General features: G+C 40.4%; 48 protein-coding genes (1 of these 48 running past the window's edge). 21 read left to right on the forward strand and 27 right to left on the reverse strand.

The genetic code is table 11. From position 1 onward, the window contains the following. The first annotated feature begins 478 nt into the window (after window positions 1-478). Window positions 479-1,705 carry an NAD(P)/FAD-dependent oxidoreductase gene (locus AVFI_RS12415; RefSeq protein WP_188863400.1) on the forward strand — a complete coding sequence of 409 codons (1,227 nt, stop codon included), beginning with the start codon at window positions 479-481 and terminating at the stop codon, window positions 1,703-1,705. Between the two features lie 276 nt (window positions 1,706-1,981). Here the strand turns inward: AVFI_RS12415 and AVFI_RS12420 are convergent, their stop codons facing one another. The 8 genes from AVFI_RS12420 to AVFI_RS12455 all read right to left on the reverse strand — a co-directional run bounded on the left by AVFI_RS12420 (window position 1,982) and on the right by AVFI_RS12455 (window position 13,132). Beyond that, window positions 1,982-3,559: a peptidoglycan-binding protein gene (locus AVFI_RS12420; protein WP_252653950.1), complete on the reverse strand. Its 1,578-nt coding sequence runs from the start codon at window positions 3,557-3,559 to the stop codon at window positions 1,982-1,984. Window positions 3,560-3,563: 4 nt separating this feature from the next. Then, a complete protein-coding gene (locus tag AVFI_RS12425; protein ID WP_054775789.1) occupies window positions 3,564-5,189 on the reverse strand; it encodes a hypothetical protein in 1,626 nt (541 codons plus the stop codon). Window positions 5,190-5,191: 2 nt separating this feature from the next. Beyond that, on the reverse strand, window positions 5,192-6,535 hold the full coding sequence (locus AVFI_RS12430) for an AAA family ATPase (protein WP_188863672.1): 1,344 nt from the start codon (window positions 6,533-6,535) through the stop codon (window positions 5,192-5,194). A 1-nt stretch (window position 6,536) separates the two neighbouring features. Beyond that, complete coding sequence (locus tag AVFI_RS12435; RefSeq protein WP_188863673.1) at window positions 6,537-9,029, reverse strand: Hsp70 family protein; 2,493 nt, start codon at window positions 9,027-9,029, stop codon at window positions 6,537-6,539. Then, window positions 9,026-9,385: a hypothetical protein gene (locus AVFI_RS12440; protein ID WP_054775785.1), complete on the reverse strand. Its 360-nt coding sequence runs from the start codon at window positions 9,383-9,385 to the stop codon at window positions 9,026-9,028. The genes AVFI_RS12435 and AVFI_RS12440 overlap by 4 nt, the downstream gene beginning before the upstream one ends. 727 nt (window positions 9,386-10,112) lie before the next feature. Next, window positions 10,113-10,355, reverse strand: coding sequence for a PDDEXK family nuclease (locus tag AVFI_RS12445; RefSeq protein ID WP_236782092.1), 243 nt, complete (start codon window positions 10,353-10,355; stop codon window positions 10,113-10,115). Window positions 10,356-10,446: 91 nt separating this feature from the next. Further along, a complete protein-coding gene (gene glmS / locus AVFI_RS12450; RefSeq protein ID WP_054775784.1) occupies window positions 10,447-12,279 on the reverse strand; it encodes a glutamine--fructose-6-phosphate transaminase (isomerizing) in 1,833 nt (610 codons plus the stop codon). A gap of 91 nt (window positions 12,280-12,370) precedes the next feature. Next, entirely contained in the window at window positions 12,371-13,132 is a 762-nt protein-coding gene (locus AVFI_RS12455) for a DeoR/GlpR family DNA-binding transcription regulator (RefSeq protein ID WP_012533066.1), read from the reverse strand. A 226-nt stretch (window positions 13,133-13,358) separates the two neighbouring features. Here AVFI_RS12455 and AVFI_RS12460 point away from each other — a divergent pair, with 226 nt between their 5' ends. The 4 genes from AVFI_RS12460 (at window position 13,359) to AVFI_RS12475 (ending at window position 16,902) form a co-directional block, all read left to right on the forward strand. Further along, window positions 13,359-13,988 (forward strand): response regulator transcription factor, encoded by a 630-nt coding sequence (locus AVFI_RS12460; RefSeq protein WP_012533773.1) that lies wholly within the window; start codon window positions 13,359-13,361, stop codon window positions 13,986-13,988. 124 nt (window positions 13,989-14,112) lie between these two features. Then, complete coding sequence (locus AVFI_RS12465) at window positions 14,113-14,736, forward strand: MarC family protein (protein ID WP_188863674.1); 624 nt, start codon at window positions 14,113-14,115, stop codon at window positions 14,734-14,736. A gap of 184 nt (window positions 14,737-14,920) precedes the next feature. Beyond that, window positions 14,921-15,187 carry a DUF4212 domain-containing protein gene (locus tag AVFI_RS12470; RefSeq protein WP_011262767.1) on the forward strand — a complete coding sequence of 89 codons (267 nt, stop codon included), beginning with the start codon at window positions 14,921-14,923 and terminating at the stop codon, window positions 15,185-15,187. Window positions 15,188-15,198: 11 nt separating this feature from the next. Next, on the forward strand, window positions 15,199-16,902 hold the full coding sequence (locus AVFI_RS12475) for a sodium:solute symporter family protein (protein WP_188863675.1): 1,704 nt from the start codon (window positions 15,199-15,201) through the stop codon (window positions 16,900-16,902). Between the two features lie 60 nt (window positions 16,903-16,962). On the opposite strand, the gene AVFI_RS12480 is transcribed toward AVFI_RS12475, so the two are convergent. Then, a complete protein-coding gene (locus AVFI_RS12480; protein ID WP_188863676.1) occupies window positions 16,963-20,418 on the reverse strand; it encodes a hybrid sensor histidine kinase/response regulator in 3,456 nt (1,151 codons plus the stop codon). Between the two features lie 120 nt (window positions 20,419-20,538). Then, complete coding sequence (locus AVFI_RS12485) at window positions 20,539-21,681, reverse strand: 3-phenylpropionate MFS transporter (protein WP_065621383.1); 1,143 nt, start codon at window positions 21,679-21,681, stop codon at window positions 20,539-20,541. 204 nt (window positions 21,682-21,885) lie between these two features. Between AVFI_RS12485 and AVFI_RS12490 the strand changes: the two genes are divergently transcribed. The 9 genes from AVFI_RS12490 to fis all read left to right on the forward strand — a co-directional run bounded on the left by AVFI_RS12490 (window position 21,886) and on the right by fis (window position 31,739). Then, window positions 21,886-23,718 (forward strand): putative nucleotidyltransferase substrate binding domain-containing protein, encoded by a 1,833-nt coding sequence (locus tag AVFI_RS12490; RefSeq protein WP_054775783.1) that lies wholly within the window; start codon window positions 21,886-21,888, stop codon window positions 23,716-23,718. Between the two features lie 3 nt (window positions 23,719-23,721). Beyond that, complete coding sequence (locus AVFI_RS12495; protein WP_065623451.1) at window positions 23,722-24,363, forward strand: 3'-5' exonuclease; 642 nt, start codon at window positions 23,722-23,724, stop codon at window positions 24,361-24,363. Between the two features lie 203 nt (window positions 24,364-24,566). Further along, window positions 24,567-26,516, forward strand: a complete 1,950-nt coding sequence (gene acs, locus AVFI_RS12500) for an acetate--CoA ligase (protein ID WP_188863677.1) — start codon at window positions 24,567-24,569, stop codon at window positions 26,514-26,516. Window positions 26,517-26,971: 455 nt separating this feature from the next. Next, on the forward strand, window positions 26,972-27,421 hold the full coding sequence (aroQ, locus tag AVFI_RS12505; protein WP_188863678.1) for a type II 3-dehydroquinate dehydratase: 450 nt from the start codon (window positions 26,972-26,974) through the stop codon (window positions 27,419-27,421). Between the two features lie 30 nt (window positions 27,422-27,451). Continuing rightward, window positions 27,452-27,910: an acetyl-CoA carboxylase biotin carboxyl carrier protein gene (gene accB, locus AVFI_RS12510; protein WP_005421281.1), complete on the forward strand. Its 459-nt coding sequence runs from the start codon at window positions 27,452-27,454 to the stop codon at window positions 27,908-27,910. Window positions 27,911-27,921: 11 nt separating this feature from the next. Further along, on the forward strand, window positions 27,922-29,265 hold the full coding sequence (accC, locus tag AVFI_RS12515) for an acetyl-CoA carboxylase biotin carboxylase subunit (protein ID WP_005421282.1): 1,344 nt from the start codon (window positions 27,922-27,924) through the stop codon (window positions 29,263-29,265). 116 nt (window positions 29,266-29,381) lie between these two features. Then, window positions 29,382-30,266 (forward strand): 50S ribosomal protein L11 methyltransferase, encoded by an 885-nt coding sequence (gene prmA, locus AVFI_RS12520; protein ID WP_005421283.1) that lies wholly within the window; start codon window positions 29,382-29,384, stop codon window positions 30,264-30,266. A 185-nt stretch (window positions 30,267-30,451) separates the two neighbouring features. Continuing rightward, window positions 30,452-31,420 carry a tRNA dihydrouridine synthase DusB gene (gene dusB / locus AVFI_RS12525; protein WP_005421284.1) on the forward strand — a complete coding sequence of 323 codons (969 nt, stop codon included), beginning with the start codon at window positions 30,452-30,454 and terminating at the stop codon, window positions 31,418-31,420. 22 nt (window positions 31,421-31,442) lie between these two features. Further along, complete coding sequence (gene fis, locus AVFI_RS12530) at window positions 31,443-31,739, forward strand: DNA-binding transcriptional regulator Fis (protein WP_005421285.1); 297 nt, start codon at window positions 31,443-31,445, stop codon at window positions 31,737-31,739. A gap of 178 nt (window positions 31,740-31,917) precedes the next feature. Here fis and AVFI_RS12535 read toward each other — a convergent pair whose 3' ends face one another. Together AVFI_RS12535 and zntR are read right to left on the reverse strand one after the other, a co-directional pair. Then, entirely contained in the window at window positions 31,918-32,226 is a 309-nt protein-coding gene (locus AVFI_RS12535; protein WP_005421286.1) for a hypothetical protein, read from the reverse strand. A gap of 89 nt (window positions 32,227-32,315) precedes the next feature. After that, window positions 32,316-32,735 (reverse strand): Zn(2+)-responsive transcriptional regulator, encoded by a 420-nt coding sequence (gene zntR / locus AVFI_RS12540; RefSeq protein ID WP_005421287.1) that lies wholly within the window; start codon window positions 32,733-32,735, stop codon window positions 32,316-32,318. A 280-nt stretch (window positions 32,736-33,015) separates the two neighbouring features. Between zntR and purH the strand changes: the two genes are divergently transcribed. Then, window positions 33,016-34,608, forward strand: coding sequence for a bifunctional phosphoribosylaminoimidazolecarboxamide formyltransferase/IMP cyclohydrolase (purH, locus tag AVFI_RS12545; RefSeq protein ID WP_188863679.1), 1,593 nt, complete (start codon window positions 33,016-33,018; stop codon window positions 34,606-34,608). A gap of 209 nt (window positions 34,609-34,817) precedes the next feature. Next, window positions 34,818-36,110 (forward strand): phosphoribosylamine--glycine ligase, encoded by a 1,293-nt coding sequence (gene purD, locus AVFI_RS12550; protein ID WP_069593934.1) that lies wholly within the window; start codon window positions 34,818-34,820, stop codon window positions 36,108-36,110. A gap of 63 nt (window positions 36,111-36,173) precedes the next feature. Here the strand turns inward: purD and AVFI_RS12555 are convergent, their stop codons facing one another. Continuing rightward, window positions 36,174-36,878 carry a DUF1481 domain-containing protein gene (locus AVFI_RS12555; protein WP_012534047.1) on the reverse strand — a complete coding sequence of 235 codons (705 nt, stop codon included), beginning with the start codon at window positions 36,876-36,878 and terminating at the stop codon, window positions 36,174-36,176. Window positions 36,879-36,917: 39 nt separating this feature from the next. Continuing rightward, window positions 36,918-37,190, reverse strand: coding sequence for an HU family DNA-binding protein (locus AVFI_RS12560; protein WP_005421291.1), 273 nt, complete (start codon window positions 37,188-37,190; stop codon window positions 36,918-36,920). A 221-nt stretch (window positions 37,191-37,411) separates the two neighbouring features. Here AVFI_RS12560 and AVFI_RS12565 point away from each other — a divergent pair, with 221 nt between their 5' ends. Further along, window positions 37,412-38,482 (forward strand): CNNM domain-containing protein, encoded by a 1,071-nt coding sequence (locus AVFI_RS12565; protein ID WP_005421293.1) that lies wholly within the window; start codon window positions 37,412-37,414, stop codon window positions 38,480-38,482. Between the two features lie 78 nt (window positions 38,483-38,560). On the opposite strand, the gene AVFI_RS12570 is transcribed toward AVFI_RS12565, so the two are convergent. Then, complete coding sequence (locus tag AVFI_RS12570) at window positions 38,561-39,154, reverse strand: YjaG family protein (protein WP_005421295.1); 594 nt, start codon at window positions 39,152-39,154, stop codon at window positions 38,561-38,563. A 71-nt stretch (window positions 39,155-39,225) separates the two neighbouring features. Here AVFI_RS12570 and AVFI_RS12575 point away from each other — a divergent pair, with 71 nt between their 5' ends. Then, on the forward strand, window positions 39,226-40,140 hold the full coding sequence (locus AVFI_RS12575; protein ID WP_017019294.1) for a D-2-hydroxyacid dehydrogenase: 915 nt from the start codon (window positions 39,226-39,228) through the stop codon (window positions 40,138-40,140). 45 nt (window positions 40,141-40,185) lie between these two features. On the opposite strand, the gene AVFI_RS12580 is transcribed toward AVFI_RS12575, so the two are convergent. The 3 genes from AVFI_RS12580 to nudC all read right to left on the reverse strand — a co-directional run bounded on the left by AVFI_RS12580 (window position 40,186) and on the right by nudC (window position 42,822). Further along, complete coding sequence (locus AVFI_RS12580) at window positions 40,186-40,716, reverse strand: tellurite resistance TerB family protein (RefSeq protein ID WP_017019295.1); 531 nt, start codon at window positions 40,714-40,716, stop codon at window positions 40,186-40,188. Window positions 40,717-40,753: 37 nt separating this feature from the next. Continuing rightward, window positions 40,754-41,821, reverse strand: a complete 1,068-nt coding sequence (gene hemE, locus AVFI_RS12585) for a uroporphyrinogen decarboxylase (protein WP_017019296.1) — start codon at window positions 41,819-41,821, stop codon at window positions 40,754-40,756. A 206-nt stretch (window positions 41,822-42,027) separates the two neighbouring features. Continuing rightward, window positions 42,028-42,822: an NAD(+) diphosphatase gene (gene nudC / locus AVFI_RS12590; RefSeq protein ID WP_012534137.1), complete on the reverse strand. Its 795-nt coding sequence runs from the start codon at window positions 42,820-42,822 to the stop codon at window positions 42,028-42,030. A gap of 159 nt (window positions 42,823-42,981) precedes the next feature. On the opposite strand from nudC, the gene AVFI_RS12595 reads away from it, so the two are divergent. Next, window positions 42,982-43,464, forward strand: a complete 483-nt coding sequence (locus AVFI_RS12595; protein ID WP_017019297.1) for an Rsd/AlgQ family anti-sigma factor — start codon at window positions 42,982-42,984, stop codon at window positions 43,462-43,464. A 41-nt stretch (window positions 43,465-43,505) separates the two neighbouring features. Here AVFI_RS12595 and AVFI_RS12600 read toward each other — a convergent pair whose 3' ends face one another. From AVFI_RS12600 to AVFI_RS12615, 4 genes are read right to left on the reverse strand one after another with little or no spacing between them, the layout of a single operon-like run. Continuing rightward, complete coding sequence (locus AVFI_RS12600; protein WP_005421307.1) at window positions 43,506-44,342, reverse strand: CsgG/HfaB family protein; 837 nt, start codon at window positions 44,340-44,342, stop codon at window positions 43,506-43,508. A gap of 21 nt (window positions 44,343-44,363) precedes the next feature. Next, the gene (locus AVFI_RS12605) at window positions 44,364-44,765 is read right to left on the reverse strand and encodes a curli assembly protein CsgF (RefSeq protein WP_011262786.1); all 402 of its coding nucleotides are present in this window, start codon (window positions 44,763-44,765) and stop codon (window positions 44,364-44,366) included. A 9-nt stretch (window positions 44,766-44,774) separates the two neighbouring features. Then, on the reverse strand, window positions 44,775-45,227 hold the full coding sequence (locus AVFI_RS12610) for a curli production assembly/transport protein CsgE (RefSeq protein WP_054775776.1): 453 nt from the start codon (window positions 45,225-45,227) through the stop codon (window positions 44,775-44,777). Continuing rightward, a complete protein-coding gene (locus AVFI_RS12615; RefSeq protein WP_012533964.1) occupies window positions 45,224-45,868 on the reverse strand; it encodes a LuxR C-terminal-related transcriptional regulator in 645 nt (214 codons plus the stop codon). Before AVFI_RS12615 ends, AVFI_RS12610 begins: the two co-directional genes overlap by 4 nt. Before the next feature lie 255 nt (window positions 45,869-46,123). Here AVFI_RS12615 and AVFI_RS12620 point away from each other — a divergent pair, with 255 nt between their 5' ends. Continuing rightward, entirely contained in the window at window positions 46,124-46,693 is a 570-nt protein-coding gene (locus AVFI_RS12620) for a minor curlin subunit CsgB (RefSeq protein ID WP_005421315.1), read from the forward strand. A gap of 24 nt (window positions 46,694-46,717) precedes the next feature. After that, window positions 46,718-47,662, forward strand: a complete 945-nt coding sequence (locus AVFI_RS12625) for a hypothetical protein (protein WP_012533121.1) — start codon at window positions 46,718-46,720, stop codon at window positions 47,660-47,662. 66 nt (window positions 47,663-47,728) lie between these two features. Here AVFI_RS12625 and rpoC read toward each other — a convergent pair whose 3' ends face one another. From rpoC to rplA, 5 genes are all read right to left on the reverse strand, one after another. After that, window positions 47,729-51,934, reverse strand: a complete 4,206-nt coding sequence (rpoC, locus tag AVFI_RS12630) for a DNA-directed RNA polymerase subunit beta' (RefSeq protein WP_188863680.1) — start codon at window positions 51,932-51,934, stop codon at window positions 47,729-47,731. Between the two features lie 71 nt (window positions 51,935-52,005). Beyond that, window positions 52,006-56,034: a DNA-directed RNA polymerase subunit beta gene (gene rpoB, locus AVFI_RS12635; RefSeq protein ID WP_012533765.1), complete on the reverse strand. Its 4,029-nt coding sequence runs from the start codon at window positions 56,032-56,034 to the stop codon at window positions 52,006-52,008. 237 nt (window positions 56,035-56,271) lie between these two features. After that, on the reverse strand, window positions 56,272-56,640 hold the full coding sequence (gene rplL, locus AVFI_RS12640; protein ID WP_005421323.1) for a 50S ribosomal protein L7/L12: 369 nt from the start codon (window positions 56,638-56,640) through the stop codon (window positions 56,272-56,274). A gap of 55 nt (window positions 56,641-56,695) precedes the next feature. After that, on the reverse strand, window positions 56,696-57,190 hold the full coding sequence (gene rplJ, locus AVFI_RS12645) for a 50S ribosomal protein L10 (protein ID WP_005421324.1): 495 nt from the start codon (window positions 57,188-57,190) through the stop codon (window positions 56,696-56,698). Between the two features lie 245 nt (window positions 57,191-57,435). Continuing rightward, window positions 57,436-57,671: the end of a 50S ribosomal protein L1 gene (gene rplA / locus AVFI_RS12650; protein ID WP_005421325.1), read on the reverse strand. 469 nt of this gene lie beyond the right edge of the window; 236 of the gene's 705 nt are visible here — the last part of the coding sequence; its start codon lies off the right edge, out of view; it ends in the stop codon at window positions 57,436-57,438.

Genomic DNA, 57,671 nt, shown 5'->3' on the forward strand with positions numbered 1-57,671 from the left:
TTTGTGATTTATTTTTGTTCTATATTCCCATCCCATTTTCTGTTGCTAGGCCACCAGTAAAACCAAGCCATAAGCGTTTTCTGCAAGATACTGTCCCATATAGAACTTTCCATCGATAGTGCCATAAAAATCAACAGCAGAAGAAATAAAAGAAATACTTATTTCTATTGAGATAAGTATTGGTAATAAACAGATTAAAAACAAATAAATGGATTAGAAACGCGCTATTTCATTAAGAATTGTAAACTAGTTCAAACTTATGCATTACTCGCCAGACCATTCATTTACTCACACTCATTTATTACCCATACGTAAAAGTGATTTTCATTTATTAGCTATTATCACGAATTAAGAAATAAATATAATAGCCGCATTGAAACTCAGCACACACTGTTGCGCTCTGTAATGAAGATTATTCTTTGGTTTATTCTCGAGTGATTTAACTCCTCTCTAAGCCAAAATACTATGAGAAAATGCTATGTCCCGAATCATTGTTGTAGGCGGTGGCGCTGCTGGTCTAGAGCTATCGACCTTATTAACTAAATCAACCCGTAAAGAAGATGAAATCATTCTGGTTGAACCAGAAACACATCATTATTGGAAACCTCGTTTGCACGAAATCGCAGCTGGCACATTTGATAGTGATTTAGATTCGGTTTGTTATTTCACTCACGGGGCTCATCACGGTTACCAACATTATCAAGGTGCGATGACGGGAATCGACCGTGAAAACCAAACCTTACTAGTTCGTCGTCCAGATGGCACAGAATCAGGCTTAAGTTATGATTATCTTGTGGTTGCCATTGGCGCAATAAGTAATGATTTTAATACCTTAGGAGCTCAAGAGCATTGCCTATTTTTAGGTTCAGCAGGTCAAGCACGCCAAGCGTGGAATCAAATTAGTCAAATCTTACGTGAAGGAAAAAGCAGCACAATAAACATTGTAGGAGCGGGTGCTACTGGTGTTGAGTTAGCGGCTGAATTAGCTCGAGTAAGTAAAAAATTAAAACGCTATAACGCTTCATCTTTAAGTATTAATTTGATTGAAGCGGCGCATCGAGTCTTACCTAACAGCCCACAAAAAATGTCTGATAAGGTATTAAAAGAGCTAGAAAAAAGTGGCGTAAATGTATTACTAGAAACTCGCATTAGTGAAGTAACAGTAAATGGCATGCGAACGGATGTTGATAAATTTCTTGGTGCTGATATCCAATTTTGGGCGGCGGGTGTAAAAGCGCCAGATTGGCTAAACGGTATTGGGGACTTAAGCTACAACCGTATGAACCAAATTAACGTGAACCAAAATCTGAGCTCAACCGAAGATCCTCGTATCTTTGCTATTGGTGATTGCGCTGCAATTCCACAACCTGATGGTTCTTTTGTTCCACCAAAAGCTCAAGCCGCTAACCGTGCAGCGGTTCACTTAGCTAAAAGCTTAGGTCGTTATTTACGTGGGAAAGAGCTAACAGATTTTATCTTCCAAGACAGTGGAATGGTGGTTGCTGTTGGTCATCACTTTGCCGTTGGTACTTTTGCTCCGGGGACACGTTTAGAAGGAAAATTAGTGTTACAAGGTCGATTAATTCGCCGTTTATACGACACGATTTTCCGCCTACACCAACGCACAGTGACAGGAATGTTTACCGTCTCTCGCTTAATGATCACTAAGCGCTTAAAGGCCTTCTTTAAACCGGCAGGAATTTAACTTAGCGGCTATAAAGAGATAAATAAAAAACGGCAACCTTATTTTAGGTTGCCGTTTTTGTTCCTGTCTGAGGACATTAAAGTTTGATCGTAAATGTGCAAAGTTGACACGATAATAAGTGGTTAATGAAGAAAAGTTTGATCATTTTTACACTCGAATTCTACTCATGGAGTCTAGAAAGCGACAATAAAGATTGATCGATTCTAGCAGAGCTCTTACCAAACCATTTAGCTCCGAAGAGCTAAATGTACGGTTCTGATTCATTCGTTCATTTCATTAAATAGGTTCGCAGGTACTTCCTGACTTTTTGTAACCTCGGTCACAATTCCAACCACTCCCATAAACATCAATGTGTGCATTTGCTGGAACATTGACCTTTAGACATTGTGAACCTGATTTCCTGTAACCTCGGTCACAGTCCCAACCACTCCCATAAACATCAATGTGTGCATTTGCTGGGACATTAACCTTCAGACACTGTGACCCTGATTTCCTATAACCTCGGTCACAATCCCAACCACTCCCATAAACATCAATATGTGCATTTGCTGGGATATTAACCTTCAGACACTGTGACCCTGATTTCCTATAACCTCGGTCACAATCCCAACCACTCCCATAAACATCAATGTGTGCATTTGCTGGGATATTAACCTTCAGACACTGTGACCCTGATTTCCTATAACCTCGGTCACAATCCCAACCACTCCCATAAACATCAATGTGTGCATTTGCTGGGACATTGACCTTTAGACATTGTGAGCCTGATTTCCTGTAACCTCGGTCACAGTCCCAACCCGTTCCATAGATGTCAACATGAGCATTCTCGGGTAGACCATTATTACTACGCTGATTAGGCTTAGAAGGTGTAAGTTGTGTATTTTTTTTGGCAACAGCTTGCCTCAACATTGACACAAGACTCTGATTGATAAGTCCATCTTGCTTAATGTTCATATAACGCTGAAAAGCCATTATTGCATTAGCAGTTCCCCTACCATAGTCACCATCAATAGGTCCTGGCTGATAACCTAAGCTTGTCAAAAGTTGTTGCACCTCTCTTGTTAAATGAGCGGGCGGTTTACGAGAGTTCTCTTTGGAAGAGTTGGCATTTTTCTTGAAGCGTTGATCTATTAGTTCTGCTTCTCGAGTTGCTTCTGAAACAATTATAGCCCTCGATTTTTCAACTTCCCGTTCAGCTCTTGATAGGTCTCCCTGGCGATAGCGATAATTACTACACCTACTATTATAATCATTAACAATTCGATTAAACTCATCTATACCTCCGTTTGTATTGAAGATATTTCTCATCGCTTCAATACGCATACTTTCGCGTGTGCACCAACTAATTTGTGAAACAGAAAGTATGTTATTTAAACCGACGGGTGGTTTGGTAAACTGAGGTTTAGGAATCTCATTTGGCTTGATATTTTTTTCTACGTTAGACGAACTTCCTAATTGGGAAGTTGAAGGTGTCTGTACGTTGGCAGCCTTGGGGCTAACTGAACTATTACTTGTACTAGCTTTAGGCACAGAACTAGGGCTATCGTAATTCTGGCTTATCGCCATGAAAATACCGGCAATGAGTAGGAACCAAAATATATACCCCCAACTTACACCCGATTGGTTAGATTTCTGTCGTTCATCTTGCACTGTTTCAACTGTGACTTCTGGTTCTGAGCCTGCACTTACAGTGTTTTCATGTTTTGAACTAAACTTAGTTTCAGATGTGGATGCTATTATGGTATCAGTAGGGGTTTCAGACTGAAAATCAGATTCGACTGAGTCAGCTTTATCTTCATTCTTTGAGTGCAGCTGTGATAAACCACTAAACCCTTTGGGATTCTTATTACTCATTAAACTAATTTACCCCAAAGATTTCACTTAATCGAGAAGCTCTCTTATCCATCATAACGCTAACCAGTGTGCTAAACATATGGTAGTTCGTAGCACTGATATCTAAGCTTGCATTAACTTTACTATCTCCAACGAGACTGTATGTACATTGACCATTGTATACGTTGGAAGATAAACGACTCCATGGCACTAAAACTGGCTCACTCGCTCGAAGAAACTTTTTCCGGTGTAAAACGAGCCCATCGTCTCGAACACCAATACCAGAAAAATGCTCCTTCGCTTTGCACACAACATCAATTGCAAAATTTATCATCAGCTTATAGCCAACACCCTTCCAAAACCTATCTAACAGGGCGCTAAAGTGTTCCTGTTTCTTTGTGGTTATTTTGTAAGTACGACTAACACCACCATATTCAAATATATAATCTGTCGTTAGGCTTCGGCTTATTACTTGGTAGCGATAAAAAGTAATATCTTCAAATCTAACAAAAGCCCTTTTCCAAGAAATACCCAACGCGCTAATCTTCAATTCATCTTTGAAAGCAAGACCTATCTCAGCGCTATAAGCCATCTCAAGCTCATATTTTACTTGTTCCCTAGCTTCATTTTCGGCTCTTTGCTGTCTTTCAAACTCAATATCTTTAATGTCGGCAATGTCTTTTTCCACACGCTCTGAAAAGCTAGTTACTTCTCCAAAAAGCTCAAGGCTAATCTCGCTTAGTTTTTTTGTTATGTCATCTTGAAGCATTTCATTGAACATATACAAACTAAGATCGCGAACTTTGTACGCCAATTTTTTGCTCTCTTCATGCTCTAGCCCTTTCCCTTGGAAGCTCACTTGAATAGGTTGAGCTATTGTATCCCAGCCTCTTAGGCTAGTTATTAGTTTCGATATAAGTTGGTCCAAATGGTCATTCGAGTACTGGCTAGTAGTAATTGTCATGATATTTTCAATCAACGACTCAATAGATGCAGTTTCTTCAGCAAGAGCATGCTTTGTAGCCACCTCATAATAATCAACTAGATCTTGAATAAGTGTATAGCACTGCCTAACACCACTCATTGAATTTTCATCAACAATATCAGTCACTAAAGATACCAACGTCTGACTATCTAACCTATCCAATGAGTCTTTAATAGACTGATTGAAGTAGTCCTTTCGCAGGTTAACTCCGTCCTCTAGCTGTGAAGCATCACTTAATAATGGGAAACCTGAGTACTTTCTCTCTTGATTAAGCAGAACCATGACTTCATCTAAACAGAGGTATAAACCTTCAAAAAGGTCCGCTAACCTCAAAATTGAATCTTTGACAAGTTTGTGGCTTTCACCTTTGTAAAGGCTCAATGATGACGAAATTAAGTTCAACTGATCTAATGCGTGTAAATGTCTAAGATCAATAAGATCATTTAGTGATTTAATGGTAAGTTCTCGAAGAACAGTTGGCTCTGTCACTCCAATCAACCAACCTAACTCTGACTGAACTCTCAAGCGAGGGGAAACTACTTCACTTAAAAGATCTCGATCTGAGTCATTAAACAAACTAAACTCTTCTTCTAGTTCTGAAAGTTCAGCTCTAGTATTACGTAATGTTGCGTTTAAGAGAAAGAATGGGTTTTCTTTAATATTCATAATCACAGAAATCCGATTTTATTTTTATTAATTGAAGGTATCATCGGTAACAATTCAATCGCAGACATGAACTCATTGTGACCAAGTGTACTTATTCTGCCTTTTGCAGTTTTTCTAGCAGCCTCTTTCACTACGAAGTCAATATCTGCCAACGTACGGCCAATCAAACTATCAATGACTTCATCTTTAATTGCTTCACTTTCAAGTGGTAACCCCCGCGTCAAAAAATTTAATGAAGCTCTAATCTCGCTTTCATTTGGAATACCGATTTCTATCAGATAATTAAAACGGCCTTTACGCTTTAGCGCTGGATCAATATTTTCGATGAAATTCGTCATTCCTATAATCAATACGCCAGCATTTATAGCTTCTGGTATCCACCTTAGAAACTCATTAACCTCTTCCAGTTTATGGTCTTTGGCTGTACTTCTATTTGATGTATAGGATTCCATTTCATCGATAAGAATAACGCTAGGCGCGCACCTAATTGCTTCATCAAATACTTCAGCAATCTTTTTGCTTGTTTCATGAATGTAGGGACTTGCTACTGATGCAGAGTCCACCTTAAAAACTGGCCAGCCCAAGTGATTCACGATCTTTTCCGCAGCATAAGTTTTCCTGCATCCAGGTGGGCCATATAGGATAAAAGATGACGGTCCCTCAATACCCATTTTCCTATAAGAGTCACGGTTGTTTATTACATCAATTATGTACTCATTGACAAACTCTTCCAGCGACTCTCTGCCAAACAGTTCAAACTCGCACAAATACTTATTCACAGTTGGGTCTGACGGTTCTAACACATAGCTCACTCCAGCTAACTCAAAGCACTCTTCAAGCTCAGCATCATTCAACGGAGTTAATTTGGATACTGCCTTAAAAGAACTGTCCTTAAGGTTCACACCATTTGTTAACCACAACTTATAAGACAGCTCGTTGTCAAGATCATTTCCTAAATCTAAAGGTAGAAGCACTGAGTACTTTTCTACATAGAGACTATTTTTAGTGCTGCCTGGTTTTTCTTTCGAATTTAAATAGGCATGAGTGAATGATAGAGCCTGCGAAAAATCAACTAACCCGAGACCAATATCAAAACTAGACACCGAAAAACAATCTTCTATTTCAAAATAATAAAATTCTTCACTACCCAAATTGATGGAACTAAACAAACTTCTGGGTAAATAATCGTTTTTAACCCAGAAGCTGCATAGCTCCTGAGTTACGACGATAATATTTTTCTTATTATCAAGTTTGTATATTGCAGCTGAGTCTACTAATAGTAACCGCTCAATAATCGCTTCACCAGAAGGTAACCTGTACCGCATTGGCAATAACACGCTGTTCATCTTAGCTTTCTACTATATTCGCAAAGACTGTAGAATCTAGATCAGGAGCACCGCCCACTCGGTTTTGGAACAAATGAAAGTTTACTGTTCTTAATTCATCTATATTGTTATTTTCGATACAATGTATTCCTTGCTGCACACATTCGTTAAACTTAACTTTATCAATAAACGCAGCCTCTTCAGAACACAAAACCTTAAATTGCTCAACGACAAACCAGTCTTGCTTATACAGAATTTCAAAATTCTTTGAGCGTAGTTCATCCATTGCCACCTCAAAGTCATGTGACTTACTTGCAATTGCATTTTGGGCAGTATTCATAAGCTTTATAACCACTGCGTGATCTGATTCTTCAGCATACTGTTCAATGTATTCACTATAAGTATTTTTCATCTTATCGAACTCTAGTGCTCTGATAGTTGATAAGTTTTGACTTCTAACTTTTGACAACTGACGCTTGGCTTCCAGTAGCTTTTCCATTGCTTCCTGAGATTCTTCAGGGGTAACTGCTCTCTGATTCTTTTCTTCTGCCAAAACCACATTTTCGAATACTCGATTAATTTCATCATTATCTAGAATATCTCGTATCTCGCTAACTCGCTCTTTTAAGCTATCGGTTTCCATAGAAATAATTGCTTTTGAATCAGCATGGTTGATTTGGTTTTCTTGTCGAGAGTAGAAATTCTTACCTGAGTTAAATACACCACCAATACATGGTATTGATACCTCTAAATTGATCGCACCGGAATCAAAAATTTCATAAATACACTCAATGTCAGCACCCGCTGGTACGACTCCAACCTCAAAATCATGGCCAGAAATTTTCAGCACACCCACAGGTCTGTTGTCTGTTACAGGATCCTCTATGTCACCTTCCCAAAGCTTTATATTTATACTATTGTCCGTGCCTGCCCTAAGAGTTTCTGCCGCCTTAAACATCTTTGTACCTTTAACCGGTAACGAGTCGCCTGATTTGACCAAGTACGACAAACTAGATTTACCACCTAAACTACTCAGTGCTTCGATCGAGATCGAGTGGGATGCTGGTATAGCCTCTACTGTTGCAGATGTTTTTGTAATAGAGATTTGACTATCATTTATTGCTACCGTATTACCTAAAGGGTCAAATACGAACACTTTGAATAGGTTTTCCCCCATAATTCCCAGTGGGACTGTAATCGTTGACATAGCCTCAAGAGCAACTCTACCCGACGTCCAACCAGTGCTGATACTATCGACTTGATATTCATAACCCTCTGTATAGTCATCAAATTTAATTGCTATCTTCGATGCTTTGTTAGGAGTTCTAGCTTGAAATTTGAATACCAAAGATAGTGCCCCCTTAGACTCAATGACTCCACGAGATGACTTTCTTTCACGATTTTGTGTGGTCCAATCTATTGACTCTGCAAAAATACTTGCGCCTTCAGCTACAGCTGTCATCGGGTTTACTTCGGTTGAACCTTTAATCCCCAATTCAAAACAGACCTTGTCACGAAGCGGCTTGTAATTAGTTGGTCCGCCAACAAATACAACTCTCTCAATATAATCAGGGGTAAGGTGCGCTTTTGATAAAGCCTCTCGTGCGGCCTCAACAGACTCTAGAACTAAGTTATTAATTAGATGGTCAAACTCATCTCTAGAAATCTCAATATCTAAATACATCTCTTCACCGTCGAGATCAAACTCTCTGATCTCTGTTTCTGACAATGAAATTACTGCTGCCTCTTTAGATGATAACTCAATCTTAGCCCTCTCGGCCGCATAGTTTGCCATTCTCACCATGGTTGAATACTTAGGATCAACGAGAAAGTTATCAGGCAAATTGAAGTTATTCCTTAACCATGGTTTAACAATTTTATCCATAAGGAGTCGGTCAAAATCACGACCTCCACACATAGCAATTCCACCATGAGATAGAAGATTTACTTTACCTCTATGACTTTCTGCGATCGCAATATCAAGGGTGCCACCACCTAAATCGTAAACAAGAAAAGTACCATCCAATGCCCCTTCTTTCATAACGCTCATTACAGCGGCAACTGGTTCTTGCATCAAAGCAACGTTATTTATACCAGCCAAGTTGGCTGCATCAACAGTTGCATCTTTTTGCATTTGGTTGAATGCTGCTGGAACAGTAATAACAACACCAGTTTCTGGGTCTAGTCGAAGCTCTTCATTCAAGTATCCATAGAGCGTTTTCAAAACTTCAGCAGAGCACTGCTCTGGTGTTTTTACTTCATTAACGGCTTTAAATTCTATTGGGGTACTCGTTCCCATCAACCTTTTAAAAAGTACAGCTGAATTACTTGGACTACGTGCAGCTTGTTCATAAGCTCGTTGCCCAACTAACTTATTGCCTCGCCTGTCGAGATAAATCGCAGATGGAGTAATGTCATTTTGTTCAGGGCTTTTCCATATTTTTGTTTTTTGACCATCAAATGATGCTATTGCACTGTTCGTAGTACCCAGATCGATCCCAACAAAGTTTTTCATTTTTTACTCCCAAGAATAACTGTACCCATCTGTTCAATACCCTTTTCACTCATAATCAAAGGGGATAGTACTTGGTCAATATATAGCTCTTCACTTTCATCAAAATCATCAATATTTAGTGCTGATACAGCCATGCCAGCATCGTAATCTTGACCTTCTAAATCAATAATTTTCAAACCGCTACTCTCCAACTCACCAGAAATCTTTTTAACAAACCACTTCAGCTGACTTTGAAAACGAGTTTGATCTTTCATAGACAATTTGGCTAAAACACGCTCATTTGCCTTGGCAAAACGCCAAGACTCGGAAGCAAGTTCAACTAAAGATTTAAGATATGAATTACTAGGCTCAGACATAACACTTCCCAAATATGGATGATGAGGGTTCTCACAACAACCCGAATTATGTAGACAATGTATCATATTGTACTTTTGTCGAACATTGCTCTAGGGCATATTGAATACGGATAATTTTCCGTACCAACGATTTTTGTAGTGGTTATTGAATCAAAGTCCTCTCAATAGCCTTATCCAAAGTTCTATCCATGCAGTCTCATACTCACTTTCGATTCTAAGAACCGTTTCACCATCTACTTTTTTGGTTCTAAAAATGGCTTAATTTCACCCACTACTGAACAATGCTCTTAGTTTGCTTTGGCATCGTCAAGCAATGTGTACCCTCCTCTAATTTGGTATTGATCATCCAATTTTGTACAATGTCGAGCAACAAAAGCTTTAGGTTACTTTGCTAACCTAGCAGCAAGAACAATGACATATTGTTTGGAGAATGGATATTCGACTTCGATATCAATAAGTGGCTTTATCCACTTCAAGTTCATTTTGACGTCGTTGGAAACTTCTTGATCGGTAAAAATGGGACAGGGTACTTTCATAATACCTCCCAGTATACTTTCTCTACTTGAAGTTTTTCGGCAATGAGTTTGTCACCAAACTCTAGAGCGAGCTTTACAGGAAGCGTTAGCTGGGAACCATCGGCAAAATCGATGAGTAAGCCTTTTTCTTAAGGGTGACGAATATATAGTTATCGGCAAATAATTAAAGAGTCAGCAAACGGAATTGGAAACTACTCTCGAGTATTGATGACCTCGTTACACCAATCGAATAGCAAAAATGCCGCAAACTCAATTCCTGAATGAAAGTAGTATGCTCGGACAACAGTAGCACTCTTAACACGAACACTTTCTCTTGAGCTACCAAACTCTCCGACTTTTATGAAAGGAACGTGATCTTTTCGCGTCCCTTCGCCTCGCTTTTCATCTAAACGCTTTTGGTCTTTCTTATTGAGTGGCTTATCTGCATCTGACATAAAAAACTCTTGCTAAGCTAAACTTAGCAAGAGGTAAAAAACAATCAAACGTTATTGTCTTCCGACAATTCCATTATAGAACAATTAAAACCTACTCCACCGTCACCGCTTTAGCTAAGTTACGAGGCTGATCGACATCCGTTCCTTTGATTAATGCAACATGGTACGAAAGCAGCTGCATCGGAATAGTGTAGTAAATTGGGGCAGTAATATCACTCACATGAGGCATAGTAATGATCTTCATGCTTTCATCCGCTTCAAAGCCCGCTTGCTCATCAGCAAATACATACAATAAGCCACCACGAGCACGCACTTCTTCTACGTTTGATTTTAGCTTCTCTAGTAAATCATTCGTAGGCGCCACCACCACCACTGGCATTTCTGCATCAATAAGCGCTAATGGACCATGCTTTAACTCACCCGCAGCATACGCTTCAGCGTGAATATAAGAGATTTCTTTTAGCTTCAGAGACGCTTCAACAGCAATTGGATAAAACTCCCCACGACCTAAAAATAATGTGTGATGTTTATCTGCAAAATCTGGGGCTAACGCTTCAATCTCTTTATCAAACGACAATGCTTGTTCAATTTGAGCCGGCAACGCATGCAGCGCTTCAACAATCTCTTTTTCTTTCTCTTTTGAAATACGATTTTGTTGTTTACCTAATGCCGTTACCAACATAAGTAATGCAGCAAGCTGAGTCGTAAATGCTTTGGTTGACGCGACACCAATTTCAGTTCCTGCTCGTGTCATGAAAGCAAAATCAGATTCACGAACCAATGAAGAACCCGCTACGTTACATACCGTCATTGCCCCCATGTAACCACGTTCTTTAGCTAAGCGAAGAGCTGCTAACGTATCCGCCGTTTCACCTGATTGAGATAACGTAATTAATAAACTATTTGGACGAGTTACAAATTTGCGGTAACGGAACTCAGAAGCAATTTCCACATCACAACTAACGCCAGCTAATGACTCAAACCAATAGCGTGCTGTCATCCCTGCATTGTAAGAGGTACCACAAGCAATGATTTGTACGTGTTCAACTTTATTTAAAATCTCAACCGCATTTACACCAATACTTTCTGTTACAACAGAATCATTAGTAATACGCCCTTCCATCGTATTAATTAACGCTTTTGGCTGCTCAAAAACTTCTTTTTGCATGAAGTGACGATATTGTCCTTTATCACCCGCATCATGCTCTGCATTTGATTCCGTAATGGCACGCTCAACCTGCTCACCACAAGCATCGAATACACGGATCTCACGACGAGTAATCTCAGCAACATCCCCTTCTTCAAGATACATAAAGCGACGAGTGACATTCAATAGCGCCAGTTGATCAGACGCTAAAAAGTTTTCACCAACACCACAACCAATAACAATTGGACTGCCAGATCGAGCAACAACCAAACGTTCTGGTTCACGACGATCCATCACTACTGTACCGTAAGCACCTTCTAATTGAGTTACTGTTTTCTGAACTGCTTCAAGCAATGAGTCAGACGAACGCAATTCCCATTCAACCAAATGAGCAATCACTTCGGTATCGGTTTGAGATTCAAAAATATAGCCACGCTCTTGTAATAAAGTACGTAATGACTCGTGATTCTCAATAATACCGTTGTGAACCAGAGTGATGTCCCCTGATACGTGTGGGTGTGCGTTCACTTCTGATGGTTCACCATGTGTAGCCCAACGTGTATGAGCGATACCTGTACCACCAACAACATGCGCAGTTTCAACCGCATCAGCAAGTTCTTTTACCTTACCTAAACGACGAATACGCGTGTAATTATGCTCAGCATCAACAACGGCAACTCCAGCGGAGTCATAACCGCGATACTCTAAACGACGTAAGCCTTCAACTAAGATCTCAGCAACATCTCTTTGTGCTACCGCACCAACAATCCCACACATGGCGACACTCCATTATTCTAAATATATAATTTTTTACTTTTAACCGTAACTCGACAGCAATAAAAACAACGGTTAAAACGAAACGTAATAGTTAAGCTCTAATCACTTTTACGTTATGTGATTCAATTTTTTGCTGCTGCTCTGGGCTTAAATCATTATTGGTGATCAGCACATCAATGCTTTCCCATGGCAGCTCTACATTCGGGATTTTTCGACCAATTTTTTCTGATTCAACCATCAAAATGACCTCACGAGCAACTTCTGACATCACTCGACTTAAACCAACAAGCTCATTGAACGTTGTGGTTCCTCGCTCTAAATCAATCCCATCGGCACCAATAAACAACTGATCAAAATCATAGGATCGTAATACCGATTCAGCCACTTTTCCCTGAAACGAATCAGAGTGACTATCCCATGTTCCCCCAGTCATTAATAAGGTTGGTTCGTTTTCAATCTCTTGTAATGCATTCGCAACAGGCAATGAGTTTGTCATCACAACTAACCCATTTCGTTTCGATAACTGATTAATTAATGCTGCGGTTGTACTACCACTATCAATAATGATCCGATTATGATCTTTAATCAGTTCCACAGCGGCCATTGCTATAGATAACTTTCGATTCGAAACTTCTTCACAATTATCTTCTTGAATGATATTTGATGGCATCAAAACAGCACCACCATACTTACGCATCAGTAACCCATTTTTCTCTAACTCAGTTAAGTCTTTCCTAATGGTAACTTCAGATATATCAAATAGGTCTGATAAATGCTCTACGCTCACTTCACCTTGTTCTGTTAATAAAGAAAGGATCATATGACGACGTTGTTTTGTATTTCTTTTTGACATAAAAAACTCAATAAGTTTCGATTTGAAAGAAGTTTAGTTTCGTTTTATTTGATTGTCTAGCCCTTCAAATTAATTCGTTTTAAATATTAAGATCCTCATAAAAAAGCGATTCAACGCTCTAGAGATCATGAGTTAGAGAGGCAGCGCAGATTTTAGCGACTAAAAATTGCTCAAAACACAAGAGGATGTTAATTTTATTTTATAACTTATAAGGAATCTTGTAGCCATGGACGACAACTACACCATTATCATCGCAGACGATCACCCCTTATTTCGCAATGCACTTTTTCAATCTATCCACATGGCAATCAGTGGTGCAAATCTACTTGAAGCAGACTCATTAGAGGCGTTATTAAAAGTATTAGAGAAAGAACCAGAACCTGATTTACTGCTCTTAGATTTAAAAATGCCTGGCAGTAATGGCATGTCAGGCTTAATCCAATTACGCTCTCAATATCCTGATTTACCCATTGTGGTTGTGTCAGCGAGTGAAGAAGCAAGCATTGTCTCTCAAGTTAAAACCCATGGAGCATTCGGTTTTATTCCGAAATCCAGTGACATGAAGTCGCTTATCGGGGCGCTTAATCAAATTTTAGCGGGGGATTCTTATTTTCCTGTAGGAGCAATTAAAAACTCAGCGGCTTGCGATGATTTAGCGACAAAAATAGCTGCGCTAACGCCTCAGCAATATAAAGTACTCGGAATGTTGTCAGATGGATTGCTCAATAAACAAATTGCATATGATTTAGAAGTATCAGAAGCCACAATAAAAGCACACATGACAGCAATATTTAGAAAGTTAGGAGTGAAGAATCGCACTCAAGCCGTCATTCTTTTACAACAAACGGAAAGTTAACCAAGATATAACACTCTAGATGCTAAAATAAATTAAACTCTCTTCTACGCTATACCAATCAATATGACTTCACATCATTGATTGGTATTCCATCCCTCTGTGTAACCTAACCTCTGGGAGAATCATGATAAGTATCCTCGTAACTCAATTTGTTGTTCTTTGGGCCGTAATTGACCCTATTGGCTCAGTTCCTGTCTACCTTTCACAAACTCAACACCTTTCAGCTAAGCAACGTAAACTGGTTGCCCTAAAAGCCGTTGCTATCGCCACTTTAGTTTTGCTCTTTTTCCTCATTGTTGGTCAATTATTATTAGAAGCAATGCAAATCCCATTACCGGCTTTTCAGGTTGCGGGTGGTTTAGTGCTATTAATTTTTGCTCTCACGATGATCTTTGGCGAAAGTAAACCAGAGCAAGAACAAAAAATGAGTGAGGAAATGAGTCATTCGGATCTTGCTGATCTTGCCGTATACCCTCTAGCTATCCCATCTATCGCTTCACCGGGGGCTATGATGGCTATCGTCATGCTGACCGATAATTCTCGTTATTCCCTGCTTGATCAATCCATCACAGCTGGTGTCATGCTCGTTGTTCTATTGATAACGTTAGGTTTATTACTTGGAGCTACATTTATTCAAAAAGTCATTGGTAATGTTGGATCCGCTATTATTAGTCGAGTCATGGGGTTAATTTTGGCTGCTGTGGCTGTAAATAACTTACTGATGGGAATTAAAGATTTCTATTTTTAATCGTTAGACCTTGGTATTAATTAACACTGTATTAACATTAAAAATTCAATAACCACTTCACATAAAACGCTCATATTTTGGGCGTTTTTCTTTATCCGCTCGACTAAAGTTGCACTGTTTTCCTTTTATTCCGCTGCTAACTTCTTTCTTATTACAAACTTTTAACATAAAAAAGGAGCTGGCTATGGCGTTTGAAACACAAGAACAAGCACAAGCCTACTGGAAAGAAAATTTGGGGATCATGGGCAGCTTGCTTGCGATTTGGTTCTTAGTCTCGTACGGCGCAGGGATATTATTTGTTGATGCACTTAATACCGTTCAATTTGGTGGATTCAAATTGGGGTTCTGGTTTGCTCAACAAGGTTCAATTTATACCTTTGTGGCACTGATCTTTATCTACGTTGCACGCATGAATGCGCTAGATAAAAAATACAACGTACAGGAAGACTAAGAGGAATTATCATGGGTATCCAAACTTGGACGTTTATACTAGTCGGTATTACCTTTGCGCTCTATATAGGGATTGCGATTTGGGCTCGCGCCGGATCAACCAGTGAGTTTTATGTTGCTGGTGGCGGGGTTCATCCTGTTGCTAATGGCATGGCTACGGCAGCCGATTGGATGTCGGCAGCTTCATTTATTTCAATGGCAGGTATCATTTCCTTTGTTGGTTATGATGGTGCTGTATATCTTATGGGTTGGACTGGCGGTTATGTACTGCTCGCTCTCTGTCTTGCTCCTTATCTACGAAAGTTTGGTAAATTTACCGTGCCAGATTTTATCGGTGAACGTTACTACTCCAAAACCGCTCGTATGGTTGCAGTATTCTGTGCCATCTTTGTTTCTTTCACTTACGTGGCAGGGCAAATGCGTGGTGTAGGTGTTGTGTTCTCTCGATTCCTAGAAGTAGATATAAACATCGGTATTATTATCGGTATGGGTATCGTATTTTTCTATGCGGTACTGGGTGGTATGAAAGGCATCACTTATACGCAGGTAGCTCAATTCTGTGTCCTCATTTTCGCCTTCCTTGTTCCAGCAGTATTCACTTCAATCATGATGACAGGTAACGTATTCCCACAAATTGGTATGGGATCAACGGTTACTGGCTCTGAAGTCTACTTATTAGATAAGTTGGATGGATTAACCACTGAACTCGGATTTACCCCATATACTGACGGCTCTAAAAGCATGGTTGATGTCTTCTTTATCTGTGCGGCACTAATGGTGGGTACGGCTGGACTTCCTCATGTAATTATCCGCTTCTTCACGGTACCTCGTGTTAAAGATGCACGTATCTCTGCGGGTTGGGCGTTACTGTTTATCTCATTCTTATACACCACAGCACCTGCGGTAGCCGCGTTTGCTCGTGTAAATATGATTGAAACCATTAATGGTCCAGATAGCCAAGGGGTTGCTGCGGCTGATGCACCAAGCTGGTATAAAAACTGGGAAGACACAGGCCTTGTTGGTTGGGATGATAAAAATGGCGATGGCAAAATGTTTTACTCTGGTGATGAACGTAATGAAATGGACATCAACCGAGATATCATCGTACTGGCGTCACCTGAACTAGCAAGTTTACCAAACTGGGTTGTGGCACTATTAGCTGCGGGTGGCTTAGCCGCTGCATTATCAACGGCTGCCGGCCTACTACTGGTAATCTCGACGTCTATCTCTCATGATTTATTGAAGAAAGGCTTTAAGCCTAACATGACCGATAAACAAGAACTGCTCGCCGCCAGATTGGCTGCCATCGTTGCTATTATTGGGGCTGGTTATTTAGGGATTAACCCGCCAGGCTTTGTTGCACAGGTGGTTGCGTTCTCCTTCGGTTTAGCCGCAGCGTCCTTCTTCCCTGCGATTATCTTAGGGATTTTCTATAAGAAGATGAATAAGGAAGGGGCAATTGCCGGTATGGTTTCTGGTGTTACCTTTACCACGGCTTATATTGTTTACTTTAAGTTCATTAACCCTGCAGCAAGCACACCTGATAACTGGTGGTTTGGTATCAGCCCTGAAGGGATTGGTACGCTAGGTATGTGTGTGAACTTCATTGTTTCAATTGCAGTAAACAAAGTAACCGCAGAAGTACCTAAAGACGTACAAGACTTGGTTGAATCTATTCGTTTCCCGAAAGGTGCAGGCGAAGCGCACGATCACTAATAAAAAGCTAATAGTGACTTAAATGAATAAGGGAGTAAGCAAGTGCTAACTCCCTTTCTATCACGTAAATATAAACTGAGAGCTAACATGACGGTTCAACACAGCTCTTAATTTCAATGGTTTTACTGGCTTTGAAATAAACCCAAAACCATTACTTTTAATGCTATCCAGCAATTCATCGGTCTTATCGGCACTGATCATCACCCCTTCAAACTGATTACCTAAACGCAAACGACATTGCTGCAATACCTCTAATCCTGTTCTGTCATTATCTAATCGATAATCAGAAAAAATCACATCTGGAATCCAATCACCTTCCAAACAATGCAAGCTACCAAACAGATCCGTTGCGGTTTTCACTTCACAACCCCAACGAGAAATCAAAGACTCCATACCAACAAGAATATCAGGTTCATTATCGACACATAGCACTCGTACTCCACTTAATGGTAATTCAAGCTTTGGAGTTACCGTAGGCATTTTACTCTCAACCAGAACACCTCTCTCAAGTGTCACCGAAAATACCGATCCTTTATCAAGCCATGAACGCAGTGAAATCGTATGCCCTAATACATGAGAAATACCACGAGCAATCGCCAATCCCAAACCTAACCCTTGATCTGCTCGGCTTTGATCGACTCGAGTAAACTCATCAAAAATCGCCTGCTGTTTCTCTTCTGGAATACCGATACCATTATCCCAAACATCAATTCGGATTTGGTCTCCTACTCGCCTTGCTCCGAGTACTACTTTACCTTGAGGGTTATATCGAAACGCATTAGTTAAAAAGTTTTGCACCACTCGACGTAACAATTTTGAATCTGACTTCACCACAACATCAGAATGAATCACAGAAAAATCAATATTCTGCTGCTTGGCTAAAGCCCCAAATTCCGCTTCTAAATTAGAAAATAATGCTCCTAATGAAAAACCTTGAATGTGCGTTTCTAATTTACCCGCTTCCAAGCGAGAGATATCAAGTAAGTCTCCAATTAACTCCTCTGCTGCTCCTAATGCACTTTCTATGTGTCCAGATATTTTTTGTGTTTCTTGATCTTTTGCGACTTCATTTAATGACGAAGCAAACAGACGAGCCGCATTCAATGGCTGCATTAAATCGTGACTTACCGCAGCCAGCAGACGTGTTTTTGATTGAGAAGCCAACTCCGCACTTTGGGTTGCACCAACCAATCGCTGATTTAATTTTTCTAATTCTTTGGTTCGCTCATGGACTCGTGATTCAAGAGTCTCATTGGTTTCTTTTAACGCTTTTTCTGCCTGTCTAAAGACGGTGATATCGGTAAAACTCATTACAAATCCACCATTGGGCATAGGGTTTCCCTGAACCTCGATAACTTGCCCATCAGCTCGAACACGAGAAGATACATGGCGAGTTCGCCTCTCCAAATGCTCTACTCGACGCTTTACGTGCATTTCAGGATCACCCGGCCCACATAACCCTTGCTCAGCATTGTGGCGGATCACATCGGCTATTGGTCTACCCACTTGAATTAACCCCGGTGGGAAAGTAAATAACTCTAAGTAACGTTGGTTCCATGCCACTAATTTCATCTGCTTATCAACCACTGCAATACCTTGGCTAATATGCTCAATCGCCCCTTGCAACAACCCTCGACTAAAATCATACAACTCAGAAGCTTCATCAACGATAGTTGCCACCTCCTCCAACTGCATATTGCGACCCTGAAGTGCCGAAGTTAATACTAAACGAGAAGAAGAAGCACCAAATACACCCGCCAAAACACGCTCGGTATGACGAATTAACGCAGAGCTAGCTTGCTGTTGTGGTTGTAATGTTTCACCTTGTTGATTCGAGAATTGACGAAAGGCTTTTTGTGCACGTCTACGCCCAACAAACCGTGAAGCTAACATTTCTAATTCACCCACCGTCACGCGAGTTTGATACACACTCACATCTTCATTTTCAGGCAATGGAGCACCAACAAAAGAAGCAGCTTGTAAGCGCTCACTCAATGATGCTCTGGTCACTAAAGAAACCAAAATAAAGAGAATAGAGTTTAAACCAAGACTAAGCATCATCCCCCAATCCGATGTCATCACACCCTGCGATTGCAACCATTCAGGAGGGGCGATGACCCACAGCAAAAAGTTATTTTCAGCACTGCCTGCAAGCATTTGAGTTTGGCTCATTAGTGTGATTAACCACACTAAAAAACCAATAATTAAACCAGCATATACGCCTTTTCTATTTCCTTGTCGCCAGTACAAACCACCGATTAATGCTGGAGCAAATTGCGCTATAGCAGCAAACGCCAATAACCCAATAACGGATAACGAATCGATAGAATCGAGGGCTTGATAAAACCCCCACGCTCCCAATAGCAGAAGCAAAATGAGTGCTCGACGAATAGAAACAAGCAAATGAGAAAAATGACTAAAAGTACGAGATGTCGTTTTTACTTTACGTAATAGCAAAGGCAACACCAGATCATTTGAGACCATAATAGCCAATGCGATGGTTGACACGATCACCATTCCACTGGCGGCGGAAGTCCCTCCAACAAAGGCGAGTAACGCCATATTCTCTGCACCAACAGAGATTGGAACACTAATAACAAAACTATCACTAACTCCACCAGAGAGCAGTGCTTGTCCTGCCCAAGAAATAGGTAAAACAAACAAACCAATTAAGACTAAATAACTCGGAAATACCCAACGAGCGGTTCTTAAATCCTGCGCTTGTTCATTCTCTACGACTGTCGTGTGAAACTGACGCGGCAAACAAACTATCGCCGCCATAGTTAAAATCGTATGAAATAAAAGCGTGATGACATTTGGAGATTGATACGTTTCTTTGGCAATAGAGAACAAATCAACCTTAGGCTCAGAGTAAGCCAAATACAAAATGAATACGCCAACCATTAAAAAAGCAACGAGCTTAACGATCGATTCAAAGGCTACCGCCATCATCAAACCACGGTGATGCTCTGTAGTATCAATGTGTCGAGTTCCAAATAGGATTGTAAAAATCGCGAGCGCTGCACCAACAAACCAAGAGATATGCCCATCTTGATACCCAAAGTCTTGCGCTAAATTAGGCGCAACCAGATCGAGTCCCATGGTGATCCCTCGCAATTGCAAAGCGATATAAGGAAGAATCCCGATGACGGCAATGATGGTTATAACCCCAGCAAGACCTTGCGATTTCCCATAACGGGCAGCAATAAAATCAGCTATTGAAGTGATGTGCTCACGCTTGGCAATCAAAATAATACGAGCCAAAAAACGCCATGCAAAAACAAACACAAAAATAGGAGCAAGATAAATAGGAAGAAAAGACCACGGGTTATTAGTGGCTTGGCCTACGGTGCCATAAAAGGTCCATGAGGTGCAGTAAACAGCAATTGAAAGGCTATAAATCCATGGGCGGTATTGAGCTAACCATCCTTTTTGACGATCACCATACCAGGCAATTAAAAATAATAATCCTAAATACGCCAGCGAAACTGGCACCACAATCCATCCTTGTGTCATCACTCATCCTTGGTGAGACCATTCTAACGATATAAAAAAACGCCAGAAGGTGCATTTATTCTGTAGCACCATTCTAGCGTTTAATTATTGCTTCGTTTTTATACAAGCTGACAAATGTGATTAAGACTTCACTTTATCGAGTTTAATCATCAGAGCTAGCACTCCCATTGCTGCCATCAACCAGAATATATTCGCTCCCCACGCTTCATACCCCCAACCACTTAAGGTTGTCATTAATGCGATAAATGCACCAAGCGGAATCGCGTTATATAACGCCTGTAATGCCACCATTTTATTCTGAGGGAATTTTTGAATATATTGAATCGCGGCAAGGTGAGCCATTGCGAACGTCACGCCATGTAACGCTTGCACTAATACCAAAGCAAATAATTCTGTCGTTGCGGCAGTTAATCCCCAACGAACCACAACACCAATAGCAGCAACTTTAAATAAGGTTGATGTTTTCCAACCTGCAAATAATTGCTTACTAAAAGCAAATACCATCACTTCAGCAACAACACCTAAGCTCCATAAGTAACCAATGGTACTTTCTTGATAACCAGATTCTTTCCAATAAATTGAACTAAAACTGTAATACGCTGCATGGCTACCTTGAATTAATGCCACCAACACAATGAATTTCACAATTGGAGCTTCAGTTAGTAAAGCCAACAATTTTGGTCGTTCATTATCTTCATCTGATACCGATACTGGCATTGGATTAGGATTTCTCATCACTAACACTAACGCCGCTAAAATACCGGCAATCGCCGTGTAGACGATCATATCTGTACCAAAACCAGACACTAAATAACCAACTACGGTAGAGCCTGCAATAAAACTAACGGATCCCCACAATCGCGTACGACCATAATCTAATAAATTATTTTTCGCGTAATAATTGGTCATCGCATCGGATAACGGAACGGCAGGTCCACAGGATAAATTGAATAAGATAGTAACGATAGCGAGCCACCAAAAACTCGCTCCATTAATCAAAAAGAGAGCAAGGGCTATCAAAGAAGCTAAGGTTAACAAACGCAATGCTGGAACGATGTGTTCAACACGGTGCAACCTTGGTGTAATAACCAGATTAGCAACACAACGAGTCGCAAAGCCTAACCCAATAAGAACCCCAATATCTCCGGCAGAAACACCTTGTTCTTCAAACCATAACGCCCAAAAAGGTAAATAAACCCCATAAGCAAAAAAGAATCCGCCAAAATACTGAGAGATCCAAGCAAAAGGTGAAACCCGTAACATGATGATGTCCAAAAGGAAGTAAAAGAGGCAGTCATTATGGCATCGTCTTGATTTATAAAAAGGGAAAACCGAGCCGAAGAAAAATGCACCTTTTAAAGTGTGACTTTGGTTTCATATTCATGCTAATGCCCTAGACTAAAGTCGTCTTCATTCTTGCTCATTTTTTAATGAAAATAAGGGAAATTGCTGACTAAGGATGGGGCCATGCCAAATGACATTAACTTTTCACTTGCTCCGTTTAACCGACTAACTTCAGAGCAACAAGAAATAATTACGAAAAGTACGGATATTGCTTATTTTCGAGTAGGCGATACGATTATTCATGAAGGTCAAACGTCAGACAATCTCTTCATCATAATGAAAGGCTCCGTTGAAGAGCGCTCAAATACCAGTGGAGAAATTTATGCCCACTATACCCATGATGATATTTTTGATGTGCGTTCTCAATTTGAGCATCAAGTAAAACACAGTTATATCGCTCTAGAAGATACCCTTTGTCACCTGCTTCCTACTCAACTTTTTCTTAATTTATACAATGAAAATCAAGCCTTTTCTGACTACTTCAATAGCAACCTAGCGAAACGAAAAGCCTTACTTACTCAAGCTCATCAACAACAGAACTTGGCCGAATTTATTCTCACAAAAGTCGATGATGAAACCACTCAACAATGCCTTGTCGTCGATAGGAATACTCCTTTACAACAAGTCACTCAACTTCTGAAAGACAATAACATGGATGCGTTATTTGTTGAGTTAAACCAATATGATACTCGTCACCAAGAAACTCAGAACAATTTACCTTTTGGTATTGTCACTCGCACAGACTTACTGCACGCCATTATGATTGATGGATACGCGGCAAACCACCCTGTAGGAGCGATTGCAACTTATCCTATTGTGCATATTCAACAACAAGATTATTTGTTTAATGCCATGATGCTAATGACACGCCACCACATAAAAAGAGTTGCAGTACTAAATAAAAACAAACTGGTTGGCATGCTTGATATGACGCAAGTGCTAAGCCTATTTTCAACTCACTCACATGTTCTTACCTTAAGAATTGCTCGCGCCGAACATATTGATGAGCTTCTCTTAGCAGCAAATACTCAAACTCAACTCGTAGAGACCTTAATTAGTAACGGCATTCGTACTCGCTTCATTATGGAGCTTATTTCAACGGTGAATGAACAGATCATCGAAAAAGCATTTAGCCTAGTGGTGCCCAAAAGCTTACATGATCATTGCTGTCTGATTGTGATGGGGTCAGAAGGTCGAGGTGAGCAAATTTTAAAAACCGATCAAGATAATGCACTGATCATAAAAAATGGTCTTGAATGGCATAACTTGCCCGAATTAATGATCCAATTTACGCATACCTTACAGCAACTCGGTTATCCATTATGCAAAGGGAATGTGATGGTCAGTAACCCTCTCTGGGTAAAGACCGAACACCAATGGGAAAAACATATTCAGAAACAGTGTGCTGAACCAAACGCTGATAACATGATGAATCTTGCTATTTTCTCAGATGCTCAAACGGTTGCTGGAAATCAAACGCTACTCTCTCCACTCAAACAAACATTGATATCCAAACTCAAAGAGAATGAACTCGCCCTCAGTACTTTTACTCGCCCTGCTTTGCAATTTCATGTGCCATTAACCCTATTTGGAAATATCAAAATAAAAAAAGAAGGCATCGATATTAAACAAGGAGGTATATTCCCTATCGTTCATGGAATTAGAGCGCTATCTTTAGAGCAAGGAATTGAAGAAACAAACACGTTTAAACGTATCGATTCACTACGCAAACACAACATATTAGAGCACTCCACAGCAGATAATTTAAGTGAAGCACTAAAACTGTTTTTTAAATGGCGTTTGCGCCATCAATTACAAGAAAAAACAGCGATTCCAAGTAACCATATTCATATTGACCGTCTCGACCGTACTGAGCGAGACCTCTTACGCCACAGCTTACACATAGTAAAAAAATTCAAAGAATGGCTTGGTTATCATTACCAGATAAGGGATTAAACGATGAATTATTTACAACGGTTATGGTGGCAATATAAGTTACGTTCTCATAAAAACGAATCTCTTTTTCATCATTATTCTGGCGATGAGTTGGTGTCTATTGATTGTGAAACAACGAGCCTAAATCCTAGCCATGCCGAATTGGTTTCTATTGCTGCTATCAAGATTAAAAATAACCGAGTGTTAACCAGTCAGACTATTCATTTAAAGCTGACGCCACCACAGAGCCTAAACTCCGATTCAATTAAAATACACCAACTAAGACATCAAGATCTCCACCATGGACTATCGGAACAACAAGCGATGACTCAATTGCTTGAATTTATCGGTAATCGCCCTATTGTTGGATACCATATTCGCTATGACAAAAAAATTTTAGATCGAGCCTGCTTGCGTCATTTTTCTCACCCTTTGCCCAATTCACTGATTGAAGTTAGCCATATCTACCATAATAAATTGGAGCGACTGCTACCCAATGCGTATTACGATTTAAGTATTGAAGCTATCTCCAAACATTTAGGGCTCCCCCAAACGGAGAGGCATGATGCACTTGAAGATGCGATAGCTGCTGCACTTATTTATGTTCGTTTAACCCATGGAGACTTCCCTGACATTCCCTCAAGCAAAAACGCCCATAGTTACTGATCTGTGTCTCAAAAAACGACTGATTCCCCCCTCAATATTCAGTAAACCCTTCTTTCTCTGACTAAAGTCTAATTGTTGAAAACACATTTCTAGCTGAAAGTAATATCAACCCTACAAGTAAAAAACAGTGCCAATGACGGTGCTGTACTGAAATCGAATAATAAATAAATCTGGATATTTGCTGTATTCACAAGGAGAACAACATGAGTGAGATTCACGTGTACCCGGTCAATCAAGATATCGCTAACAATGCACACGCTGATGATGATAAATATCGTGAAATGTACCAGCAATCCGTTATCAACCCTGAAGGGTTTTGGCGTGAGCATGGACAAATTGTTGATTGGATGACTCCTTACACCAAAGTTAAAAATACCTCTTTTGATACGGGTCATGTTGATATTAAGTGGTTTGAAGATGGTGAACTTAATGTATCGGCAAATTGTATTGATCGCCATTTAGCCACCCGAGGTAATGAAATTGCCATTATTTGGGAAGGCGATGACCCACAAGACGATGCCTCTATTACCTTTAATGAACTGCATGAGCAAGTTTGTAAATTCTCTAATGCATTAAAAAGCCAAGGCGTTCGTAAAGGCGATGTGGTGTGTATTTATATGCCAATGGTGGCAGAAGCGGCTGTTGCAATGCTGGCTTGTACTCGCATCGGTGCCGTTCATACCGTGGTATTTGGTGGTTTCTCACCTGAAGCTCTCGCAGGTCGAATCATTGATTCGGATGCAAAAGTAGTGATTACTGCGGATGAAGGCGTTCGTGGCGGACGTACCGTTCCACTGAAAAAAAATGTCGATGATGCATTAAATAATCCAGACGTGACTACCATTGAAAAAGTCATTGTTTTTCAACGTACGGGTAATGACATTGAATGGTCTGAAGGACGTGATGTTTGGTGGCACGAAGCAACCGCTGTTGCCTCCCCACATTGTGAACCAGAAGCAATGAATGCCGAAGATCCTCTATTTATCCTTTATACCTCAGGTTCAACAGGAAAACCTAAAGGTGTACTTCATACCACTGGTGGCTACCTTGTTTATGCAGCCATGACTTTTAAATATATTTTTGATTATCAAGAAGGCGAAGTTTTCTGGTGTACTGCGGATGTTGGCTGGATTACAGGTCATACTTACTTAATTTATGGTCCCCTTGCTAATGGTGCAAAAACGATTTTGTTTGAAGGAGTGCCGAATTACCCAAGTACGAGTCGCATGAGTGAAGTGGTAGACAAACATAACGTTAATATTCTATACACCGCACCAACAGCCATCAGAGCACTAATGGCTCAAGGTACTGAAGCGGTTCAAGGTACGTCGCGCAGTTCACTACGAGTAATGGGCTCAGTAGGCGAACCAATCAACCCTGAGGCGTGGGAGTGGTATTACAATACTATTGGTGATGCCCGTTGCCCTATTGTTGATACATGGTGGCAAACAGAAACGGGAGGCATTTTAATTTCCCCTCTTCCTGGGGCAACTGCATTAAAACCTGGCTCAGCGACTCGTCCATTCTTTGGTGTTCAACCCGCTTTAGTGGATAACATGGGTAATATTATTGAAGGAGCTACTGACGGTAACCTTGTTATTACCGATTCTTGGCCGGGACAAATGCGTACCATTTATGGTGATCATGACCGTTTTGAACAAACCTACTTTTCTACGTTCAAAGGCATGTATTTCACCAGTGATGGCGCTCGACGAGATGAAGACGGTTATTACTGGATCACAGGACGTGTTGATGACGTATTAAACGTATCAGGGCACCGCATGGGAACCGCCGAAGTTGAATCTGCATTAGTGGCTTTTGATAAAATTGCCGAAGCCGCTATTGTTGGTGTGCCTCATGATATTAAAGGCCAAGCAATTTACGCTTACATTACGTTAAACTCAGGTGAAATTCCAAGCGCAGAACTGCATAAAGAAGTAAAAGATTGGGTGAGAAAAGAAATTGGCCCTATCGCTACTCCTGATTTTCTACATTGGACCGATTCATTACCTAAAACTCGTTCAGGCAAAATTATGCGTCGTATCCTTCGTAAAATTGCAACTGGAGATACTTCTAATCTAGGAGATACTTCTACGCTAGCAGATCCAAGTGTGGTTGATAAGCTGATCGAAGAACAAAGAAAGATAGCTTAACTAAATATAAGCGTTCTAAAACATAGTACTAGCGCGTAAATTTTAATTAAAAGTCATCATAGATTTTCTATGGTGGCTTTTTTGATGTGACGTTTAGCTCAAATTTACAGATCTCTTATTTCTTTCCTTATTCCTTGCTAATAAACAAAATCAAAAACAGTATAATTACTCAACAAGTTAGAAAGTATTTGTTAACTAACAGATAATACGGCAGAACTTTATTACTTTCTTTGGTTCTAATTATCACTTTTGAGTCAAAATATGTTTTATTCTTTATACTCAAAATGAAACTTAGAGCTGATAAGACCAGTATTTTGCTGCGATTTGCTGTGAATTGTCTATAATTGCTTTTTATGTGGTGTTGCAGACTGAAAAATTGCAATAAACCAACAAATCGAATATAAAAGATGTGTTTTTTTTACTTTAACCGTAAAAACAAGGAATTTAGCATCACAATGTCTACTCAATCGCGAATTTTAGTTCTCAATGGCCCAAACCTAAATCTATTAGGTCTGCGTGAACCTGCTCATTATGGCAGCCAAAACTTAGAGCAAATTGTTAATGCTTTGACTACTCAAGCCGATGCTTTGGGTGTAGAGATCGAACATTTACAGTCTAATCGTGAATATGAGTTGATTGAAGCTATCCATAATGCTTATCAACGTATTGATTTCATTATCATCAATCCAGCTGCCTTTACGCACACGAGCGTTGCTTTACGTGATGCTCTACTTGGGGTTGATGTTCCTTTTATTGAAGTACATTTATCAAATGTCCACGCTCGTGAACCCTTTCGCCACCACTCTTATCTTTCAGATAAAGCCGTTGGCGTCATTTGCGGTTTAGGGGCTGATGGCTACGAATTTGCTTTGAATGCAGCAGTAAAACGTCTGCGTTCAAATTGATCACTGAATATAAACAGAAGAGATTACAAAATGGATATCCGCAAAATTAAAAAACTGATTGAACTAGTTGAAGAGTCTGGCATTGCAGAACTTGAAATCGCGGAAGGTGAAGAATCAGTACGCATCAGCCGTGCTATCGCACCAATTGCTCAAGTAGCTCCTGTTCAAGCAGTTGCGGCTCCTGCTGCACCAGTAGCAGCGGCAGCTCCAGTTGCGTCAGCACCTGCAGCAGTTGAAGCTCCAGCAGAAATTGCTGGCCATAAAGTTTGTTCTCCAATGGTTGGTACGTTCTACGGCGCACCAAGCCCTGATGCAAAACCATTTGTTAAAGTTGGCCAACAAGTAACTGCTGGCGATACACTATGTATCGTTGAAGCAATGAAAATGATGAACCAAATCGAAGCAGACAAATCAGGCGTTGTAACTGCAATTCTTCTTGAAGATGGTCAACCGGTTGAGTTCGACCAACCTCTTGTTATCATCGAATAATAGAGGCTGTTATGTTAGATAAATTAGTTATCGCAAACCGTGGTGAAATTGCACTACGTATTTTGCGAGCATGTAAAGAGCTTGGCATCAAAACGGTTGCTGTGCACTCTACTGCTGACCGTGATTTAAAACACGTACTGCTTGCTGATGAAACGATTTGTATCGGTCCTGCACGTGGTATCGACAGCTACCTAAACATCCCTCGTATCATCAGTGCTGCTGAAGTTACAGGTGCGGTTGCGGTTCACCCAGGTTACGGTTTCTTATCTGAAAATGCTGACTTTGCAGAGCAAGTTGAGCGTTCTGGCTTTATCTTTGTTGGTCCAAAAGCAGAAACTATCCGCATGATGGGCGACAAAGTATCAGCAATCACTGCAATGAAAAAAGCAGGCGTACCTTGTGTACCTGGTTCTGATGGTCCACTAGATAATGACGAAGCAAAAAACAAAGCACACGCAAAACGCATTGGTTACCCAGTAATCATTAAAGCGTCTGGCGGTGGCGGTGGTCGTGGTATGCGTGTTGTTCGCGCAGAAAAAGACCTTGTTGAAGCGATTGCAATGACTCGTGCTGAAGCAAAAGCATGTTTCAATAACGAAATGGTTTACATGGAAAAATTCCTTGAAAACCCTCGTCACATTGAAGTTCAAGTTCTTGCTGATGGCCAAGGTAATGCTATTCACTTAGGTGAGCGTGACTGTTCTATGCAACGTCGCCACCAAAAAGTAGTTGAAGAAGCGCCAGCTCCAGGTATTACTGAAGAAATGCGTAAATACATCGGTGAACGTTGTACTCGTGCATGTCTTGAGATTGGTTACCGTGGTGCAGGTACATTTGAATTCCTATATGAAAATGGCGAATTCTACTTCATCGAAATGAATACACGTATTCAGGTTGAGCACACTATTACCGAAATGGTAACAGGTATCGACCTAGTGAAAGAGCAATTACGCATTGCTGCGGGTCAACCGCTGTCTTACACACAAGATGATATCAAACTGCGTGGTCACTCAATTGAGTGTCGTATTAATGCTGAAGATCCAGTTCGTTTCCTACCTTCACCTGGTAAGATTGAACGCTTCCATGCTCCTGGTGGTATGGGTGTACGTTGGGAATCACACATCTACACTGGCTACACAGTTCCACCTCATTACGATTCAATGATCGGTAAGCTAATTACTTACGGTGAAAACCGTGACGTTGCTATCGCTCGTATGAAAAACGCATTAGGTGAAATGATTGTTGAAGGTATTCACGTAAATACACCACTTCAATTAGCAATCATGAATGATGAAAACTTCCAACATGGTGGTGCAAATATTCACTATCTTGAGAAGAAACTAGGCCTACAATAAGCCTTTTCTAATCATTCAATAAATAAGAACGAATTAAAGACGGTGAGTATGATTACTCACCGTCTTTTTTTGTGTTAAAATCGCCCACATTTTCGACTAAAACAAAAGTGATCCCCATGCCTTGGATTCAAGTAAAACTAAATGCAACCTCTGAAAACGCTGAACAGATCGGTGATATGTTAATGGAAGAGACTGGTGCTCTATCTATTACTTTTTTAGACGCTAAAGATACGCCTGTATTTGAACCTCTTCCGGGTGAAACTCGCCTGTGGGGTGAAACGGACATTCTTGCTCTTTATGATGCAGAAGCGGACATGGATTTTGTTATTACTCAATTAAAAGCAAGCCGTCTTCTTGAAGAAGGTTTTGCACATAAAATTGAACAACTTGAAGATAAAGATTGGGAACGTGAGTGGATGGATAACTTCCACCCAATGCAATTTGGTAAACGTCTGTGGATTTGCCCAAGCTGGCGTGAAATTCCAGAGCCAGATGCTGTAAATGTAATGCTAGACCCGGGCCTTGCTTTTGGTACTGGTACACACCCAACAACGTCTCTTTGTCTTGAGTGGCTAGAAGGATTAGATCTTGAAGGCAAAACCGTTGTCGATTTTGGTTGTGGCTCTGGCATTTTAGCGATCGCAGCGATCAAATTAGGTGCAGCTAAAGTTATTGGGATCGACATTGATCCTCAAGCAATCTTAGCATCAAAAGATAACGCAACTCGTAACGGCGTTGCAGATCAAATTGAACTATACCTTCCTCAAGACCAACCAGAAGGTCTCATCGCTGACGTAGTTGTTGCAAACATTCTTGCAGGTCCACTACGCGAGCTTTCAGGCATCATTACCTCTCTAGTTAAGCCACAAGGTCAACTAGCTATGTCAGGCGTATTAGACACGCAGGCAGAAGATGTAGCGTCATACTATGCTGAACAATTCGACTTAGATGCGATTGTTGAGCAACAAGAATGGTGCCGAATCTCAGGTAAAAAGAAATAAGCACTGCGCTTTTTTGATAAAACTTCAATGCCTCAATACTAAATTTGAGGCATGAAACCGCCTAATTGACTGAATTATAGACAATTTACAAAAAGAAAATGTAAATGCTCAAAATTTGCTCTTTTCAGGCGGGGAAAAAATGCGTAAAATGCGCGCCCTTGCTGACACAAACGTGTGTGGATGTTTTGCAGATAGGTCAATATACATTAAAAAATAATCTTATCGTTGCACCAATGGCTGGTGTTACTGATAGGCCCTTTCGTGAGTTGTGTATGCGTTATGGCGCAGGCATGGCTGTGAGCGAAATGATGTCTTCTAATCCGAAACTGTGGAAAACATCTAAGTCCCAAAACCGCATGGTACATGAAGGTGAATCTGGTATTCGCTCGGTACAAATTGCAGGGGCTGATCCAAAGTTAATGGCGGAAGCAGCGCAACACTGTGTTGAAACCGGTGCGCAAATCATCGATATCAACATGGGATGCCCTGCAAAAAAAGTGAATAAGAAGCTAGCAGGCTCAGCACTATTACAGCGCCCAGATCTTATTGAAGAGATCTTACTGGCTGTGGTTAATGCTGTTGATGTTCCTGTCACTCTGAAAACTCGCACAGGCTGGGATCCAGACAATAGAAATTGTGTTCAGGTTGCAAAAATGGCTGAACAATGTGGCATCCAAGCTTTAGCGCTTCATGGGCGTACCAGAGCTTGTATGTACAAAGGTGAAGCTGAGTACGACAACATTAAAGCGGTAAAAGAAGCGATTTCTATTCCGGTTATAGCGAACGGTGATATCGACTCGCCGGAGAAGGCTCGTTTTGTGCTTGATTACACAGGCGCAGACGCTTTGATGATCGGCCGTCCTGCACAAGGTAGGCCATGGATTTTTAAAGAAATCCAACATTACTTAGAAACGGGCGAACTCATGCCACCTCTTCCAATTGAAGAAGTGAAGGCCACTTTACTTGGCCATGTTCATGCGCTTCACCAATTTTATGGTGAGTTTTTAGGTCCTCGCATTGCACGTAAGCATGTGGGTTGGTACTTAAAAGAGCATGAGCAAGCAAATGATTTCCGCCGCAGCTTTAACGCGATTGAGGATGCTTCATTGCAACTCTCTCAACTTGAAAGCTATTTCGACCACGTTGCATCATAATAAAAGAAGAGCTAAACAGAATATGTTCGATCAATCTATGACTTCAGAAGCATTAACAGTTACAACAGTTACAGCACAAGACCAAATTACTCAGAAACCACTACGTGACTCTGTTAAGGCTTCGCTGAAAAACTACTTAGGCCAACTAAACGGTCAAGAAGTTAACGACTTATATGAATTAGTATTAGCTGAAGTAGAGCAACCTCTACTAGACATGATCATGCAGCATACTCGCGGCAACCAAACAAAAGCAGCAAACATGATGGGTATCAACCGTGGTACTCTTCGCAAGAAACTTAAAAAATACGGCATGAACTAATCCACGCCTTATTTGAAAAATTTAAAGCAGTGTTAAGCAATTAACGCTGCTTTTTTTATCTGCCAAATAAATAATACCAATCGTAGTAAATAACTGCTTACTTACTGTGATTGGTATAACAAGTACAAAAAAACCGATACGCATTTTACTGCTGTATCGGTTTTTCTTGTTTACTCTACTATGGCGGCCATGCTCGTTTCTTGCCACCACCAGCGCCTGCGCCCGAGCGAATAAGCTCTACTGCTTTTGCTGTTTTTTCTTCAATACCTTTTAAACGCTCATCAAGTTCACTTAAATCAGCTGCGGCTCCCGCTGTACTCGTACCTTGAGTACCACCACCATCAACCATTTTCGCGATCTTGGCGTTCTGAGCTTCAATACGCTTAATGCGAGCATCAAGCTCCATTACCGCTCTACCTTGCTCACTGATTTTTTTATCGATAACTTTCAGAGCGGAAAGCAATTTCATTACGTATTGTTTTTCCATTAATCGGCTCTCACCTAACTTTCGCTCATATTGGTCTATTGTTGTTATCGACTATTTTATCAACTTCTTTAATAAACACGCACAACTATTTAGTCTTTTTTCTCTTCTAATTCAGCTAACGCAGAAAGAATAGAACAGTGAGAAGCATCTTCATCAACATGACCACAACAAGCATCATTTATACTCTTTAATGCAAGGCGAATGTCTGTTAGTTGAGCGATTTTTTCGTCGATGATATTTAACTTAGATTGAGTAATGGCTTTTACTTCTGCACAACTGTGTTTTGTTGCTTCTAATCTAATCGCTAATAATTCTTGAATTTCATCCAACGCGAGACCAAGTTGCTTCGCCTTTAGAATAAAACGAATTTGAGCCAGATTGTCATCATTATACAAACGGTAACCACTGCTACTTCTTCCTGATGGCACAAGAAGACCGTTTTTTTCGTAAAAACGTAATGTGTCGCTCGTAACATTACATTGTTTAGCTAACTCACCAATTAAATACATTTTTTACTTCTTATTCCTCTTTACTTCACTCTATTTTGATTCTTTTTAAAGAAAAAGGGCATCTTTTTTTGCGAATGCAATCGATTGCGCGAGCTTTTTTGTTTAACTTTAGTTAGAATATTCGCCAATAGGTTGATCTGATGTTTCGCACTTTACTCTTTTTAGGGTGTTTTCCAAAACTGGCCAATTGCTGTTTATTGATTCATATGAAATGAAAAATAACAGAACAAGTTCATTTTTGGCAAAAATCCTAACTTAATTCTAAAGGAAGAAAGTAGCAATGAATAACGCACGTCCGATCCGTCGCGCGCTGATTAGCGTATCTGATAAAACTGGTATTGTAGAATTTGCTCAAGCATTAGCTGAACGTGGTGTAGATATTTTATCTACTGGCGGTACAGCACGTCTGCTTGCTGAAAAAGGCATCTCAGTAACTGAAGTATCTGATTACACTGGCTTCCCTGAAATGATGGATGGCCGCGTTAAAACTCTTCATCCTAAAGTTCATGGTGGTGTACTTGGCCGTCGCGGTCAAGATGATGGCATCATGGAGCAACACGGTATCAATCCTATTGATATGGTTGTTGTAAACCTATACCCATTCGCAGAAACCGTAGCAAAAGAAGGCTGTACCCTTGCTGATGCCGTTGAGAACATCGATATCGGTGGCCCTACCATGGTTCGCTCTGCAGCGAAAAACCACAAAGACGTAACTATCGTTGTAAATGCTCACGATTACGACCGTGTTATCACTGAAATGGACGCGAACGAGAAATCTCTAACACTAGAGACTCGTTTTGACCTAGCTATCGCTGCATTCGAGCACACGGCTTCTTACGACGGCATGATAGCTAACTACTTCGGTACTATGATTCCTTCTTATGGAGAGAACAAAGAAGGTGATGAAGAGAGCAAATTCCCTCGTACGTTCAACCAACAGTTCGAGAAAAAACAAGACATGCGCTACGGTGAGAACAGCCACCAAGCTGCGGCATTCTACGTTGAAGCGAATCCTGAAGAAGCATCAGTATCTACTGCTCGTCAAATCCAAGGTAAAGCACTTTCTTACAACAACATCGCTGACACTGACGCTGCACTTGAGTGTGTGAAAGAGTTCGACGAGCCAGCATGTGTCATCGTTAAGCACGCTAACCCATGTGGTGTAGCTCTGGGCAAAAACATCCTAGAAGCTTACGACCGTGCATTCAAAACAGACCCAACATCTGCATTTGGCGGCATCATCGCATTCAACCGCGAATTAGACGCAGCAACAGCGACCGCTATCACTGATCGTCAATTCGTTGAAGTTATCATTGCACCTTCTGTTTCTGCTGAAGCAGTAGAAATCGTAGCGGCTAAGAAAAACCTTCGCCTTCTTGAGTGTGGCGAGTGGACAACTAAGACAACTGGTTTTGACGTAAAACGCGTTAATGGCGGCTTATTAGTTCAAGACCGTGACCAAGGCATGGTGTCTGAAGATGACCTACAAGTTGTTTCTAAGCGTCAACCTACAGCTGAAGAACTAAAAGACGCGCTATTCTGCTGGAAAGTAGCGAAGTACGTAAAATCTAACGCGATCGTTTACTCGAAAGGCGACATGACTATCGGTGTAGGTGCTGGCCAAATGAGCCGCGTTTACTCTGCGAAGATCGCTGGCATCAAAGCGGCTGATGAAGGTCTACAGGTTGAAGGTTGTGTGATGGCATCAGATGCATTCTTCCCATTCCGTGACGGTATCGATGCGGCAGCAGAAGCTGGCATCAAATGTGTTATCCAACCGGGCGGCTCAATGCGTGACAATGAAGTAATCGAAGCTGCTGATGAACACGGCATGGCGATGATCTTTACTGGCATGCGTCACTTCCGTCACTAGGAAAGACAGTAACGAGAGCGCTTCGCTTCTAGAAACTAGAACGCTGCGCTCCTATAAGAGCAAAAAACGATCCTTGATAGTTTTCACTGCTCTTATAGTTTCTAGTTTCTAGTTTCTAGTTTCTAGTTTCTAGTTTCTAGTTTCTAGTTTCTAGCAAGATAGATTTACATAATTTCTCTCCATCACAATATGGTATTAAGGATTAAAACATGAACGTATTGATCATTGGCGCAGGCGGCAGAGAGCATGCTTTAGGTTGGAAAGCAGCACAAAACCCAAATGTTGAAACAGTATTCATCGCCCCTGGTAATGCAGGTACAGCACTTGAACCAAAGCTAGAAAACGTCGCTATTGATGTTGAAGATGTTGCAGCTCTTGTTGCTTTTGCGAAAGAAAAAGCAATCGAACTGACCATCGTTGGTCCTGAAGCACCATTAGTTATTGGCGTTGTTGATGCATTTCGTGAAGCTGGTCTTCCTATCTTTGGACCAACTAAAGCAGCTGCTCAACTTGAAGGTTCTAAAGCGTTCACCAAAGATTTCCTTGCTCGTCATGATATCCCAACGGGTTCTTATGCAAACTTCACTGAAATTGAACCTGCATTAGCTTACGTTCGTGAACAAGGTGCACCTATCGTTGTTAAAGCTGACGGTCTTGCCGCAGGTAAAGGCGTTATCGTTGCAATGACACTTGAAGAAGCCGAAGATGCTATCAAAGATATGCTGGCAGGCAATGCATTTGGTGAAGCAGGTAGCCGTGTTGTTATCGAAGAATTCCTTGAAGGTGAAGAAGCCAGTTTCATTGTAATGGTGGATGGTGCAAGCGTACTTCCTATGGCAACAAGCCAAGATCACAAACGCGTAGGCGACAAAGACACAGGTCCAAATACTGGTGGTATGGGTGCATACTCTCCAGCTCCTGTTGTAACTCCTGAAATTCATAATCGTATTCTTGAAGAAGTTATCTACCCTACAGTGCGTGGCATGGATGCAGAAGGTGCACCTTATACAGGTTTCCTTTACGCAGGCCTTATGATCGATGCAGAAGGTACACCAAAAGTAATCGAATACAACTGTCGCTTTGGTGATCCAGAAACACAACCTATCATGATGCGTATGGAGTCAGACCTTGTTGAGCTTTGTCTAATGGCTATCGACGAGAAATTGGATGAAGCAGAATCTAAATGGGACCCACGAGCTTCTATCGGTGTTGTTCTTGCTGCTGGTGGGTATCCAGGAGATTACGCAAAAGGTGATGTTATTTCGCTGCCTTCTGAAGAAGTTGAAGGTCAAAAAATCTTCCATGCAGGCACCACAAATAACAATGCTGGTGATGTTGTGACAAACGGTGGTCGCGTACTTTGTGCTACCGCATTAGGTAATACCGTATCAGAAGCTCAAGAGCGAGCTTATCAGCTTGCTAAACAAGTAAGTTGGAATGGAATGTTCCATCGTAATGATATTGGTTACCGTGCTATTGCTCGTGAATTAGAAACCAAATAGCTTTACAGAAAATAAATAATAAAGGCGCTGTAATAGCGCCTTTTTTGTTCGACTTGATTAATCTTAATCTTCAATCAATTCCGGACGCTCTACACATGAATAACTATCATCTGTTAATAGTAATAGTTCAGACATCTTTAACTCATTTTTATCTCTACGAGTTTCTTGGCCTAAAAATGAAATAAAACTATCCAAGCCAGATAATCTTGCCACCACGAAATTAGGTAGTATTTGGTTAAACTCTAATTGATCGTATTGTTTACCATCACAAGAGTAAAAAGTCTCACCATCCCATTCACCTTGGAATAATTTAATATCGTCTTTATTTAGAGCTTCAACCTTAGTGACCAAATATTTAGATTGATCTTGAAATTGTGTTAATTGAGCTGGCATTAATGGCAAAATACGCCCATCTTTATCATAACGTTGATAAACAGCCTCACCATTACCGTTATAGCGAATATGCATAGAATAAGGGATTAACTCACTCTCAGAATCAAGCATTTCTCCTTCACGGACAGCTTCAACAAGAGTTTCTTTTTCCCAACGATAAGTAGTTTTATACCAACCATAATCACCCATAGTGACATAATCAGATGCTACAATAGGTTGCTGTAAACGACGGGTATACCAATAATAACTTGTTGCATCACCTTGGATTTGACCACCGGTTAATGTAACAGATTTGATGCGTTGTTCATCAGATGGATTAGACGAACAGCCAAAAAGAAAAGTAGATAGAAGTAAAGTAGATAGAATGCGCTTCATAAAAATGCCGAGTTAAGGATTAACTCGGCAAAGTATAGCTTAGTTTACTGATTCTTTCAGTGCTTTACCTGCAACAAATGCAGGAACTTTAGCCGCTTTGATTTGAATCTCTTCACCAGTCTTAGGGTTGCGACCAGTGCGCGCAGCGCGGTTGTTAACTTTAAAAGTACCAAAGCCAATAAGTTGAACTTGCTCGCCATCTTTAAGAGCGCCAGTTACGCCTTCTAGAGTCGCTTCAAGAGCTGCTTTTGCTTGTGCTTTTGATAGGTCTGCTTTTTCAGCAATAGCATCAATTAACTGGGTTTTATTCATTAGGGTTTCCCTTCTATTTTTTTGAAATCCTAGTAACTCTAATGCATAAAGACCCCATCTGGCAAAGGTTTGTGCCCTTTCTTGCTGTAGAATGCGCGTTCTTTAGACATAAACTGAGTAACGTCTCACAATTTGTTACTATTTTTCATTAATGAGTCATTGTATTTTGGTTATTCCGTACCCATTTTATAGTGGCTTGCTTATTTTTTTTGAGATTAATAATGTTAATTTTATCCATCTATATAGCCATTTCTATTGGTGTTTCTTTCATTTGTTCGGTATTAGAAGCGATTCTTCTTAGTATCAGCCCAAGCTACCTTGCAAAATTACGACAAGAAAACCACCCCGCTGCACCTCGACTAACAGCATTAAAAGATAATGTTGATCGCCCTTTATCATCAATTTTAACGCTAAACACGATAGCTCACACCGCAGGTGCTGCAGCATCGGGTGCTCAAGCATCAATTGTTTTTGGTAGTGAATGGTTAGGTGTTTTTTCAGCTTTCCTAACTTTTGCCATTCTACTGTTCTCTGAAATTGTTCCAAAAACAATCGGAGCAACTTACTGGCGTCAACTTGCTCCGATGGCAGCGACAATGCTTCATTGGATGGTGCTATTGCTAAGCCCAGTAGTTTGGATGTCAGAACAAATTACAAAACGACTTTCTCGTGGTCATCAAGCACCTAAATTGCGTGATGAAATTACAGCTATGGCAACATTAGCAAAAGAAAATGGTGAGTTTGCGGAAGGTGAATCAAAAATATTAAACAACATTCTTAATATTCAAGATGTACCTGTTACCCAAGTAATGACACCAAGAACGGTATTATTTCGTGTTAACGCTGAGATGACGGTTGAACAGTTCTTAGAAAAGCACTCAGATACACCGTTTTCGCGTCCATTAGTTTACAGTGAAGATAGTGATAACATCATCGGCTTCACTCACCGCTTAGAACTTTTCTCAGCAATGCGTAAAGGGCAAGGTGAACGACCTCTTGGTGCGATGATGCGTCCAATTCAGGTTGTTATCAGTACGTCAACACTACCAAAAGCTTTTGAGCAACTAATGAAGCACAGAGCACAACTGGCATTAGTTATTGACGAATACGGTACCGTTCAAGGCTTATTAACACTAGAAGATATCTTTGAATATATGGTCGGCGAAGAAATTATCGATGAAGCAGACAAAACTACCGATATGCAACAACTTGCTCAACAACGTTGGACAAATTGGAAGAATAAACACGGTGTAATCGATAATACCGATGCTGAAGAAGAAGAAAAAGAATAATAAAAGGTGTTAGCAAGCCCCTTTTGCAAACAAAAAAAACCGATGATTACTCATCGGTTTTTTTATTAAATCAGAAAATCAGTACGTTAACTCTAAGCCAATATTACTGATATTTTCATCTCGTAATTCTTGTCGTAAATCTTTAATTAAATCGATATCACGTTCTTCAGCTTCGCGTAATGGGCGGAAAATGGCCCACTGAACATCCCACTCTTCACAGATCACATCGATCTCTTTTTGATTTTCATCTGTCACTTCTTCACCGGTTTGAGCTTCAACAAGTTGAGCTACCGTCATTACAGAAAGTTGACTGATCTTAAACATCGCCTCTTCTAACTCGTCACGATCTAAAATACCATGTAAGAAAGTAGATAGTGCAACACAAGCATCAATTGCTGGGTAAGTAAGATAAATTGAATCGTCATTAACTTCTGGGATCATCTCTTCCAGTTTTTCTAATTGACGTTCAAAGTTAATCTTGGCATTTTTAACGGTCAATAGCTCCCAAATACTATCAAGAATTACTCGATAGGTTTGTGGTTCAGCAAAACCTGTAGCCTCACAGTAATGTGCGTAGTTTGGATACATACGTTCACACAAAGAAGCCATAAAAGTAATTTGTTGCCATGGTTCAAACTTTTCTAAACGAACTTGGATCGGGTTGCGTAACATAGACGATTCTGCACTATTCAAAAAGGACGCTTTAAGTGTACTTGATAACCGCGAATGACAAAAGGAAGGTTATGAATAAATTACTTATCATTTCAAAAGAAAAAGAGAAATACCTCTCACTTTTAGAGCAAGCGGATCTCCCGGATCTTGAAATTTGTCACGATATTAGAAAAGCAGAGATCCTTCTTGCTGATCCACCACTAGTCATCGATCTCTTAGACCAATTCAAAAATCTAAAATGGTTACAGTCTACTTTTGCGGGTATTGACTCTCTAATCCAACCTAATTTAAGAACCGATTACCATTTAACCAATGTTCGTGGCATTTTCGGTCAACAAATATCAGAGTATGTTTTGGGTTACTCCATTCAATACTTTCGTCATTTCAAACAATATGCTGATCAGCAAAAAAAGAAACAATGGCAGCCCCATACATACTCTTCATTAGTCAATAAGTGCATGGTTATTTTAGGAACAGGCTCAATAGGAAGTGAGTTAGCCGCAACCGTTAAGCAACTTGGCTTTATCGTTTATGGTATTAACCGTTCAGGGATCCCTCCTAAAGATTCTCCCTTTGATTGTATATTCCATATTTCAGAAATTGAAAATGCTTTTCAATATGCAGATGTTATTGTAAGTACATTACCAAAGACGGAATTAACGATGGATTTACTAAATAGTCAAACCTTAAAAAACTGCAATGGTGCATTGCTATTTAATGTCGGACGAGGGGAAGTACTGGAAAATTACGGTTTACTAAACGCACTTGAGTCTGGATCTATTTCTCATGCATTTTTAGACGTATTTGCTCATGAACCACTATCTCAAGAATGTCCTTACTGGAATCACCCAAATATTACGATTACACCACATATTGCGGCACTCAGCTTTCCAGAGCAGGTGTTTGAACAATTCTACGACAACTACTTACGTTGGCGAGATGGGTTCTCTTTAATTAACTCCATAGACTTTACTAAGGGTTATTAAAATAGTTAGCCTGTTATTGCTCGTTTAATTAACAGGCTAAGTGTATTAATCCTTAGGTGCTGCCGCTAATTTAGCTCGAATAAACTCTAAGTGATCAAGATAAATTAACTCTGATACTTGACGAATCACAGCCTCTTCCATTGGCTCTATAACGCCATCAGCGTAGGCCACTTGCCACATTGCTTCTATTAAGTGATAACGCTCTTCGGGCATCAGCGCTCTTAACTTCGTTGTAAACTCATACAAAGATGTAGACGCTTTACTTTTTTGCATCGCTTCTAGTAACAATAATTTTGCTGACTCTTCGTTAAGGCCAAGAAGCTTCATTAGTAACTGTAATTTTGCGGTATCTTCTCTCTCATCACTCTGATGATCCGCGTTTGATACTTCACACAAAAGTGAGGCCATCGCTAAGTGCATCGATGCGGTTTCACTCGCCCCGCTTTCTGTCGCCTCATGAATCACTTTCTTCAATAATGTACGTAATTGTTTAAACATAATCGACTCTTGATTGCTCTTATCTTTAATTATGACAATAAAATTATAGCTCTGTTCCAATAAAAAAGGAGACTTCATTGAGTCTCCTTTTTATCTAGAATCTTAATTTAAGATTTTATTTATGATACGGCTTAGATAAGTCATGAACTGCATCAACAAACACACCCGCATTTTCAGGTGGGACGTCTAGGTGAATACCATGACCTAGATTGAATACATGCCCTGTACCAGTATCACCAAATCCTTCAAGGATGGTTCCTACTTCTTGGCGAATACGCTCAGGTTGTGCATACAGAATTGATGGATCCATGTTTCCTTGCAGAGCAACTTTATCACCAATACGAGCTTTTGCATCGGCAATATTAATAGTCCAATCAAGGCCTACTGCATCACAACCAGTTGCTGCAATCGACTCTAACCACATACCACCATTCTTAGTGAATAAAGTAACTGGTACACGGCGACCTTCGTTTTCACGGATCAAACCATCAACAATTTTATGCATGTAACGTAATGAGAACTCGTTATAGTCACGAGGAGTTAATACACCACCCCATGTGTCAAATACCATTACAGATTGTGCACCCGCTTTAATTTGAGCATTTAAATACTCAATAACACTGTCAGCTAACTTATCTAATAACAAATGAAGTGTTGCTGGTTCTGCATACATCATTTTTTTGATTTTAGTGAATGCTTTTGAACTGCCGCCTTCAACCATGTAAGTTGCTAATGTCCACGGACTACCAGAGAAACCAATTAGTGGAACTTCACCTTTTAGATCTTTACGGATCTGACGAACTGCATTCATCACATACTGCAGTTCACCTTCTGGATCAGGAAGACCGATCTTATCAACATCCGCTTTACAAGTAATTGGACGTTCAAACTTAGGACCTTCACCTGTTTCAAAGTACAGACCAAGACCCATAGCGTCTGGGATAGTTAAAATGTCAGAGAATAAAATAGCAGCATCTAGGGGAAAACGGCGTAAAGGTTGAAGAGTTACTTCTGATGCTAACTCTGCATTTTTACACAAAGACATAAAGTCACCGGCTTCTGCACGCGTAGCTTTGTATTCTGGAAGGTAACGACCCGCTTGGCGCATCATCCAAACTGGTGTGTAATCTACTGGTTGTTTTAATAATGCACGTAAATAACGGTCATTTTTTAGTTCTGTCATGATCTTCCCTCATATTTGATCCCGCTATTGTAGCACTCAATTCACTGAACAAAAGCCTACCTTTGCTATCGAGATCATATTTAACCAATCTTGTGATTAATGATAATTGCGCAATAGATAACCACGTGTTAAAAATTGTCTTGCTAGTGAAAATAACAACATCCAATTAACAATTGTTAAAATTGGAAATCATAACAACACCTTACTTACACCCATTCATCTGTTTGGGTGTTTTTTTCTTGCTGAATATCACTTAACGTTGCTTCAATTAATGCTCTTGCTATAGTCCCTTTTGGCGCTAATTCCGGCAGCGAATTTTTATCATACCAACCCGCCTTAATGAGCTCATTTCTATCTACTTTTATTTCACCAGACTCATAGTCCGCCATATATCCCATCATAAGGCTCGATGGAAAGGCCCAAGGTTGGCTTCCTACATAACGAATATTTTTTATTTTAATACCCGTCTCTTCAAATACTTCACGAGAAACCGCCATCTCCAGTGTTTCACCAACTTCAACAAAACCCGCTAAAACAGTAAACAAACCACCTTTATGCCTTTGGTGTTGAGCAAGTAGAATCTTATCATCACGACGAACAGCAACAATAATAGAAGGGAATATTCTAGGGTAATGGAGTTTGCGACAGTCATTACATTGCATCGCAATTTGATTATGGTTGAGTTGAGTTCGGCCACCACATTGTGGACAAAAACGAAATTCTCTTGCCATGAACCCATACTGAATGGCTTTACTAAACAACAAAAAATCAGATTGTGGGTATTCTAATAACTCTCTAAGACCAGTATAAGCTAGCTCTTGGTTAACTAATTCATCGTTCAACCACATTACTGGTTCACTATTATGATTACCGATACATATTGCTTGCTCAAAAGGTAAGTTAAACTCAATTGCACTACCATTTGGAAGCTTTCCATCCTTCAACCAAATGTTTGAATCATTTACTACGCACCAATACGCTTTTGTATGTTGGTTTAACATCTTTATCACAACCCTCTTGCAGCCATCCATATTTACTGGCAATCTTAAAGAATAGTAATGAGTATATACCCAAACAATTTACACTGAAACCACACTCAGATTTACTTGGGTATAGATATAGAACTTTGGAATATTGCTTGCAACTACAAGGATATCGTTATGCTTACTAGACTAAATCAATTCCAAGAACAATGGGGCGGCAATAGCGACGTTATTGACCATTGGCTATCAACTCGCCAAGATTTATTGGTTGAGTATTGCAAATTGGCCGGACTGCCACCTTTTGACTCATCTGCATCTTCTCTTCCTGATTTCTCTTCAATTCAATCATTTACACAGCATCTAATTGATTATATTTCAGAGGGTCATTTTAAAATTTACAACATGGTAATGGCCAAATGGGATGCGACAGGCTTTTCTCCTACTGAAGAGATGAGTCAACTTTATGCCCATATAACAAAAACAACCGATCCTATTCTTAACTTCACTGATAAATATTCTAAAGATGATGAGGAGTTATTATTGAGTGATTTCGACAATGATTTTTCAACGCTAGGTGAAATTATTGAAGCGAGGTTTGAGTTAGAGGATGGGTTAATCGAGCAAATTTCTAGCAGCTTGGCACACCCTCCAGGAGCTTAATGATTAAATAGAGTGTTTGAACCCAAACACTCTATTTAATTTTATAAAATTTGATTGGTTTCAGAGGCGTATTTTTTAAATATCGGATTATTTCTAGTATCTAAATTTGCAGGTCGCCATAGCCCTTGTTGTACACCTTTCACGATAAGGTGTATGACAGCGGAATCAATCGCTGACATCAAAGCAATATTTACAGGCTCATTATTGGTATACCCTAGTTCAACCTCTAATAACTCTTTGTAATCAACAAAACGAAATGCACCAGCAGAGACTTCATAAGATAAGATCGTTTTACTTGTAGTCACACTTGTCAGTATTTTCCCACTTCTTACATCTACCGCTCGTATGTTCACAGTAACTTGATCTGCTCTATATTGACCCGAACCACCAATTCCTAAATAACGAGCTCCTGCACCACCGGTTTTTATATTTGAATCATAAGCAACAATACCCCCTTCTATCATTACGTTAGCAGACAATAATGAAGGTAATGTTGAGCCATGATTGCTAATCGATTCCTGCTTTTTTTGAGCCGCTCTAATAATTTTTCGTTCAGTCAAAAGATTTTGTAATCCTTGTCGTTCTAAAGGATAAAACCATTCAGAATCTAATAAAGCCATCGTTAAAAGAGCCGTTCCACCTTGAGGTACAGCGGTCGAAAAGTTACTGTTAGGCTGTGGCTTATATTGTCCCGTTTGATCTCTAAAATCATAGACAGAAACAAATATTTTTCCTTGTGGTTTAGGTAGCGATATCAAATCAATATAATTTGCTCCTCGCTGCATTAACGTTGGAGACTCAGAAGTTTCAGGAATATCGATTGAATTTGAACAACCCGCTAACAGTAGTATGAATAAATAATAAATTGAATATTTCATTGCTCAGTCCTTAGCGTTAGATCAATCTGGAGTTAAGCCACTCACCTGAATCTCTGATGTTTCCCCTGTTGCTTTATCAACAATTTGAATCAATAGAGCCCCTGAATCATCAACAATATTAAGTATGAAATCGTCTGTAATTAATTGCCCAGTATTACCATTACCAACATCAGCAAGTAATTGACTGATCAAACGAGATTGCAAACTAGATGTTAAACGATCTAGTGCTGACTCTTGTTCAAATAGTGAATCTTCTTGAGGTCCTTTATAATCATTAATTGCATTTGCGCCACCAAATAGGTGCGATGTATTTAAAGGGTTTCCTCCGAAATTAGGATTCACAGGTGTATATACCAATTCACTTGCATGAACAAAAACAGGTATACAGATAGATAGCATTAGCAATACATTCCTTATTGCCATAATCAATCCTTAGATCTCAGGGTAATCGAGATCAAATGTATCTTTAAATAACTTTTCTGTTTGCCATTTAACTATGTATTTATTTACGGCTTCTAAAGCCTGCTCTGCTTTCTCTTCAGCCTGTCGTTGACCTGGAGAAAGAGCACTTCTATAAATAACCTTATCAAAATGATAAACCCCTATAATGCTTCCAGATAATGCCGTCGGTCTTTCTTTTATTGTTAGGTTTACATCTATATCTTCATATCTAGCGTTCATTTTCATAGAAAAAGAAAAATAAAAATCTCGCCCCAAACGAGTCAATGTACGATCAATAATCAACCCATCAAGTTCAATTAAATCATCCACTTCATTTACGCTGTTATTTTCCAAAGGAGCTTTAGACTCTAACGATGCTTTATTATCTGAAGCAAAAGAAATAAAAGATGTAAAAAAAACGATACTAATATATTTAATATTCATCGATTATTTCCTTCAAAGTCATATCCTTTCGCCCACATCATCGCTTGTAATCTATTTTTTACATTTAATTTTTTAAAGACATTATATAAGTGTGTCTTAACTGTATTTTCACTTACAAACAATGAATTAGCGATATCTACATTTGAAGCGCCGGATGCTAATAATCTTAATATTTCACTTTCTCTTGTCGTTAATGAAATAGATGTTGATAATATCGCACTCTGTTTCTCTCTATATGCAAATATTAATTCATTAATTATTTTACGACTAAGCCACATCTCTCCTTCTATTATTTTCTTTACTCCATAAGATATAACATCCATATTATCTTTCTCATAAAACACCCCTACAACATTCGGATATTTCATTATGTTTTTTTTTATATTCTCATCAGTTATATTAAAAAGTATTTCTCTTACCTTTAATTTATTTCGATTAATTGTATCTATGTAATTTTTATACTTTTTATCTGTTTGTTTTTTTATATCTAAGATAACTAGAATGTCATCATCTACTTTCCCTTTATTTACTAATTCATCACAATTAAGAGAAACAATCGCCTGACCTGAAGATTTCTCTAATAAATCAATAAGTAAAGATGAATACAATGTTGGATCTGACGATAAATAATAGATACTCATCTCACTCCTCCATGATGACTGTTATTTAAAACTAGCTTAAAACCTCTACATATCCACCGAATAACTAAATAATTATTAATAACCTTTAGCTTGTATCATTTGTGAGAATTAAATAAGCATTTAAAAATCAAAACGTATAGTACTTTAGTTTATTTTTTACCAATTAAAATATCATTAATAAGTTTATGGTTGTTCTCTGAGCAAATCCCATACTTTTGATGTGGCAAAAAGCTATCACGAAAGAGGGATACTGATATGAAAATATTATCAGTAAGTTATATCTATTTATTAATGGGGATAAGTGGTTACAGTTATGCGAATTTTGATCTAGGTATTAATGAATTTAATGCTCCAAATGAATTAACGGAATTATCCGAATTAAATACGAGCAATGATAATAATGCAATTATTGAATTAACTAATGCAACAAATTCGCAAGTAACTATTATTCAACATAATGTAAATAAAACAGGAAGTAATAAAGCAAAAGTAAAACAAACTGGCTATGACAATACAGCAGCCGTCATGCAACTAGGTAGCAATAATGTAGGGTTAATTGCTCAAAATGGCACAAATAATTCAGCTACATTGAAACAGCTAGGATTAAACCATGAAGGTGCCATTTTACAAGAAGGTAATGACAACATAGCTCATTTAGTACAAACAGGTAACGGTAAACAAAACGTAGTAAACCAAACAGGTGATTCAAATATTGCAGCTGCAGTGAATAAAAATAATGGTGCAGGTTTTTCCATTAATCAAACTGGCAATCAAGGAATTATCTTAGTAAACGGAATGGATAGATTCATATCCATCGTAAATTAAAAATCATTTCAAGGAAGTTTTATTATGAAAAAGCTAGCAATCGCAATCTCAACTATCTTACTTTCTGGTGCTGCATATGCTGGGAATACAGCAGATGTAGAGCTATTTAATGCAGATGATAATGACGTTAATATTTTCCAAATGTCGCCAGCAGTAGGGAATGATGCAGATGTGTTAATCCGAAACTCTGATGATAACGACGTTGATATCTATCAAATGGGGCGTCATAACGAAGCTGTAGTAAGAGTACGTAACGGAAGTGATGATAATGACCTGATGATTGATCAAGATGGTCGTCACAACCGTGCTGTTCTAAAAGCTCGTTTAGGTAGTGATGATAATGACTTCGCAATTGAACAAGATGGACGCCTTAATTTAGGTAAGGTTATTGCTGACGACAGCGATAACAACAATGGTTTAATTGACCAACGTGGACGCAAAAATGAAGCCTACATTAATTTTGATGGTGCATCAGATAACTCGAACAATAAAATTGTTCAAAGAGGTCGTCGTAATGAAGGTGAAATCAGTGTAATGGGCGGATCGAACAATGGTACATTAAAAATCCGTCAAAAAGGACATGATAATGACTCTAAAATTCATGTTTATGGTGGTTCAGGTAATGAAGCATTAACTAAAATCAACGGTGATGATAATACAACTTACACTGCATTTTATGCTGGAGCATCAGATAACGACACGACAATCTTGATGAAAAATGATTCATTAGACAATACCGTTTACGCTGTCGTTGTTGGTGGTAGCTTCAACGAAGCGGATGTAACAATTGATTCAAGTAACGATAACTTTGTTTCTGTGGCCCAATGGGGTGACTCATCAATGGCTGAGGTTACATTGGAAAATGGTTCGAATGATAACTGGATAATGGTTAACCAAACTAATAATGATATGGCTACAGTAACCGCAGATAACAGTAGTTACAATGCTGTTGTAATTACTCAACTATAAATTTATCACTTAAATAAAAAAAGCCCTGCATCTCTGCAGGGCTTTTATTTGCGTTTATTAAATCAATTACTCTTCAGAAGAGAAACCTGCATTTAATAGTGCCGCTAAGTTATCAGTCGCTTGCTCAGCTGATGGACCTTCTTGCTCCACAGCTTTTTGCTTTTGACGTTCTTGGTGGTATGCGAAACCTGTACCCGCTGGAATTAGACGACCAACGATTACGTTTTCTTTCAGACCACGTAGTTCATCACGCTTACCAGAAACAGCTGCTTCAGTAAGTACACGCGTCGTTTCTTGGAACGATGCAGCAGAGATGAACGACTCAGTAGCAAGAGACGCTTTAGTAATACCTAGTAGATCACGCTCGAAACGTGCAGGTTGCTTGCCTTCAGCTTCAAGCTGACGGTTTGCAATCGTTACGTTAGCGAATTCTAGTTGCTCACCTTCAAGGAAAGTAGAATCACCAGAATGTGTAATCGTACACTTACGTAGCATTTGACGAACGATAGTTTCAATGTGCTTATCGTTAATCTTAACGCCTTGTAAGCGGTAAACTTCTTGAACTTCGTTAGTGATGTATTCAGTCACTGCATGGATACCACGTAAACGTAGAATATCATGTGGAGTTTCTGGACCATCAGAGATAACGTCACCACGTTCAACTTTATCACCTTCAAAGATGTTAAGTTGACGGTGTTTATGAATCATTTCTTCATAAACTTCGCCGTTATCGTCACGAGTGATCAATAAGCGAACCTTACCTTTAGTCTCTTTACCAAACGCAACAATACCTGCGTGCTCAGCAAGAATTGCTGGCTCTTTAGGTTTACGAGCTTCAAATAAGTCCGCAACGCGTGGTAGACCACCGGTGATATCTTTAGTACCGCTTGAAGCTTGAGGAATACGCGCTAACGTTTCACCAATACCTACGTTACCACCATCAGCAAGGTTAACAATCGCCTTACCTGGTAGGAAGTATTGAGCTGGCATTTCAGTACCAGGGATCATGATGTCGTTACCGTTCGCATCAACAAGTTTCACTGTTGGACGCATGTCTTTACCAGCAGAAGCACGCTCAGCCGCATCAAGAACAACGATTGAAGATAGACCAGTTAACTCATCAGTTTGAGTTGTGATCGTAACACCATCAATCATGTCAACGAATTGAACTTGACCTTGTACTTCAGTGATGATTGGCATTGTATGCGGGTCCCAAGCTGCGATCTTATCGCCTTGGTTAACTGCATCACCATCTTTCTTATTCAAGATAGTACCGTAAGATAGCTTGTAACTCTCTTTAGTACGGCCATGCTCATCAATAACTGTTAATTCAGAAGCACGAGACGTAATAACTAAGTTACCTTCGCTATTTGTTACGTGCTTAGCATTATGAAGCTTGATCGAACCAGTCGTCTTAACTTGAATGTTGTTGTCTGCTGCCGCTGTAGATGCCGCACCACCGATGTGGAACGTACGCATCGTTAGCTGTGTACCAGGTTCACCGATTGATTGAGCAGCGATAACACCAACTGACTCACCTTGGTTAACCATGTGGCCACGAGCAAGGTCACGACCGTAACAGTTTGCACAACAACCAAAGTCAGCTTCACAACTTACTACTGAACGTACTTTAATTTGGTCAACTGAGTTTTCTTCAACGATTTGACACTGCTTCTCATCAAGAAGAGTGTTACGTGGAAGAAGAATTTCATCTGTACCTGGTTTCAATACATCTTCAGCAACCACACGACCTAGAACACGTTCGTGTAGAGGTTCTTTAACGTCACCACCTTCAATTAGAGGAGTCATGGTCACACCTTCGTATGTACCACAGTCATCTAAATGAACAACTACATCTTGTGCAACGTCTACTAAACGACGAGTCAGGTAACCTGAGTTCGCAGTTTTAAGTGCTGTATCGGCAAGACCTTTACGCGCACCGTGCGTTGAGATGAAGTATTGGTTTACGTTTAGACCTTCACGGAAGTTCGCCGTGATCGGTGTTTCGATGATTGAACCATCTGGTTTAGCCATCAGACCACGCATACCCGCTAGCTGACGAATCTGAGCTGCAGAACCACGAGCACCGGAGTCGGCCATCATGTAAACGCTGTTAAACGATTCTTGTTGCTCTTCTTCACCATCGCGGTTAAGCACTGTTTCTGAAGACAGGTTATCCATCATCTCTTTAGCAACTTGTTCGTTTGTTGCTGCCCAGATATCGATAACTTTGTTGTAACGTTCGCCCGCAGTTACAAGACCAGATTGGTACTGCTCTTGAATTTGCTTAACTTCTTCTTCTGCATCAGCAACTTTCGTGTACTTAGCATCAGGGATAACCATGTCATCGATACCAACAGACGCACCAGACAATGCTGCGTATGCGAAACCGGTGTACATGATTTGGTCAGCAAACACTACAGTGTCTTTAAGACCAAGAGTACGGTACGCTTCGTTTAGTAGGTTAGAGATTTGCTTCTTACCTAACTTCTGGTTAATGATGCTGTAAGGAAGACCTTCTGGCACGATTTGCCATAGCATTGCACGACCAACAGTCGTATCAACCAGTTTAGTTTCACGAGTCTCAATACCGTTCTCATCACGAATAACTTCAGTGATACGAACTTTAACGCGAGCGTGTAGCTCAGCAACACCTGTACGGTATGCTTTTTCAGCTTCAGCAAAACCTTCAAGGTACATGCCTTCGCCTTTAGCGTTAATTTTTTCACGTGTCATGTAGTACAGACCTAATACAACGTCCTGAGAAGGTACGATGATTGGGTCACCTGATGCTGGCGACAGAATGTTGTTTGTCGACATCATTAGGGTACGTGCTTCTAATTGAGCTTCCAGAGTTAGTGGTACGTGTACCGCCATCTGGTCACCATCGAAGTCGGCGTTATATGCCGCACACACTAGTGGGTGAAGCTGAATTGCTTTACCTTCGATTAGTACTGGTTCAAACGCTTGGATACCTAGACGGTGAAGTGTCGGCGCACGGTTAAGCAGTACTGGGTGTTCACGAATTACGTCATCTAGGATATCCCAAACGATCGCTTCTTCACGCTCTACCATCTTCTTAGCAGCTTTGATTGTCGTAGCAAGACCACGGCCTTCTAATTTGCTGTAGATAAATGGTTTAAATAGTTCAAGTGCCATCTTCTTAGGAAGACCACACTGGTGTAGACGAAGGTATGGACCTACTGTAATTACAGAACGACCAGAGTAGTCTACACGTTTACCAAGCAAGTTCTGACGGAAACGACCTTGTTTACCCTTGATCATATCAGCAAGAGATTTAAGAGGACGCTTGTTAGAACCTGTAATCGCACGACCACGACGACCGTTATCAAGCAGCGCATCAACAGACTCTTGAAGCATACGTTTTTCGTTACGTACGATAATATCTGGTGCAGCTAAGTCTAATAGACGCTTCAAACGGTTGTTACGGTTAATCACACGACGGTATAAGTCATTTAGATCAGACGTAGCAAAACGACCGCCATCTAGTGGTACTAGAGGACGAAGATCTGGCGGAAGAACTGGTAGAACAGTTAGAATCATCCACTCTGGGTTGTTACCAGATTGAACGAAAGCTTCTACTAGTTTCAGACGCTTAGTTACTTTTTTACGTTTTGTTTCAGAATTAGTAGTTTCTAACTCTTCACGCATGTCTTCGATTTCTGCTTGCATGTCCATAGACGCTAGCAGATCTTTGATCGCTTCCGCACCCATCTTAGCTGTGAATTCGTCACCGAACTCTTCTAGCTTATCAAGATATTCTTCTTCAGAAAGAAGTTGGCTGCGTTCTAGATCAGTCATACCTGGCTCAGTAACCACATATGATTCAAAGTAAAGTACACGCTCGATATCACGTAGTGGAATGTCCATTAACAAACCAATACGAGACGGCAGTGACTTCAGGAACCAGATGTGCGCAACTGGAGACGCTAATTCGATGTGGCCCATACGGTCACGACGAACTTTAGTTTGCGTTACTTCTACGCCACATTTTTCACAGATAACACCACGGTGCTTAAGGCGTTTGTATTTACCACATAAGCATTCGTAGTCTTTAACTGGGCCAAAGATACGTGCACAGAAAAGACCGTCACGTTCTGGCTTAAAGGTACGATAGTTGATTGTTTCTGGCTTTTTAACTTCACCAAAAGACCATGAACGAATTTGGTCAGGTGAAGCAAGACCGATTTTGATTGCATCAAATTCTTCAGTCTTGTGTTGTGCTTTCAGAAACTTTAATAAGTCTTTCACATTCGGCTCCTGTAAGGAGAAAAAAGGCGCTCGGCGAGCGCCTTATATTCTACCGGACAATCTCAATGAGATTATTCTTCGTCTTCTAACTCGATGTTGATACCAAGTGAGCGGATCTCTTTCAACAATACGTTGAATGATTCTGGCATACCTGGTTCCATACGATGATCGCCATCTACGATGTTCTTATACATCTTAGTACGACCGTTCACGTCATCCGACTTAACGGTTAGCATTTCTTGTAGGGTATATGCAGCACCATATGCTTCAAGTGCCCATACTTCCATCTCACCGAAACGCTGACCACCGAACTGAGCTTTACCACCTAGTGGTTGCTGAGTTACAAGGCTGTAAGAGCCGGTAGAACGTGCGTGCATCTTGTCATCAACTAAGTGGTTCAGTTTTAGCATGTACATGTAACCAACAGTTACAGGACGCTCAAACGCATCACCAGTACGACCATCAAACAGTTTCAACTGACCAGATTCTGGTAGATCAACAAGTTTTAATAGCTCTTTAATTGACGCTTCAGGAGCACCATCAAAGATTGGTGTAGCGATTGGTAAACCACCACGTAAGTTCTTAATTAAAGTACGAACTTCGTCATCAGACAGAGCAGCAATATCTACTTCTTGGCGAGTTTCACCAAGATCGTATACTTTTTGTAAGAAGTTACGGAACTTATGCAGTTCTTGTTGCTCTTTAAGCATTTGGTTGATCTTGTCACCAACGCCTTTCGCAGCAAGACCCATATGAACTTCAAGAATCTGACCGATGTTCATACGAGAAGGTACACCCAGTGGGTTCAATACGATATCTACTGGTTGACCTTTCTCATCATAAGGCATGTCTTCAACAGGGTTGATCTTAGAGATTACACCCTTGTTACCGTGACGACCCGCCATCTTATCACCAGGCTGAATACGACGTTTAACCGCTAGGTAAACTTTAACGATCTTCAGTACGCCCGGTGCAAGATCATCACCTTGAGTGATCTTACGACGCTTAGTTTCAAACTTCTTATCGAACTCAGCTTTAAGTTCGTCGTACTGCTCAGCAAGTTGCTCAAGTTGGTTTTGTTGCGCTTCGTCGTCAAGAGTGATTTCTAACCACTGCTTACGATCCATTGCATCAAGTTTAACTTCAGAAACACCCGCTGCTACAAGAAGTGTACGAACACGAGCTAATAGACCACCTTCAAGAATTTGGAACTCTTCAGTGATGTCTTTCTTAGCTTCTTTAAGCTGCATTTGTTCGATTTCTAGAGCACGTTTATCTTTTTCAACACCATCACGCGTAAATACTTGTACGTCAATGATAGTACCTGAAACAGAGTTTGGTACACGTAGAGATGAATCTTTAACATCAGATGCTTTTTCACCGAAGATAGCACGTAGTAGCTTCTCTTCAGGAGTCAGTTGAGTTTCACCTTTAGGTGTTACTTTACCAACTAGGATGTCACCACCCTTAACTTCAGCACCAATGTAAACAATACCTGATTCGTCTAGTTTAGACAGAGCGGCTTCACCTACGTTAGGGATGTCTGCTGTGATCTCTTCAGAACCAAGTTTAGTATCACGAGCCACACAAGATAGTTCTTGGATGTGAATCGTCGTGAAACGGTCTTCTTGAACTACACGTTCAGATACAAGGATTGAATCCTCGAAGTTGTAACCATTCCAAGGCATAAATGCGATACGCATGTTCTGACCAAGTGCTAGCTCACCAAGGTCTGTTGAAGGACCATCAGCAAGAACATCACCACGAGTTACAGGTTCACCAGGAAGCACTGTAGGACGTTGGTTGATACACGTATTTTGGTTAGAACGAGTGTATTTAGTTAAGTTGTAGATATCGATACCAGCTTCACCAGGTACCAACTCTTCTTCGTTCACTTTAATAACGATACGAGAAGCATCTACTGACTGAACCACACCACCACGTTTAGCAACAGCTGTTACACCTGAGTCAACCGCTACGTTACGTTCAATACCAGTACCAACTAAAGGCTTATCCGCTTTTAATGTAGGTACAGCTTGACGTTGCATGTTCGCACCCATTAGGGCACGGTTCGCATCATCGTGTTCTAGGAACGGGATAAGCGAAGCAGCTACAGATACAACTTGGTTTGTCGCGACATCCATATATTGGATATGTTCACGAGGGTGTAGACCAGATTCACCTTTCTGACGAGCGATGATTAGTTCATCAGCAAAAGTACCTTCTTCAGTTAACACGGCGTTAGCCTGTGCAATAACAAAAGTACCTTCTTCGATAGCAGATAGGTAATCAACTTGATCAGTTACTTGACCATCAACAACACGACGGTATGGAGTTTCTAGGAAACCGTACTCGTTACATTGTGCAAATGCTGATAGTGAGTTAATCAGACCGATGTTTGGACCTTCAGGCGTTTCGATAGGACATAGACGACCGTAGTGAGTCGCGTGTACGTCACGAACTTCGAAGCCAGCACGCTCACGAGTTAGACCACCAGGACCTAAAGCAGAAATACGACGTTTGTGCGTAACTTCTGACAATGGGTTGTTTTGGTCCATAAACTGAGACAGCTGTGAAGAGCCAAAGAATTCTTTAACTGCAGCTGAAATCGGCTTAGCGTTGATAAGGTCTTGAGGCATAATTGCATCAAGGTCACCAAGACTTAGACGCTCACGAACAGCACGTTCTACACGAACTAGACCAACACGGAATTGGTTTTCTGCCATTTCGCCAACAGAACGAATACGACGGTTACCTAGGTGGTCGATATCATCGACTTCACCAATACCGTTACGGATATCGATCAGTTTACGCATCACTTCAATGATGTCTGTCTCATCAAGAACGCCAGCACCTTCGTCATTATCACGGCCAATAGAGCTATTGAACTTCATACGACCAACAGTCGATAAGTCATAGCGTTCTTCAGAGAAGAATAGGCTTTCGAATAATGCTTCAGCAGCTTCTTTTGTTGGCGGCTCGCCAGGGCGCATCATACGGTAAATTTCAACAAGAGCCGATAAACGGTCAACAGTTGAATCTGCACGTAATGTGTCAGAGATGTATGCACCATGATCAAGATCGTTAGTAAATAGTACTTCGATCTTCTTGTAGCCAGCCTGAGATAAATTAGCCAGATCTTCTAAGCTAAACTCTTGGTTAGCTGCGATAATGATCTCGCCAGTGTCTTCATTCACGTAGTCGTGAGAAGCCACTTTACCTACGATGTAATCAACTGGAACTTCAATATGAGTGATATCGTCTTTCGTTAACTGGCGAATATGACGCGCAGTAATACGACGGCCAGCTTCTACATAAACTTTGCCGTTAGCTTCGATATCAAAAGTTGCAGTTTCACCACGTAAACGCTCAGGAAGTAATTCCATCATTAGCGTTTGATCTTTCACTTCAAAAACAACTTTATCGAAGAATAGATCTAGGATCTCTTCTGTTGTTTTATTCAGTGCACGTAGGATGATCGTTGCTGGTAATTTACGACGACGGTCGATACGTACGAATAAGTTATCCTTAGGATCAAATTCGAAATCTAACCATGAACCACGGTAAGGAATTACACGTGCGTTATAAAGAACTTTACCAGATGAATGGGTCTTACCCTTATCGCTGTCGAAGAAGACACCTGGGCTGCGGTGCAGCTGGGATACGATAACCCTTTCAGTACCATTGATTACAAAAGTACCATTGTCTGTCATAAGCGGAATTTCGCCCATGTAGACTTCTTGTTCTTTAATGTCTTTAACCGTGTTTGCTGGTGCATCTTTATCGTACACAACCAAACGCAGTTTAACACGTAGTGGTGCAGAATATGTAACACCACGGATTTGACATTCTTTAACGTCAAATTCTGGCTCACGGAGATTGTAGCTAACGTATTCTAGCTTAGAGTTGCCGTTGTAGCTCTGAATTGGAAAAACAGAACGGAAGGCAGCCTCAAGACCGTATTGCCCTTCTGGATCTTGCTCGATAAATTTTGTAAAAGAATCAAGCTGGATCGATAGCAAGTATGGTATGTCCAACACTTGTGGACGCTTACCAAAATCCTTACGGATGCGCTTTTTCTCTGTATAAGAGTAAACCATGGGGTTCCTCAGCTCGCTGATAAGTGACCCGAACCGTCCGCCTTTGTCTTTAAAGGCTGGGACAGTGACTAATAACACTGTTTTCTGTAGGACATGTTCACTGATTTGTGATCATGTTTTTTGCTCGGATGAGGGGTTCTAAACAGTGTGAAATTACCCTACACCCTACAGCGCAAAAAGGCCGGTGGTTAATAAACCACCAGCCATTAGCCGTTAGGCTATGAAACTAAGTAATAATTACTTAACTTCAACAGAAGCACCAGCTTCTTCTAACTGAGCTTTAAGAGCTTCAGCTTCAGCTTTGTCAACGCCTTCTTTTAGAGGTGCTGGAGCTGAGTCTACAAGACCTTTAGCTTCTTTAAGACCTAGGCCAGTAGCGCCACGTACTGCTTTGATAACAGCAACTTTGTTAGCGCCAGCAGAAGTTAGGATTACGTCAAATTCAGATTGCTCTTCAGCAGCGTCGCCGCCAGCTGCGCCACCTGCAACTACTGCAGCAGCAGCAGTAACACCGAATTTTTCTTCCATAGCTTCGATAAGCTCAACAACTTGCATTACAGACATTTCTGCAACTGCGTCTAGGATTTGCTCGTTAGTAATAGACATAACAATTCTCTTTTAAGTCAACAATAATTTATTTTGTAACCAGTTAAAGCAAGGCTTATGCCGCAGCTTCTTCTTTTTGGTCACGAACAGCAGCGATAGTACGAACCAGCTTGCCAGCAGAAGCTTCTTTCATGCACATCATTAGGCGTGCGATAGCTTCGTCGTAAGTTGGTAGTGTCGCTAGTACATCAGCATCAGTAACTGCGCCTTCAAATGCAGCAGCTTTGATCTCGAAATCTTTATTCTCTTTAGCGAAGTCTTTGAAAAGACGCGCTGCAGCACCTGGGTGCTCGTTAGAGAATGCAAGTAGAGACGGACCAGTGAAAGTGTCAGTTAGACACTCATACTCAGTACCTTCTACTGCACGGCGTGCTAATGTGTTACGAACAACTTTCATGTAAACGCCCGCTTCACGCGCTTGTTTACGTAGAACAGTCATCGCAGCAACAGGAACGCCACGAGAGTCAGCTACAACTGCAGAAAGTGCACCACTGGCTGCTTCGTTGACTTCAGCAACAATTGCTTTTTTGTCTTGAAGATTTAAAGCCATTTGGATTAACCTCTGGTTGTGATTACACCACTCACTACAAAATGTAGGAGAGTAAATACGATGCATTCACAGAAAACCAATTTTTATAAAATTGATTTCAAGTTCGGGCACCGTCTACGCAGGTTTTATTAAGCTCTTACGAGCGCCTACGGTCTTGGACGGAGACTTTCTAATTAAAAATCAGAAAGCCCCAACCATAAATTTGATAGGCGGAAAATTATACATGAATTTCCCACCTTTGCAAATTAGTTTGTTTGTGTATTTAGAGTCGCTTGATCTAAAGATACACCAGCACCCATTGTAGTAGAGATGCTTACCTTCTTCACGAAAGTACCTTTCGCAGAAGTTGGTTTTGCTTTCTTAAGTGCAACTAAAAGAGCTTCTAGGTTCTCTTTAAGTTGAGCAGCATCAAAGTCCACTTTACCGATAGTAGTGTGGATGATGCCGTTTTTGTCGTTACGGTAACGAACTTGACCAGCTT

The organism is Aliivibrio fischeri ATCC 7744 = JCM 18803 = DSM 507 (genome assembly GCF_023983475.1).
In the GTDB taxonomy this organism is placed as follows: Bacteria; Pseudomonadota; Gammaproteobacteria; order Enterobacterales; family Vibrionaceae; genus Aliivibrio; species Aliivibrio fischeri.

What these genes read in the sequence shown, in the direction of transcription:
- AVFI_RS12415 (WP_188863400.1), top strand. Translation starts at nt 479, where the DNA reads ATGTCCCGAATCATTGTTGTAGGCGGTGGCGCTGCTGGTCTAGAGCTA.
- AVFI_RS12420 (WP_252653950.1), bottom strand. Translation starts at nt 3,559, where the DNA reads ATGAGTAATAAGAATCCCAAAGGGTTTAGTGGTTTATCACAGCTGCAC.
- AVFI_RS12425 (WP_054775789.1), bottom strand. Translation starts at nt 5,189, where the DNA reads ATGAATATTAAAGAAAACCCATTCTTTCTCTTAAACGCAACATTACGT.
- AVFI_RS12430 (WP_188863672.1), bottom strand. Translation starts at nt 6,535, where the DNA reads ATGAACAGCGTGTTATTGCCAATGCGGTACAGGTTACCTTCTGGTGAA.
- AVFI_RS12435 (WP_188863673.1), bottom strand. Translation starts at nt 9,029, where the DNA reads ATGAAAAACTTTGTTGGGATCGATCTGGGTACTACGAACAGTGCAATA.
- AVFI_RS12440 (WP_054775785.1), bottom strand. Translation starts at nt 9,385, where the DNA reads ATGTCTGAGCCTAGTAATTCATATCTTAAATCTTTAGTTGAACTTGCT.
- AVFI_RS12445 (WP_236782092.1), bottom strand. Translation starts at nt 10,355, where the DNA reads ATGTCAGATGCAGATAAGCCACTCAATAAGAAAGACCAAAAGCGTTTA.
- glmS (WP_054775784.1), bottom strand. Translation starts at nt 12,279, where the DNA reads ATGTGTGGGATTGTTGGTGCGGTAGCACAAAGAGATGTTGCTGAGATC.
- AVFI_RS12455 (WP_012533066.1), bottom strand. Translation starts at nt 13,132, where the DNA reads ATGTCAAAAAGAAATACAAAACAACGTCGTCATATGATCCTTTCTTTA.
- AVFI_RS12460 (WP_012533773.1), top strand. Translation starts at nt 13,359, where the DNA reads ATGGACGACAACTACACCATTATCATCGCAGACGATCACCCCTTATTT.
- AVFI_RS12465 (WP_188863674.1), top strand. Translation starts at nt 14,113, where the DNA reads ATGATAAGTATCCTCGTAACTCAATTTGTTGTTCTTTGGGCCGTAATT.
- AVFI_RS12470 (WP_011262767.1), top strand. Translation starts at nt 14,921, where the DNA reads ATGGCGTTTGAAACACAAGAACAAGCACAAGCCTACTGGAAAGAAAAT.
- AVFI_RS12475 (WP_188863675.1), top strand. Translation starts at nt 15,199, where the DNA reads ATGGGTATCCAAACTTGGACGTTTATACTAGTCGGTATTACCTTTGCG.
- AVFI_RS12480 (WP_188863676.1), bottom strand. Translation starts at nt 20,418, where the DNA reads ATGACACAAGGATGGATTGTGGTGCCAGTTTCGCTGGCGTATTTAGGA.
- AVFI_RS12485 (WP_065621383.1), bottom strand. Translation starts at nt 21,681, where the DNA reads ATGTTACGGGTTTCACCTTTTGCTTGGATCTCTCAGTATTTTGGCGGA.
- AVFI_RS12490 (WP_054775783.1), top strand. Translation starts at nt 21,886, where the DNA reads ATGCCAAATGACATTAACTTTTCACTTGCTCCGTTTAACCGACTAACT.
- AVFI_RS12495 (WP_065623451.1), top strand. Translation starts at nt 23,722, where the DNA reads ATGAATTATTTACAACGGTTATGGTGGCAATATAAGTTACGTTCTCAT.
- acs (WP_188863677.1), top strand. Translation starts at nt 24,567, where the DNA reads ATGAGTGAGATTCACGTGTACCCGGTCAATCAAGATATCGCTAACAAT.
- aroQ (WP_188863678.1), top strand. Translation starts at nt 26,972, where the DNA reads ATGTCTACTCAATCGCGAATTTTAGTTCTCAATGGCCCAAACCTAAAT.
- accB (WP_005421281.1), top strand. Translation starts at nt 27,452, where the DNA reads ATGGATATCCGCAAAATTAAAAAACTGATTGAACTAGTTGAAGAGTCT.
- accC (WP_005421282.1), top strand. Translation starts at nt 27,922, where the DNA reads ATGTTAGATAAATTAGTTATCGCAAACCGTGGTGAAATTGCACTACGT.
- prmA (WP_005421283.1), top strand. Translation starts at nt 29,382, where the DNA reads ATGCCTTGGATTCAAGTAAAACTAAATGCAACCTCTGAAAACGCTGAA.
- fis (WP_005421285.1), top strand. Translation starts at nt 31,443, where the DNA reads ATGTTCGATCAATCTATGACTTCAGAAGCATTAACAGTTACAACAGTT.
- AVFI_RS12535 (WP_005421286.1), bottom strand. Translation starts at nt 32,226, where the DNA reads ATGGAAAAACAATACGTAATGAAATTGCTTTCCGCTCTGAAAGTTATC.
- zntR (WP_005421287.1), bottom strand. Translation starts at nt 32,735, where the DNA reads ATGTATTTAATTGGTGAGTTAGCTAAACAATGTAATGTTACGAGCGAC.
- purH (WP_188863679.1), top strand. Translation starts at nt 33,016, where the DNA reads ATGAATAACGCACGTCCGATCCGTCGCGCGCTGATTAGCGTATCTGAT.
- purD (WP_069593934.1), top strand. Translation starts at nt 34,818, where the DNA reads ATGAACGTATTGATCATTGGCGCAGGCGGCAGAGAGCATGCTTTAGGT.
- AVFI_RS12555 (WP_012534047.1), bottom strand. Translation starts at nt 36,878, where the DNA reads ATGAAGCGCATTCTATCTACTTTACTTCTATCTACTTTTCTTTTTGGC.
- AVFI_RS12560 (WP_005421291.1), bottom strand. Translation starts at nt 37,190, where the DNA reads ATGAATAAAACCCAGTTAATTGATGCTATTGCTGAAAAAGCAGACCTA.
- AVFI_RS12565 (WP_005421293.1), top strand. Translation starts at nt 37,412, where the DNA reads ATGTTAATTTTATCCATCTATATAGCCATTTCTATTGGTGTTTCTTTC.
- AVFI_RS12570 (WP_005421295.1), bottom strand. Translation starts at nt 39,154, where the DNA reads ATGTTACGCAACCCGATCCAAGTTCGTTTAGAAAAGTTTGAACCATGG.
- AVFI_RS12575 (WP_017019294.1), top strand. Translation starts at nt 39,226, where the DNA reads ATGAATAAATTACTTATCATTTCAAAAGAAAAAGAGAAATACCTCTCA.
- AVFI_RS12580 (WP_017019295.1), bottom strand. Translation starts at nt 40,716, where the DNA reads ATGAAGTCTCCTTTTTTATTGGAACAGAGCTATAATTTTATTGTCATA.
- hemE (WP_017019296.1), bottom strand. Translation starts at nt 41,821, where the DNA reads ATGACAGAACTAAAAAATGACCGTTATTTACGTGCATTATTAAAACAA.
- nudC (WP_012534137.1), bottom strand. Translation starts at nt 42,822, where the DNA reads ATGTTAAACCAACATACAAAAGCGTATTGGTGCGTAGTAAATGATTCA.
- AVFI_RS12595 (WP_017019297.1), top strand. Translation starts at nt 42,982, where the DNA reads ATGCTTACTAGACTAAATCAATTCCAAGAACAATGGGGCGGCAATAGC.
- AVFI_RS12600 (WP_005421307.1), bottom strand. Translation starts at nt 44,342, where the DNA reads ATGAAATATTCAATTTATTATTTATTCATACTACTGTTAGCGGGTTGT.
- AVFI_RS12605 (WP_011262786.1), bottom strand. Translation starts at nt 44,765, where the DNA reads ATGGCAATAAGGAATGTATTGCTAATGCTATCTATCTGTATACCTGTT.
- AVFI_RS12610 (WP_054775776.1), bottom strand. Translation starts at nt 45,227, where the DNA reads ATGAATATTAAATATATTAGTATCGTTTTTTTTACATCTTTTATTTCT.
- AVFI_RS12615 (WP_012533964.1), bottom strand. Translation starts at nt 45,868, where the DNA reads ATGAGTATCTATTATTTATCGTCAGATCCAACATTGTATTCATCTTTA.
- AVFI_RS12620 (WP_005421315.1), top strand. Translation starts at nt 46,124, where the DNA reads ATGAAAATATTATCAGTAAGTTATATCTATTTATTAATGGGGATAAGT.
- AVFI_RS12625 (WP_012533121.1), top strand. Translation starts at nt 46,718, where the DNA reads ATGAAAAAGCTAGCAATCGCAATCTCAACTATCTTACTTTCTGGTGCT.
- rpoB (WP_012533765.1), bottom strand. Translation starts at nt 56,034, where the DNA reads ATGGTTTACTCTTATACAGAGAAAAAGCGCATCCGTAAGGATTTTGGT.
- rplL (WP_005421323.1), bottom strand. Translation starts at nt 56,640, where the DNA reads ATGTCTATTACTAACGAGCAAATCCTAGACGCAGTTGCAGAAATGTCT.
- rplJ (WP_005421324.1), bottom strand. Translation starts at nt 57,190, where the DNA reads ATGGCTTTAAATCTTCAAGACAAAAAAGCAATTGTTGCTGAAGTCAAC.